Annotated in this window: 52 protein-coding genes (2 of these 52 only partly in view); 17 read left to right on the top strand and 35 right to left on the bottom strand. The window is 65.3% G+C overall.

Annotated elements, in window-relative coordinates:
• Positions 1-281, top strand: the final stretch of a protein-coding gene (locus AC13FN_RS06190) for an EAL domain-containing protein (RefSeq protein WP_482984832.1). It extends 1,666 nt beyond the left edge of the window; only the last 281 of its 1,947 coding nucleotides appear in the window; the start codon falls outside the window, past its left edge; it ends in the stop codon at positions 279-281.
• On the opposite strand, the gene AC13FN_RS06185 is transcribed toward AC13FN_RS06190, so the two are convergent.
• Entirely contained in the window at positions 278-889 is a 612-nt protein-coding gene (locus tag AC13FN_RS06185) for a TetR/AcrR family transcriptional regulator (RefSeq protein WP_049449635.1), read from the bottom strand. The two genes, AC13FN_RS06190 and AC13FN_RS06185, sit on opposite strands and share 4 nt — an antisense overlap.
• A gap of 104 nt (positions 890-993) precedes the next feature.
• Here AC13FN_RS06185 and AC13FN_RS06180 point away from each other — a divergent pair, with 104 nt between their 5' ends.
• On the top strand, positions 994-2,070 hold the full coding sequence (locus tag AC13FN_RS06180) for an MBL fold metallo-hydrolase (RefSeq protein WP_482984833.1): 1,077 nt from the start codon (positions 994-996) through the stop codon (positions 2,068-2,070).
• Between the two features lie 165 nt (positions 2,071-2,235).
• The gene (locus AC13FN_RS06175; RefSeq protein WP_482984834.1) at positions 2,236-5,355 is read left to right on the top strand and encodes a galactose-binding domain-containing protein; all 3,120 of its coding nucleotides are present in this window, start codon (positions 2,236-2,238) and stop codon (positions 5,353-5,355) included.
• Between the two features lie 143 nt (positions 5,356-5,498).
• On the opposite strand, the gene AC13FN_RS06170 is transcribed toward AC13FN_RS06175, so the two are convergent.
• The 9 genes from AC13FN_RS06170 to AC13FN_RS06130 form a co-directional block, all read right to left on the bottom strand.
• A complete protein-coding gene (locus tag AC13FN_RS06170; protein WP_482984835.1) occupies positions 5,499-6,473 on the bottom strand; it encodes an ABC transporter substrate-binding protein in 975 nt (324 codons plus the stop codon).
• Between the two features lie 16 nt (positions 6,474-6,489).
• Complete coding sequence (locus AC13FN_RS06165; RefSeq protein ID WP_482984836.1) at positions 6,490-8,235, bottom strand: amino acid ABC transporter permease/ATP-binding protein; 1,746 nt, start codon at positions 8,233-8,235, stop codon at positions 6,490-6,492.
• Positions 8,232-8,783, bottom strand: a complete 552-nt coding sequence (locus tag AC13FN_RS06160) for a GNAT family N-acetyltransferase (protein ID WP_159360058.1) — start codon at positions 8,781-8,783, stop codon at positions 8,232-8,234. The genes AC13FN_RS06165 and AC13FN_RS06160 overlap by 4 nt, the downstream gene beginning before the upstream one ends.
• Positions 8,780-10,000 (bottom strand): M20 aminoacylase family protein, encoded by a 1,221-nt coding sequence (locus AC13FN_RS06155; RefSeq protein WP_482984837.1) that lies wholly within the window; start codon positions 9,998-10,000, stop codon positions 8,780-8,782. Before AC13FN_RS06155 ends, AC13FN_RS06160 begins: the two co-directional genes overlap by 4 nt.
• Positions 10,001-10,004: 4 nt before the next feature.
• A complete protein-coding gene (locus tag AC13FN_RS06150) occupies positions 10,005-11,348 on the bottom strand; it encodes an LLM class flavin-dependent oxidoreductase (protein WP_329922395.1) in 1,344 nt (447 codons plus the stop codon).
• 18 nt (positions 11,349-11,366) lie between these two features.
• Entirely contained in the window at positions 11,367-12,344 is a 978-nt protein-coding gene (locus AC13FN_RS06145) for an MsnO8 family LLM class oxidoreductase (RefSeq protein ID WP_312391456.1), read from the bottom strand.
• A gap of 14 nt (positions 12,345-12,358) precedes the next feature.
• Positions 12,359-12,721, bottom strand: a complete 363-nt coding sequence (locus AC13FN_RS06140) for a DUF3088 family protein (RefSeq protein ID WP_482984838.1) — start codon at positions 12,719-12,721, stop codon at positions 12,359-12,361.
• Between the two features lie 158 nt (positions 12,722-12,879).
• Positions 12,880-13,461, bottom strand: a complete 582-nt coding sequence (gene msuE / locus AC13FN_RS06135) for an FMN reductase (protein ID WP_482984839.1) — start codon at positions 13,459-13,461, stop codon at positions 12,880-12,882.
• Between the two features lie 52 nt (positions 13,462-13,513).
• Entirely contained in the window at positions 13,514-16,090 is a 2,577-nt protein-coding gene (locus AC13FN_RS06130) for a TonB-dependent receptor plug domain-containing protein (protein ID WP_482984840.1), read from the bottom strand.
• A 316-nt stretch (positions 16,091-16,406) separates the two neighbouring features.
• Between AC13FN_RS06130 and ftrA the strand changes: the two genes are divergently transcribed.
• Positions 16,407-17,408 (top strand): transcriptional regulator FtrA, encoded by a 1,002-nt coding sequence (ftrA, locus tag AC13FN_RS06125; protein WP_217015688.1) that lies wholly within the window; start codon positions 16,407-16,409, stop codon positions 17,406-17,408.
• A 44-nt stretch (positions 17,409-17,452) separates the two neighbouring features.
• Here the strand turns inward: ftrA and AC13FN_RS06120 are convergent, their stop codons facing one another.
• Both AC13FN_RS06120 and AC13FN_RS06115 read right to left on the bottom strand, forming a co-directional pair.
• Positions 17,453-19,222: an oleate hydratase gene (locus AC13FN_RS06120; protein ID WP_482984841.1), complete on the bottom strand. Its 1,770-nt coding sequence runs from the start codon at positions 19,220-19,222 to the stop codon at positions 17,453-17,455.
• 141 nt (positions 19,223-19,363) lie between these two features.
• Complete coding sequence (locus tag AC13FN_RS06115; protein ID WP_010484639.1) at positions 19,364-19,888, bottom strand: GNAT family N-acetyltransferase; 525 nt, start codon at positions 19,886-19,888, stop codon at positions 19,364-19,366.
• A 163-nt stretch (positions 19,889-20,051) separates the two neighbouring features.
• Between AC13FN_RS06115 and AC13FN_RS06110 the strand changes: the two genes are divergently transcribed.
• The 7 genes from AC13FN_RS06110 to AC13FN_RS06080 all read left to right on the top strand — a co-directional run bounded on the left by AC13FN_RS06110 (position 20,052) and on the right by AC13FN_RS06080 (position 23,941).
• The gene (locus tag AC13FN_RS06110) at positions 20,052-20,507 is read left to right on the top strand and encodes an SRPBCC family protein (protein WP_482984842.1); all 456 of its coding nucleotides are present in this window, start codon (positions 20,052-20,054) and stop codon (positions 20,505-20,507) included.
• A gap of 10 nt (positions 20,508-20,517) precedes the next feature.
• Positions 20,518-20,832 carry an ArsR/SmtB family transcription factor gene (locus tag AC13FN_RS06105; protein ID WP_010484635.1) on the top strand — a complete coding sequence of 105 codons (315 nt, stop codon included), beginning with the start codon at positions 20,518-20,520 and terminating at the stop codon, positions 20,830-20,832.
• 2 nt (positions 20,833-20,834) lie between these two features.
• Complete coding sequence (locus AC13FN_RS06100; RefSeq protein WP_482984843.1) at positions 20,835-21,293, top strand: SRPBCC family protein; 459 nt, start codon at positions 20,835-20,837, stop codon at positions 21,291-21,293.
• Between the two features lie 133 nt (positions 21,294-21,426).
• Entirely contained in the window at positions 21,427-21,846 is a 420-nt protein-coding gene (locus AC13FN_RS06095) for a helix-turn-helix domain-containing protein (protein ID WP_241874327.1), read from the top strand.
• A complete protein-coding gene (locus AC13FN_RS06090; protein WP_197657116.1) occupies positions 21,843-22,709 on the top strand; it encodes an alpha/beta fold hydrolase in 867 nt (288 codons plus the stop codon). The genes AC13FN_RS06095 and AC13FN_RS06090 overlap by 4 nt, the downstream gene beginning before the upstream one ends.
• Complete coding sequence (locus AC13FN_RS06085) at positions 22,702-23,079, top strand: DUF4180 domain-containing protein (RefSeq protein ID WP_054171546.1); 378 nt, start codon at positions 22,702-22,704, stop codon at positions 23,077-23,079. Before AC13FN_RS06090 ends, AC13FN_RS06085 begins: the two co-directional genes overlap by 8 nt.
• A 97-nt stretch (positions 23,080-23,176) precedes the next feature.
• Positions 23,177-23,941, top strand: a complete 765-nt coding sequence (locus AC13FN_RS06080; RefSeq protein WP_482984844.1) for a COG4705 family protein — start codon at positions 23,177-23,179, stop codon at positions 23,939-23,941.
• Here AC13FN_RS06080 and AC13FN_RS06075 read toward each other — a convergent pair.
• The 5 genes from AC13FN_RS06075 to AC13FN_RS06055 form a co-directional block, all read right to left on the bottom strand.
• The gene (locus AC13FN_RS06075; RefSeq protein WP_482984845.1) at positions 23,938-24,720 is read right to left on the bottom strand and encodes a 3-hydroxybutyrate dehydrogenase; all 783 of its coding nucleotides are present in this window, start codon (positions 24,718-24,720) and stop codon (positions 23,938-23,940) included. The two genes, AC13FN_RS06080 and AC13FN_RS06075, sit on opposite strands and share 4 nt — an antisense overlap.
• Before the next feature lie 500 nt (positions 24,721-25,220).
• On the bottom strand, positions 25,221-25,733 hold the full coding sequence (locus AC13FN_RS06070) for a hypothetical protein (RefSeq protein WP_482984846.1): 513 nt from the start codon (positions 25,731-25,733) through the stop codon (positions 25,221-25,223).
• A 343-nt stretch (positions 25,734-26,076) separates the two neighbouring features.
• Positions 26,077-26,556: a hypothetical protein gene (locus AC13FN_RS06065; protein ID WP_482984847.1), complete on the bottom strand. Its 480-nt coding sequence runs from the start codon at positions 26,554-26,556 to the stop codon at positions 26,077-26,079.
• 85 nt (positions 26,557-26,641) lie between these two features.
• Positions 26,642-27,373 carry a hypothetical protein gene (locus tag AC13FN_RS06060; protein ID WP_069139953.1) on the bottom strand — a complete coding sequence of 244 codons (732 nt, stop codon included), beginning with the start codon at positions 27,371-27,373 and terminating at the stop codon, positions 26,642-26,644.
• 99 nt (positions 27,374-27,472) lie between these two features.
• Positions 27,473-28,312 (bottom strand): type 1 glutamine amidotransferase domain-containing protein, encoded by an 840-nt coding sequence (locus tag AC13FN_RS06055; protein WP_482984848.1) that lies wholly within the window; start codon positions 28,310-28,312, stop codon positions 27,473-27,475.
• Positions 28,313-28,408: 96 nt separating this feature from the next.
• Here AC13FN_RS06055 and AC13FN_RS06050 point away from each other — a divergent pair, with 96 nt between their 5' ends.
• A complete protein-coding gene (locus tag AC13FN_RS06050; protein ID WP_329764028.1) occupies positions 28,409-29,326 on the top strand; it encodes a LysR family transcriptional regulator in 918 nt (305 codons plus the stop codon).
• A 551-nt stretch (positions 29,327-29,877) separates the two neighbouring features.
• Positions 29,878-30,234 (top strand): hypothetical protein, encoded by a 357-nt coding sequence (locus AC13FN_RS06045; RefSeq protein ID WP_313124383.1) that lies wholly within the window; start codon positions 29,878-29,880, stop codon positions 30,232-30,234.
• A 273-nt stretch (positions 30,235-30,507) separates the two neighbouring features.
• On the opposite strand, the gene AC13FN_RS06040 is transcribed toward AC13FN_RS06045, so the two are convergent.
• The 9 genes from AC13FN_RS06040 to AC13FN_RS06000 form a co-directional block, all read right to left on the bottom strand.
• Positions 30,508-31,203, bottom strand: coding sequence for a hypothetical protein (locus tag AC13FN_RS06040; protein ID WP_313124386.1), 696 nt, complete (start codon positions 31,201-31,203; stop codon positions 30,508-30,510).
• Between the two features lie 210 nt (positions 31,204-31,413).
• A complete protein-coding gene (locus tag AC13FN_RS06035) occupies positions 31,414-32,355 on the bottom strand; it encodes a hypothetical protein (RefSeq protein ID WP_123958489.1) in 942 nt (313 codons plus the stop codon).
• A 1,137-nt stretch (positions 32,356-33,492) separates the two neighbouring features.
• Positions 33,493-35,058 carry a glutamine-hydrolyzing GMP synthase gene (guaA, locus tag AC13FN_RS06030; protein WP_087922318.1) on the bottom strand — a complete coding sequence of 522 codons (1,566 nt, stop codon included), beginning with the start codon at positions 35,056-35,058 and terminating at the stop codon, positions 33,493-33,495.
• Positions 35,055-35,534, bottom strand: a complete 480-nt coding sequence (locus AC13FN_RS06025) for a hypothetical protein (RefSeq protein ID WP_482984857.1) — start codon at positions 35,532-35,534, stop codon at positions 35,055-35,057. Before AC13FN_RS06025 ends, guaA begins: the two co-directional genes overlap by 4 nt.
• 107 nt (positions 35,535-35,641) lie before the next feature.
• Positions 35,642-37,099, bottom strand: coding sequence for an IMP dehydrogenase (guaB, locus tag AC13FN_RS06020; RefSeq protein ID WP_005416248.1), 1,458 nt, complete (start codon positions 37,097-37,099; stop codon positions 35,642-35,644).
• A gap of 483 nt (positions 37,100-37,582) precedes the next feature.
• Positions 37,583-38,461, bottom strand: coding sequence for a bifunctional methylenetetrahydrofolate dehydrogenase/methenyltetrahydrofolate cyclohydrolase FolD (folD, locus tag AC13FN_RS06015; RefSeq protein WP_049402332.1), 879 nt, complete (start codon positions 38,459-38,461; stop codon positions 37,583-37,585).
• Between the two features lie 170 nt (positions 38,462-38,631).
• Positions 38,632-40,464, bottom strand: coding sequence for a monovalent cation:proton antiporter-2 (CPA2) family protein (locus AC13FN_RS06010; RefSeq protein ID WP_482984849.1), 1,833 nt, complete (start codon positions 40,462-40,464; stop codon positions 38,632-38,634).
• A gap of 323 nt (positions 40,465-40,787) precedes the next feature.
• Entirely contained in the window at positions 40,788-41,924 is a 1,137-nt protein-coding gene (gene moeB / locus AC13FN_RS06005) for a molybdopterin-synthase adenylyltransferase MoeB (RefSeq protein ID WP_482984850.1), read from the bottom strand.
• Between the two features lie 154 nt (positions 41,925-42,078).
• Positions 42,079-42,990 (bottom strand): LysR family transcriptional regulator, encoded by a 912-nt coding sequence (locus tag AC13FN_RS06000; protein WP_482984858.1) that lies wholly within the window; start codon positions 42,988-42,990, stop codon positions 42,079-42,081.
• A 119-nt stretch (positions 42,991-43,109) separates the two neighbouring features.
• Here AC13FN_RS06000 and AC13FN_RS05995 point away from each other — a divergent pair, with 119 nt between their 5' ends.
• Entirely contained in the window at positions 43,110-44,144 is a 1,035-nt protein-coding gene (locus AC13FN_RS05995) for an alcohol dehydrogenase catalytic domain-containing protein (protein WP_329922353.1), read from the top strand.
• Between the two features lie 61 nt (positions 44,145-44,205).
• Here the strand turns inward: AC13FN_RS05995 and der are convergent, their stop codons facing one another.
• The 7 genes from der to ndk form a co-directional block, all read right to left on the bottom strand.
• Positions 44,206-45,603, bottom strand: coding sequence for a ribosome biogenesis GTPase Der (der, locus tag AC13FN_RS05990; RefSeq protein ID WP_049453247.1), 1,398 nt, complete (start codon positions 45,601-45,603; stop codon positions 44,206-44,208).
• A gap of 17 nt (positions 45,604-45,620) precedes the next feature.
• On the bottom strand, positions 45,621-46,829 hold the full coding sequence (bamB, locus tag AC13FN_RS05985) for an outer membrane protein assembly factor BamB (protein WP_217015674.1): 1,209 nt from the start codon (positions 46,827-46,829) through the stop codon (positions 45,621-45,623).
• Positions 46,829-47,467: a YfgM family protein gene (locus AC13FN_RS05980; protein WP_032130493.1), complete on the bottom strand. Its 639-nt coding sequence runs from the start codon at positions 47,465-47,467 to the stop codon at positions 46,829-46,831. The genes bamB and AC13FN_RS05980 overlap by 1 nt, the downstream gene beginning before the upstream one ends.
• A 65-nt stretch (positions 47,468-47,532) precedes the next feature.
• Entirely contained in the window at positions 47,533-48,405 is an 873-nt protein-coding gene (locus tag AC13FN_RS05975; protein ID WP_019338408.1) for a RodZ domain-containing protein, read from the bottom strand.
• Between the two features lie 18 nt (positions 48,406-48,423).
• Positions 48,424-49,209, bottom strand: a complete 786-nt coding sequence (gene pilW, locus AC13FN_RS05970) for a type IV pilus biogenesis/stability protein PilW (RefSeq protein ID WP_019338407.1) — start codon at positions 49,207-49,209, stop codon at positions 48,424-48,426.
• Entirely contained in the window at positions 49,196-50,401 is a 1,206-nt protein-coding gene (gene rlmN / locus AC13FN_RS05965; protein ID WP_005409296.1) for a dual-specificity RNA methyltransferase RlmN, read from the bottom strand. Before rlmN ends, pilW begins: the two co-directional genes overlap by 14 nt.
• Before the next feature lie 10 nt (positions 50,402-50,411).
• Positions 50,412-50,837 carry a nucleoside-diphosphate kinase gene (gene ndk / locus AC13FN_RS05960; RefSeq protein ID WP_008265389.1) on the bottom strand — a complete coding sequence of 142 codons (426 nt, stop codon included), beginning with the start codon at positions 50,835-50,837 and terminating at the stop codon, positions 50,412-50,414.
• Positions 50,838-51,184: 347 nt separating this feature from the next.
• Between ndk and AC13FN_RS05955 the strand changes: the two genes are divergently transcribed.
• The 3 genes from AC13FN_RS05955 (at position 51,185) to AC13FN_RS05945 (ending at position 55,569) form a co-directional block, all read left to right on the top strand.
• A complete protein-coding gene (locus AC13FN_RS05955; protein ID WP_019338406.1) occupies positions 51,185-51,838 on the top strand; it encodes a TetR/AcrR family transcriptional regulator in 654 nt (217 codons plus the stop codon).
• Between the two features lie 39 nt (positions 51,839-51,877).
• Positions 51,878-54,250, top strand: coding sequence for a 3-hydroxyacyl-CoA dehydrogenase/enoyl-CoA hydratase family protein (locus AC13FN_RS05950; protein ID WP_482984851.1), 2,373 nt, complete (start codon positions 51,878-51,880; stop codon positions 54,248-54,250).
• Positions 54,251-54,360: 110 nt separating this feature from the next.
• Positions 54,361-55,569, top strand: coding sequence for an acetyl-CoA C-acyltransferase (locus AC13FN_RS05945; RefSeq protein ID WP_049436339.1), 1,209 nt, complete (start codon positions 54,361-54,363; stop codon positions 55,567-55,569).
• Between the two features lie 479 nt (positions 55,570-56,048).
• On the opposite strand, the gene galU is transcribed toward AC13FN_RS05945, so the two are convergent.
• Both galU and AC13FN_RS05935 read right to left on the bottom strand, forming a co-directional pair.
• The gene (galU, locus tag AC13FN_RS05940) at positions 56,049-56,927 is read right to left on the bottom strand and encodes a UTP--glucose-1-phosphate uridylyltransferase GalU (protein ID WP_019336276.1); all 879 of its coding nucleotides are present in this window, start codon (positions 56,925-56,927) and stop codon (positions 56,049-56,051) included.
• Positions 56,924-57,344 carry the 3' end of a polysaccharide biosynthesis protein gene (locus AC13FN_RS05935; RefSeq protein WP_049437230.1) on the bottom strand. 1,493 nt of this gene lie beyond the right edge of the window, so the window shows 421 of its 1,914 coding nt (coding positions 1,494-1,914); its start codon lies beyond the right edge, outside the window; the stop codon is at positions 56,924-56,926. Before AC13FN_RS05935 ends, galU begins: the two co-directional genes overlap by 4 nt.

Genomic DNA, 57,344 nt, shown 5'->3' with positions numbered 1-57,344 from the left:
GTGCCGGCTATTCAACCCTGATCCTGCTCTCGCAGCTGGCCATCGCCGAGGTCAAGATCGAGCAGGCCCTGATCGCTACATTGTCCGACGCCAAATCGCAGTCGATCGTGCGCTTCATCGTTGAAGTCGCGCACCGCTGCGGCGCCATCGTGGTGGCCGAAGGTACCGAGACCCTGGCGCAGGAACAGCAACTGCGCGCACTGGGTGTGGATGTCGGCCAGGGCTATCTGTACTCGGCGGCGCTGCCGGCCGACGAGTTCCGCCGCTTCGCTGCCAGCTAGACCGCGTAGAAACCCAGGAACATCGCCACCGCCGATTCGGCCACGCGTGCACGTTCCTGTGCGTTCAACGGTGCCTGCCCCATCGTCACCTGTGGCCAGAACGCGAAGCTCTTCACCAGCCCGTGCAGCTGGTGGCCGGCGAACTCCGGATCAACCTCGCGTAACCGGCCATCGGCGATGGCCGCGCGGATCCAGGCACTCTCGCCGCTTTCCTTTTCGCCCATGCGGCAGACGATGGCCTGCGCGCGCTCCGGCGAATGAATGATCTCGGCCATCGCCACCCGCGCCAGGTCAATGAAGTTGGCATCGCTGAGCAGTTCCAGCTTCTGGCCGAGCAACTGCAGCAGCTGCGCCTGCAGCGGCTGGTCGGCGCGGTACGGCAACGCGTCGCTGGCCACGCTGCGTTCCCACAGCTCCTCCAGGATCATCGAGAACAACGCTTCCTTGCTTGGGAAGTGGTTGTAGACGGTGCGCTTGGAGACCCCGGCCGCCTCGGCGATCCGGTCCATGCTGGTGGCCTCGTAGCCCGAAGCACGGAACTCCTCCACCGCTGCGCGCACGATGGCGTCGCGTTTACGGTCGGTCAGGCGTTGCGGGGCACGGGGCATGGCGGAAACCGGATAACTGAACGGATGCCCACATTTTACACCCGACAGTGTACTTTTCAAAAACACGAAACTACACTGTGCAGTGTACCCAGCGGACGTCACCCATGAAGCGCCTGCTCCTTGTCCTTTTGCTTGGAATCCTCGCCGTGACCGCCTACACCTTCTGCAAGTCCTGGTCCCTCCCCGACTTCCCCGATTCGCCGCAGTACCGCGACGGCAAGTTCCGCAATGCCCTGCCCCGTCCGGCGATGGGCCTGCGCGACGGTGCGGAGATCTGGTGGACGTTCCTCTTCAACAAACCCAAGGGCACCGTGCCCGCGCACCCGATTCCGGTGCTGCCGCTGGACCGTGCCACCCTCGACGCCGCGCCGGACCGCAGCCTGTTCCGGATCGGTCACTCCACGATCCTGCTGAAGCTGCGCGGCCAGTACTGGCTCACCGATCCGGTGTTCTCCGAGCGCGCCTCGCCGGTGCAGTGGATGGGCCCGGCACGCTTCCATGCACCGCCGATCAGCATCGACGAACTGCCGCCGATTGCCGGCGTGATCCTCTCGCACAACCACTACGACCACCTGGATCATGCCGCCGTGATGCAACTGGCCGGCAAGACCGCACGCTTCATCGCCCCGCTCGGCGTCGGCGACCAGCTGATTGCCTGGGGTGTGGACGCCAGCAAGGTCGAACAGCTGGACTGGTGGCAATCGACCGAGGCCAGCGGCCTGCGCCTGACCGCCACCCCGGGCCAGCATTTCTCCGGCCGCGGCCTGGGCGACAGTGATCGCAGCCTGTGGGCGTCGTGGGTGATCCAGGACGGCGACTTCCGCATCTTCTTCAGCGGCGACACCGGCTACTTCGACGGCTTCAAGGCCATCGGCGAGAAGTACGGCCCATTCGACCTGACCATGATCGAGACCGGCGCCTACGATCCGCGCTGGGCGTTCGTGCACATGCAACCGGAACAGACGCTGCAGGCGCATCTGGACCTGCGCGGCAAGTGGCTGCTGCCGATCCACAACGGCACCTTCGACCTGGCCCTGCACGCATGGCAGCAGCCGTTCGAGCGCATCACCGCATTGGCGGCCGCGAAGAACGTGCCGGTGGCCACGCCGATGATGGGCGAAGCGCTGGACATGCAGGCGCCGCAGGCGGGTACGCGCTGGTGGGAGACGGTGGAGCTGTAGCGTGCGGTGCGCTTGACCTGCCGGAGACCATGTAGAGCCGAGCCATGCTCGGCTGCGTCAACCACAGAAGCGGCCTGCGACGCTGCAGCGCGTCATGTAACCGATTACATACCTTGCTAGCGTAGCGCTCGCCCGATTCCGGTCGAACCTGCGAGGCTGTCCGTAATGACGTTGCGCGCCGAACGCTCCAAGGTCTCCACACCGCTTTTCCCGTTGCGCCCTGCCGCTGCCCTGCTGTTGGCCGCCCTGGCCTCCAGCGCACAGGCACAGACCCTCCCCCCGCGCAGCCAATGGCAGGCCAGCAGTTCCTCGCAGCAGGTACCCGCGATGGCGATCAGCCACCTGATCGACGGCGACCCGAAGACCGTCACCGGCGGCGCCTTCAGCCCCGGCCATTGGTTCCAGATCGATCTGGGGGCCCCCGCGATGATGGCCGGCGTACGCCTCACCTGGGATGTCTCCAACCCGGAAGGCTATTCGCTGCAGACCTCGCTGGACGGCCAGCAGTGGCAGACCGCGTACACCATGGCCGATTCGCTGGGCGACGTCGAAACGCTTTACTTCGCGCCGCGGCAGGCGCGCTACCTGCGGCTGGCCAGCCCGCACCGCACCTCCGATTGGGGCGTGTCGATCTTCGAGATGGAGCCGCTGGACAGCACGCTCAGCGCACGCATCGCCGATGTCGATGCGACACAGGCAGCCGCGCTCTGGCATGGCGGCGGCACCGTTGCGGTTCCGGCCGGAAAAGGTGGATCCCATGCGCTCGAGATCACGCTGCCGCAGGCTCAATCCACGGCCGGCCTGGTGGTCGACTGGGCCGATGGCAGCCGCGGTCCTGCGCGATTGCAGGCTCAGGATGCTCAGGGCCGATGGCAGGACCTCGCACACGATGCGCAGGCGGCCAGCCATCGGCAAAGCTGGCTGGCTGCTGACACGGCAAAACCCCTGCGTGCGTTCCGGCTGAGCGTGGACGGCCCCGCACCGCAGGTCGCGCGACTGCGCCTGCTCGGGCCAAAGGCGGTAATGACGCCGATGAAGCGATACCAGATCACCGCCAGCGGCGCTCAGCGCGCGTTGTTCCCGGCATCGCTGCAGATGCAGCAGACCTACTGGACCGCCGTCGGTGTGCACGCAGGACGACAGAAATCGATCTTCGACGAATACGGCAATCTGGAAGCCTTCAAGGGCGCGCCGCTGGTGCAGCCGATCTGGCGTGGCGCTGACGGGCGTGCCGCTGGCGCGGCAGGACAGCCGATACAGCACGCGTTGCGGGATGGCTGGAAGCCGATGCCCTCCGCCACCTGGTCACCGCAGCCCGGCCTGGAGCTGCGCAGCGAGGTATTCGCCATCGAGCGCGACGGCCAGCCGGTAACGTTCTTGCGGCATCGCCTGCACAACACGGGCAGCGCCAGGATCGAAGGCACGCTCAGCCTGGTCGTGCGCCCGATGCAGATGAATCCGCCGTGGCAGAACGGCGGGCTGTCACCGATCCGCGATGTGACCATCGATGGGCAGGCGGTGCGCATCAATGGACGCACGCTGCTGCAGTCGCTCACGCCGGTGGCTGCGTCCGGCGCGGCGCCGTTCGGCAAGGATGGCGCAACGGAAATCACCGCGACCCTCGCTGCCGGCCAGCTGCCCTCCACGCAACAGGCGCGCGACGACGAGGGTCTTGCCTCGGCTGCGTTGAACTACCGCGTATCACTGGCACCGGGGGCCAGCGATGCCATCGTGGTCGCGTTCCCGCTGGGTACTACCGCCGCCGATACCAAGGGCGCACTGCCCGAAGCGCCTGCGCTCGATCTAGCCACGCTGCCCCGCGATGCCAATGCGGCGTTCGATTCCCTGGCCACGCAGGCGTCCGCGGACTGGCAGGCACGGCTGGGCCAGGTCGGCCTGCGCCTGCCCGATCCCTCACTGGTCGACATGCTGCGTGCGCAGGCCGCCTACATGCTGATCAACCAGACCGGCCCGGCGATGCAGCCCGGCCCGCGCAACTACAACCGCTCCTTCATCCGCGACGGCATGGCCACCTCGGCGGTGCTGCTGCGCATGGGCGAGGCCAAGGTCGCGCGCGACTACCTGGGCTGGTACAGCGAACACGGCGTGCATGCCAACGGCCTGGTCTCGCCGATCCTCAACGACGATGGCAGCGTCAACACCGGTTTCGGTTCGGATATCGAGTACGACAGCCAGGGCCAGTACGTGGCGCTGGTGGCCGATGTCGCGCGCCTCGATGGCGGACCCGAATCGGTACGTGCCTATCTGCCGAAAGTGAAGGCAGCGCTGCGCTTCCTGCAGGAACTGCGCGAACGCACGCTGGCGCCCGGCTACAAGGCCGACCAGCCAGCGCCGGAGCGCTTCGCGGGCATTCTTGCGCCGTCGATCAGCCATGAGGGTTATCCGTCTCCCACCCACAGCTACTGGGACGACTATTGGGGCCTCAAAGGGTGGCACGACGGCGCGTGGCTGGCCGAGGCACTGGGCGACCACGAGACTGCGATGTGGGCACGGGAACAGTACAAACTGCTTTACGACGCGCTGCATGCCTCGATCCGGGCGACGATGGCGTGGAAGGGCATCGACTTCATTCCCTCCTCGGCCGACCTGGGCGATGGCGATCCCACCGGCGTTTCGATCGCACTGGACCCGACCGGCGCACAGAGCGTGCTGCCCGCTGAGGCGCTGCGGACCACTTTCGCGCGTTATCTGGAGGACGTGCGCAAGCGCAGCCAGCCTGGTGCGCTGTACGCCTACACGCCGTACGAAATCCGCAACGTGCTGAGCTATGTGCACCTGGGCCAGCCGCAGGTGGCCGATGAGCTGCTGCAGGGACTGCTGCATGATCGGCGCCCGCTTGAGTGGCAGGTTCTGGCTGAGGTCGTGCACTCACGCCTGCGTTTTCCGCGTTACCTGGGCGACATGCCGCATACCTGGATTGGTGCCGAGTACGGCCGCACGCTGTTCGGCATGCTGATGCGCGAAGACGATGACGCCCTCTCACTGCTGCCGGGCACGCCGCCCTCGTGGGTGGCAGGCGATGGATTGGCGGTGGAGCGGTTGCCGACAGCGTATGGCACGTTGCAGATGCAGGCGCGGCAGCGCGACGGCGTGCTGACGGTGGCGCTTGGTGAGGGGCTGCGCGGCGGGACGATGGTGAAGGTCTGGTGGCCGGCGCGCACCATGCCGAAGACCGTGCGTGTGGATGGGCGTAGCGTTTCCGACTTCGATGCCGAGGGTGTGCGGTTGTCGAAGCCGTTCCGGACACTGGAGGCGCGTTGGTAGAGTCGAGCCATGCTCGACTCATCGCGCATCGCGCGAACCGCAGCCGAGCATGGCTCGGCTCTACAAAAGGCAGACTCCGCGATTAGATCCACGCCATGGCTCGGCTCTACAAAGACGGAGGTAGCGCCGGGTCATGCGCAGCGTCACAGCGTCGGCAACCCCGGCGGATTGGTCTGCGACTGCGGCACCGCTTCCTCGGCCACATTCCATCGCTTCAGCGCCTGCGCATAGGTGCCGCTGCCGATCTGGGTATTCAGCGCCTGCGTCACCGCGTCGGCCAGGCCGCTGCCCTTGCGCGTGGTCACCGAAATCGCCGCGGCATTCGGCCAGCCGCCAGGGAACAGGCCCACGCGCCGCACCTTGCCATCGCGTGCCGAATAAGCGCCGGTGGCATTGGGCTCGAACGAGACATCGGCGCGGCCGGTGATCACCGCCAAGCGACCGACCACCGCGTCGTCGAAGTACTGGTACTCCACCGGCTTCAGGCCCGCGGCGATGTTCTGCTGATCCCACTGACGCAGGATCTGGTCCTGGTTGGTGCTGGCACCCACCACCACCTTCAGGCCGGCAACGTCGGCGGGCTTCTCGATTTTCTGTATCGGCCCATCAGTGCGCGTGTAGATGCCCAGCAGGTCGTAACGATAGCTGGAGAAATCGAATTTCTTCTTGCGCTCCTCGGTGACCGTCACATTGGACAGCACCGCATCGTACTTGCCCGATTCCAGCCCCAGCGGCCAATCGGACCAGGCCACCGGTACGATCACCAGCTTCAGGCCCAACCCATCGGCGATCAGCCGCGCGATGTCCGGCTCGATGCCGACCACGTCCTTGCTGTCGGCACCATAGTCGGCCAGCGGCAGCTGCCCCGGATGAGTGGCCACGGTGAACGTGCCGGGGGTGACGAAGCGATAGTCGGCCGGGATCAACGCCTGCGCCTTCGGGTCAAACGTGCCCTTCAGCACGGCTGTGTTCGCACCGGCCAGGCTGGTCGCGGCCACGGCGCCGGCATCCGGTGCCTGGCGTACGCGCGAATAGACGATACCGGCGATGCCGATGACCAGCACGCCCACGATCAACAGGGTGCTGCGCGAGGGGCGACGCGGTGCTGCAGGGCTCATGGTGTTCCTTCCGGGGCTACAGGGTCTTGGCCAGGAAATCGGCCGTGCGTTGCTGGCGCGGGCGCTCGAACAGGGCCTCGGGCGTGCCCTGCTCGATCACCCGCCCCTGGTCCATCATCACCACGTGGTCGGCCACACGGCGGGCGAAGCTCAGTTCATGGGTGACGATCACCAGCGTGGTGCCGGAACTGGCCAGCTCCTCAATCACACTGAGCACCTCGGCCACCAGTTCCGGGTCCAGTGCCGAGGTCGGTTCATCGAACAGCAGCACCTTCGGTTGCAGCGCCAGTGCGCGGGCGATCGCGATGCGCTGCTGCTGGCCACCGGACAGCTGGCGCGGGAAGGCATCGGCCTTGTCGGCCAGGCCGACCCGCTCCAGCAGTGTGCGCGCCTGCTGCTCGGCCTGCGCGCGCGATACACCACGTACCGCGATCGGTGCCTCGATGATGTTCTCCAACGCGGTCAGATGCGGGAACAGGTTGAAGCCCTGGAACACCATGCCCACTTCCGCACGACGGCGGCGGATCTCGCGCTCGGGCAGTTCGTACAAGGTGTCACCCTCGCGGCGGTAGCCGATCAGCTGGCCGCCGACAGTCACGTAGCCGCTGTCGGCACGTTCCAGGTGGTTGATCAACCGCAGCAGCGTGGATTTCCCGGCGCCGGACGGTCCGATCAGCACCGTCACGCCGCCGGCGCGCAGATCCAGGTTCACGTCTTCCAGCACCGGCTGATCGCCGAACACCTTGCCCACACCATGCAGCGACACCGCCGCACCCTCGCCCGCTTCCACCTGAGTGGCGATGCGCGGGCGGTTGGCCACGCGCGGTGCGGCATCGCTCTGCGCGCGCTCCGGCGATGACACGCGCGACACCGAGCGCTCACGCTGCAGCTGGCCGCGCGCGAAGCGTTGTTCCACGCGCCGCTGCAGCAGCGATAACACGGTCAGGATTACCAGGTACCAGACCGTGGCCACCATCAGCAGCGGCACCACCTCCAGATTGCGGCGGTAGATCACCTGCACGGTGTAGAACAGCTCCGGCAGCGCCAGCACGTAGACCACCGAAGTGCTCTTGGCCAGGCCAATCACATCGTTGAAGGCGGCCGGCAGGATCGAGCGCATCGCCTGGGGCAGGATGATGCGGCGCACCTGGCGGCTACGCGGCAGGCCAAGCGCAGCGGCCGCTTCGTACTGTCCGTGGTCGACCGAGAGGATGCCACCGCGGATCACCTCGGCCGAGAACGCTGCCTGGTTCAGGGTCAGGCCCAGCACCGCGGCGGTGAACACACCGATCAGCTGTGTGGTCGGATACGAGAACAGGCTGATTCCGGTGAACGGCACGCCCAGTTCGATGGTGCTGTACAGGTAGCCCAGGTTGTTCAGCAGCAACAACAGCACCAGCAACGGGATCGAACGGAACAGCCACACATAGCCCCACGACACCGCCGACAGCAGCGGCGAGCCGGAGACGCGTGCCAGCGCGAGCAGCGTACCCAGCGCGAAACCGAGGCCGGTGCCAAGCGCGGTCAGCAGCAGCGTGCGACCCAGGCCTTCCAGCACCGGGCGTGCGAAGAACCACTCGGCGAAGGTGCCCCAACCCCAGCGCGGATTGCCCAGCACGGACTGCAGCCCGATCAGGATCAGCGCCAGTGCCAGCACCGTGCCGAAGACCTGCAGCGGATGCCGGGCCGGCACGATCTTCAGTGCCTGTCCGGGCGCCGGACGAGCGGCGATGCCCTCCAGCGCGGTCGACGGTGTGCTCATGCGTGGGCTCCGTGCAGCAGTGCCTGTGCAGGGGTAACGACAGGCGTCGTCGCCCGCAGGTGCTTCTCGAACGGCAGATGCGCAACCGTTTCCGGGTCGGCCTCCAGATCGAACAACGCGGTGTAGCCATGACTGAGGTACAGGCCAACGGCTTCAGGCTGACGGAAGCCGGTGGTCAGGAACACTCGTCGGTACCCTTGCCGTGCCGCCTGGTCTTCCAGCTCCTGCAGCACGCGCCGCGCAATGCCCTGGCGACGCAGTCCGGGCAGCGTCCAGATGCGCTTGAACTCGGCGGTATCCGGATCGCGGTGCGGCATGAAGGCACCACCTGAAATCGCCACACCGTCGCGCAGCAGCAGCACGAAGGCACCTACCGGGGCAGCAAAGGCCTGCGCCGGGTAGCGCTGCAGCTCCTCGCGAGCGCTGCCACCGATGCGTCGACGCACGTCGGCGTAGCGGCTGTCGTACTCCTGTTCAAGACCGTCGAACAGGGGCCGCGCCAGCGGATCATCCACCGAGGTATAGAGGAAGCGTTCGTCGCTGCTCATGTCGCATCCTTCACCAGATAGTCTTCGGCCAGCCGCGCCCACAGGCTGGCGGCGGGTGCGATGGCCGCATCGTTGAACACGTAGCGCGGGCTGTGCAGCGGCGCGCTGTCGCCGTTGCCGACGAACACGAAGCTGCCGGGACGCGCCTGCAGCAGGAAGGCGAAATCCTCGCTGGCCGTGCGCGGCGCAAACTCGGGAACGACCTGTTCGGCACCGAAGCCCTGCACCGCCACCTCGCGGATGTAGGCGGTCTGCTGCGGGTGATTGATCACGCTGGGGAAGCCGCGCGGGAACTCGATCTCGGCGCGCGCACCGAACGCGGCGGCGGTATGTTCGGCAATCTCGGTGACCCGGCGCCGCAGGGTGTCGCGCACTTCCGGCAGGTAGGCGCGCACGGTCAGCTTCAGCTCAACCACGTCTGGAATCACATTGGCGGCCTGCCCGCCGTGGATCGAACCGACGGTGACCACACCCATCTGCCGTGGATCGACATTGCGCGACACCACGCTCTGCAGCGCGGTGATGATGTGCGCCGCCACCAGGATCGGGTCGACACTCCCTTGTGGTTCAGCCCCATGCCCGCCCTTGCCGATCACCTTCAGCCGCGCCCAGTCTACGGAGGCCATTGCTGGGCCATCGACGAAGCCGAAATGGCCCACCGGCACGCCCGGCCAGTTGTGCAGCCCATAGATCGCATCCACCTGGAAGCGCTCGAACAGGCCGTCGGCGATCATCTTCGAGGCACCCGAGCCGGTTTCCTCGGCGGGCTGGAACACCAGCTGCAGGGTGCCGTCAATCCTTCCGTGGTGGGCCAGGTAATGCGCGGCGGACAGCAGGATGGCGGTGTGGCCATCGTGGCCGCAGGCATGCATCAGGCCCTCGGTCTGGCTGGCATAGGCCAGGCCGGAGTCCTCATGGATCGGCAGTGCGTCGATGTCGGCGCGCAGGCCGAGGCGACGGCTGCCCTGCCCGCGCTGCAGCATGCCGACCACGCCGGTGCCGCCGAGCCCGGTGGTCACCTCATAACCCCACTGCTGCAGCAGCTCGGCCACACGTGCACTGGTGCGATGCTCCTCGAAGGCCAACTCCGGGTGCCGGTGCAGATCGTGGCGGATCGCGATGGCGGCCTCGGCGCGTGCTGCAATTTCCGGCAGCACGCCGGTTGTTGGGGAAGTCTGCCGGACGTGGCCCGGTGCTGCCGCAGTTTCTCCGCTCATCGCCTTACCCCACCTTCCGCGCCGGTTCGGCGTCGGTCGAATAGCGGCTGGCCTTGTACGGCAGGCCCAGATGCTCGCGCAGGGTCTGTCCTTCCAGCTCGCGCTGGTGGTAGCCGCGCGCCTGCAGGATCGGCAGCACCTGGGTCACGAAATCGTCCAGGCCTTCGCGCTGTGCGGCGAAACCAAGGATGAAGCCATCGCTGGCTCCGGCATCGAACCAGCGGATCAGCTCATCGGCCACATGCTCCGGTGTGCCGATGAAGTTCGGCCGTGGGCTCACCGCTTCAAGTGCCACCTGGCGCAGGCTCAGGCCCTTCTCACGCGCATCCTGCTTGATGCGGTCGGTGGTGGAACGGAACGAATTGCTGCCGATGTCACCCAGCTCCGGGAACGGTGCATCCGGGTCGTACTGGCTGAAATCGTGGTGATCGAAGAAGCGCCCGAGGTAGGCCAGCGCATCTTCCAGCGTGGCCAGTGCGGCAATCGCCTGGTACTTGGCTTCGGCGTCCTCGGCGGTGCGGCCGACGATGGGGCCGATGCCCGGGAAGATCTTCACGTCATTGCCGCTGCGGCCGTGCGCAATCGCCGAGTTCTTCACCTTCTGGGTGAACGCGCGGGTTTCTTCCAGCGACGGCGAATGGGTGAACACCGCGTCGGCGTACTTGCCGGCCAGTGCGATGCCATCATCAGACGAACCCGCCTGGAAGATCACCGGCTGGCCCTGTGGCGAACGCTGGATGTTGAGCGGGCCTTCCACCTGGAAGAAGCGGCCCTTGTGGTCGAGGCGGCGGAATTTCTCCGGTGCGAAGAAGGTGCCGCTGTCGCGCTCACGCACGAAGGCGTCGTCGTCCCACGAATCCCACAGCCCCTGCACGACATCCAGGTACTCATCGGCGATCTGGTAGCGCAGCGCGTGCTCCGGGTGTGGCCGGCCGTAGTTGCGGCCCGAACCTTCCAACGGCGACGTCACCACATTCCAACCGGCACGGCCGCCGCTGAGCAGATCCAGCGAGGCGAACTGGCGGGCCACGGTGAACGGGTCGCTGTAGGAGGTCGACAGCGTGCCGGCCAGGCCGATCTTCTTCGTTGCCGTGGCCAGCGCCGACAGCAGCGAGATCGGCTCGAAGCGGTTGAGGAAGTGCGGGATCGACTTCTCGTTGATGTACAGGCCATCGGCCACGAAGCCGAAGGCGATGCCGTTGTCCTCGGCGGTGCGCGCGATGTCAATGTAGAACTGCAGGTTGACGCTGGCATCGGCCGGATTGGATGGATGCTTCCAGGCATGCATGTGGCTGCCGGGGCCCTGCAGCATGATGCCGAACGGAATGTGGCGCGGGGTGGTGCTCATGGGAATCGCTCCTGCAGGTCAGGCCACCGCCGCGCGTGGCGCGGGCGACAGCAGCTCAAGGGAAGTCAGGCGTGCGTCGAGGTCGGCCACCGGCGCGTCGAGGACGAATTCGCCCACGCCGAAGCGCCGATGCAGCGCATCCAGTTCATCACGCACGTGCTGCGCATCACCGGACAGCACGCTGGGGCGCGTTTCCTCGATGCGGAAGTCGGCCACGCCTACCTGGCGTGCGTACTCGGCAGCCGCCTCGGGGCTGGGCAGGTTCACCGCCTGCCCGGGACCAAGGTGCAGCTTGTAGACGCGTAGCGCACCGATATGACGCGCTGCTGCTTCGGCAGTCGGCGCGGCGAAGGCTACCGTGGCCAGCAGCGGTGGCTGCGAGGAGACGCTGCGGTAGGCGTCGAACGCCGCCTCGATGTGCTTCGGGTCGCCATCAAAGTGCGCGGCGTAGACGAAGCGCCAGCCCAGCTCGGCCGCCTGCTGCGCACTCTGCGGGCTGGCACCGAGCAGGAAACGCTCCGGCGCCTGCTGCGGGATCGGGCGCGCTTGCGCCTCGGTTTCGGTACTGGAAAGGTAGCCGTCCAGGTCGCGCAGCTGCTGGTCGAAATCGGCAAACGCCGGTCGCCCCGCTGCCAATGCAGCCGTAGAGGCCGGCAGGCCACCGGGGGCCTTGCCCACGCCCAGGTCAACACGCCCCGGCGCCAGTGCCGCCAGCAGGTTGAAGTTCTCCGCCACCTTGTACGGTGCGTAGTGGCGCAGCATCACTCCACCACTGCCGATGCGGATGCGCCGGGTCTGTGCCAGCACCCAGGCCGCCAGCACTTCCGGCGCAGGGCTGGCCAAGGTCGGAGCTGCGTGGTGCTCGGCAAACCAGTAACGGTGATAACCCAGCTGTTCGGCGCGCTGGGCCAACTGCAGGCTGTTGCGCAGCGCCTGCTCCGGCGAGGCGCCTTCGGCCAACGGGCTCTTGTCCAGTACGCTGATCTGATAGCTCATGGTCGCGTCCTCGCTCAGGGGTGGGCCACGGGAATGCCCAGCAACCCGTTCAGCGCGGCCAGGATCGGCTCGGCACCGGAGATGTACTGGCGATCCTGGTGCGCGCCACTGGCCAGCTCGCTGTGCACGCCCTGCGGCAGCACCAGCTTGGGCAGCGACTGGTCCTGCTCGCCGATCTCGGCGATCACATCGCGGCGCGGCCGCGCGAAGCCGATGCGGCGCACGTCCAGCTGCGCGTCCAGGCCATCGATGCTCGACAGCGCCCCTTCCAGCAGCAGGCTGTGCCGGCAGAAGAAGCGCTGGCCGGGAATCTGTCCGTCCTCGAACTCACGGTCGAGCAGGAACAGGATGGGCTTGTCGGTTGCGTCCAGACTCACGGGGTTGTCCTCATCGGGGGGGCGGCAATGCGATGCTGCTTCGATATCGATGCTAGAGATGACGGCCGTCGGCACGGCGATGCCAGACGACAATCGGCGGTCAGATCCGGCCACGCAGATGCGCCTTGGCCATAAGCAAAGCGCCGCCGGTTATGCCGTCAGGCGATGCGTCGCAGCGGCGCCGCGACCGCCAGCGCCTGAGTAGCCAGATGGCCGGCCGCACGCTCGGTCGCCAGCGCGATCCGCGCCTGCAAGGCGGCACTGTTGATGTGCTCGCCATCGAAGTCAGCAGGCGTGGCATACACCCCGATCGGCAGCGTGTGCGCCTGCAGGAAACTGAACAACGGCCGCAACTGGTGGTCGATCACCAGCGCATGGCGCTCGCTGCCGCCGGTCGCTGCCAGCAATACCGGCGTATCCACCAGCGCTTCCAGCCCGATGAAGTCGACCAGGTGCTTGAACAGCCCCGGATACGATCCCCGATAGACCGGCGCGGCCACCACCAGCAGCTCGGCCGACTCGATCGTCTGCAGCGCCTGCTCCACGGCAGGCTCCGCTTCATCGCGCGACAACGACTGCCCCAGCGAACGCGCGATCGGCGCCAGCTCCACCAGATCCACACTGGCGTGCACCCGCTGCTGCAACGACTCCAGCAGGTGCCGCACCAGCAGCAACGTGCGCGACGTCGCCGAACTGGTCGGCGACCCCACCACTGCAACCACCTTCAATGCAGAAGACATGAAACGCTCCCATGTAGAGCCGAGCCATGCTCGGCTGCCTTTGGCCTGAACCTCAAAACCGGTAATTGACCCGCCCATACCAGTACGCCCCAACGTTGCCCAGCACATCGCCGTTGTCCCAGGTCGTTTCGATGCTGGCCACATCGGTGGCACTGCGCGCGTACTCCGGCACCTTGCGGGTGCGCTTGTCGAACACGTTGTTGATGCCCAGTGCCGCACTCCAGCCTGCGCCCAGTTCCACTGCTCCGGAGAGATTGGTCACCAGCACCGGCGGCTGCTTGTACTCCACGCCGTTGTTCAGGCGCTTGATCGGGCCGTAGTACGTAAAGTCGACATTCGAACGCCAGCGCCCGTTCTGCCAGCCCAGCCCGGCCACCTGCGTGTAGCTCGGCGTGCGGAAGCGCAGCGCGTACTCGCTGCTCTTGGTCAGCAGGTTGATGTTCGGCAGCCCCTGCAGCGCCGCCGGAATGTCGCTGACCTTCTGGATGGTGGTGCGCCCCACGTTGGCCGCGTAGCTCCAGCGCAGCTTGCCCCACGTGGTTTCCTGGTTCGCCTCCAGGGTCAGCTCGACACCGCGTGTGCGGGTGTTGCCCACGTTGGTGAAGTAGCTCGCGTAGAACGCATCACCCGGCAGGATGCTGATGCCGGCCGAACCCAGCAGCGCATCGATGGTGTTCTTCTGCGCCGCGCTCAGCACCGTACCGCTGTTGTCGGTAACGCGCGCCGGATCCTGTGCGTTGTAGCCGATCTGGCTGGACTGCCCTAGCTGGCCACGGATATCGATCTGGTACGCATCCACGGCCAAGTGGAAGGCCGGGCTCGGGTCCCAGGTCACGCCGAGGCTGTAATTGGTGGCTTTCTCAGGCTTCAGCGGCGTGGCACCCAGTGCGATCGCCGCCGGCGACGACACCTGTGCCACCAGCGTGGTGCCGCACGGGCAGCTGCCAGTGGCCTGGTAGAACTGCGCACCCAGGCTGGGCGCATGGAAGCCGTTGCTGACCGTGGCCCGCACACCCAGCGCATCGGTGAAGTCGAAGCGCGTGGTCAGGCGGCCCGTGGAGACACTGCCGAAGTCGGAATGGTCTTCCCAGCGCGCGGCCGCATCCAGGTACCAGCGCGAGGTGACGTTGGTGGCCGCGCCCACATAGACCGCCTTGCTGTTGCGGGTAGCCTTCACCGCGTCCGCAGTGGAATAGCCGACGAAGGCCGCAGCACCAAAGCCGGTATACGACTCCCACTGCCCGGCCCCGCGTTCGTACTTTTCGTGCTGGTACTCGGCGCCCGCGCTCACTTCCAGCGGCGAGGCGAACGCGGCCACCTCGAAGCCACGGCGCAGGTCCAGGTTGGCGATGCCCTGCTGGTAGTCCAGCTTGCCGTCGTAGAAGTCCGTGGGCGAGCCGGGATACGGCAGCGAGTAGTTCACCGAGTTACGGGTGTAGGTGCGCACCGTGCTGCGGTTGCCGGTCAGGCTGGCGTCGTAGTCCCAGCCCGCGATCTGGCCTTTCACGCCCGCGGTGCCGGTGTACTGCTTCTCCTTGGTTTCCAGCACCGGCAGGAAGCCATCCGGGAACACACTCAGCACGCCGGGGGCCTTGTAGGTGGTGAAGATGGTCGCCGGCAGGCGGAAGTTCTGGATCGCCTGCGCGGTGCGGTCGCTGGCGGTGGCATTGGCGTAGAACTGCGCGCTTTCGCCCAGGCCATGGCCCACGTTCACCGCGAAGGCCTTCAACGCGTACGACGGCGAGCTGAGGATGGTGTTGGCCTCCGCATCGCGGTTGGCCTCAGCCGGGTTCGGCGCAGCACTCGCTGGCAATCGATTGTTCGGCCGCAACGCCACCAGATTGCCGCTGCCATCCACCGCCGGGTAGCTCAGGTAGCCATCGATGTAGCGGCGGGTGCGGATCGCATGATGCTGGCGGGTGGTCTCGCCGGACAGGTTGACGAAGCCATCGGCGCCCCACGGCAGGCCCACGTTGGCACGCACGCTGGTGCGCGAGCCATCGCCATCGATGCTCTGCCCGCTCTCCACGGCAAATTCACCACCGTGGGCCTGCGACTTCAGGATCACGTTGACCACGCCGGTGATCGCATCCGAGCCGTAGATGGCCGATGCACCATCGCGCAGCACTTCCACATGGTCGATGGCCGAGACCGGAATCAGCGCCAGATCGGCCCAGGCATGGCCGGGGAAGCCGCCGCCGTTGGCACCGCTCACATAGGCGCTGGCATTGCGACGCTTGCCGTTCACCAGCACCAGCGTGTAGCCCGGCGACAGGTTGCGCAGCTGGTAGCCACGGATCAGGCTTTCCTGGTCGCTCTGGTAGCCACCGATCTGGCTCAGCGACGGCAGCGCACGCTGCAACGCTTCCAGCAGGTTGCCCTGCCCGGTAGCGGCAAGGTCCTCGGCGGAGATCACATCGATGGGCGTGGAGCTGTTCTTCACCGTGCGCGTGCTGGTGCGCGAACCGGTCACTACCACCGCATCCAGCGTGGACGCTGCCACGTTGGCTGTCGCGGCGGTGGCGGCAGGATCGGCATCGGCTTCCGCCGCATGGGTGGGCGACGCGGCGAGGATAGCTGTGATCAGAACAGCGAGAGTGCTCAGGACAGGGGCGTGGGCGGCAGGCATGGGGGCTCGTGGGGGTGGGCCGGAAACACGCTTCCATTCAAGGCCCTGTTCACCTGGCGCGACAGGCGGGATCACGTCACCCAACCGTCATATCCGGCCACCCACATGACCGCTGGTAATGACGTTAGGCCGCAGCACCGGTGCCCTGCATTCTGTAGAGCCGAGCCCACGCTCGGCTGCTCTTCGTGACGGCATCAAGTACATCTCCTTCTGCCAGCATTGAGCCGAGCATGGCTCGGCTCTACATGCCCCGCGAGCATCACCTCATGCCCGCGCACCACTCAGCGCCATGCATCTGCACCCGTAGCATCAAGCCATGCCCAGCCCACCCGCCGATCCCGCCGCGCCGCTCGTTGCCATCGTCGCCTGCCACGGCCAGGGGCTGTTCGAATTCGGCTGCGCGGTAGGCTTGTTCGCGCCGGTGCGGCCGGAACTCGGCGTGGCCTGGTACCGCACCCAGTTGTGCGCAGGCGAACCGGGTGCACTGCGCATGCTCGGCGGAACGCAGGTGCAGCTTCCCTACGATCTGAGCACTGTTGATGACGCCGACATCATCGTCATCCCCGGTTGGCGCGAACCCAGCGAACGCCCGCCACAGGCATTGCTCGATGCACTCATCCGTGCCCACGCACGTGGCGCGCGCATCGCCTCGATCTGCTCCGGTGCATTCGTGCTGGCCTGGGCCGGGCTGCTCGATGGCCGCCAGGCCACCACCCACTGGCGCCTCACCGAAGCGCTGGCGCGCGACTTCCCGCGCATCGACGTACGCGAGGATGTGCTGTACGTGGACACCGGCAGCATCATCACCTCGGCCGGCTCGGCCACCGGCATGGACATGATGCTGCACATGGTGCGCAAGGATTACGGCGCACGGGTAGCCAACCTGGTGGCCGAACGGCTGGTGCTGGCACCGTGGCGCGATGCCGAACGCAGCCAGCGCGTCAGCCGGGCCATTCCCAATGGCGAGCCCACGCGCTTGGCAAAGCTGATGGAATGGATGCGCCGCAACCTGCGCGAGCCACATTCCCTTGGCAGTCTCGCCGAGCAGGCTGCACTCAGCCAGCGCACCCTGCAGCGGCAGTTCCTGGAAGCCACCGGCCTGTCGCCGATCGACTGGCTGATCCGCGAGCGCGTGGCCTTCGCGCGTGAGCTGCTGGAAACCACCGACCGACCGCTGCAGTGGATCGCCGAGCAGGCCGGCTTTGGTTCGCAGGAATCCTTCCGCCGCCATTTCCGCAGCCAGGCGGACGCCAGCCCGACCGAATACCGCAGCCAGCATCGCAACGGGATCGGCGCAGACCGCCTGGTCGGCTGCTGATTCCCGGTAGTGCCGGGCCATGCCCGGCGCTACCCACACCCCGCTCAGTCGTCCTGCACCAGCTTGAACTCGCGCAGCAGCCCACCGATCTGGGTCTTGTCCAGCTTTTTCATCAGCAGGTTGCGCAGGAACGCAGGCCCGGGAATATCCAGTTCCTTGCCATCGCGCAGACGACCGGTGGCGGCCAGCAGCGAGCGCACGTCGTAGGTGGAATTGAACACCTCAGGCACGCCGCGTTCGATATCCAGCAACGTGTACACCGCTTCCATCGGCGTACGCACCGAATACTCGGTGGTGAAAATGCAGTCGCGCTGCTTCGATTCGGCGAACTGGCCGATGAAGGCGAAGTTCACCGCACCTTCCGGCACCACGTCAGGGCGATCACCGGCCTGGCGCGGCATGAAGAACGCGGTGATGTACGGCATCATCACCGGTACCGTCTTCGCACCGGTCGCGGCCAGCTCGTCGATCTCGTCCACCGGCACGCCCAGGTGGTACAGCCACTCGCGGGTGATCTCCTCGCCGGTGCAGTCCTGCATCGGCTTGTTCACGTAGTCGCCGGGCGTATCCACAAACAGCGAATACACCCAGACCACGATCTGGTCCTTGGGCTGGTTCTTGAAATGTGGCTGCCGGTTCACCGTCCAGCTCATCAGCCAGCGCGAGTCGCGCACGCTGACGATGCCGCCGGTCACCACCTTGCCGCTGAAGGGATCGCGCTTGGCGATCTTCTGGATGTAGGCCGGAATGCGCGCATCCAGCGTGGTCACCGTCGCCGATTCCCACTTGGTTTCCGGAATGTGCGCGCCGAACACGTCCGGACGCCCGAACGCTGCATCCTTCGCGGCAATGCGCCGCCACAGGTCCCAGGCCGGCGCGGGGCCTTCGTTCAGGCGTGCCGCAGTGTGGTGGTCGCCGTTGTCCGAGTTCTCAGTCAGCGAGCCGATGGTCATGAACAGAAGATCGTCCGCGCCCAGATCCACGCCACCGGCTACTCCATCACGCATCCAGTGGATGCGCGTGGCCTGCTTGCGGCCCGGCTGCAGATCGAAGTCGACGTCGGTCACTTCGGTGCCGTACTGGAACACCACGCCATGGTCCTGCAGCCACTTCACCAGCGGCAGCACCAACGATTCATACTGGTTGTACTTGGTGAACTTCAGTGCGGAGAAGTCCGGCAGCCCGCCGATGTGGTGGATGAAGCGGTGCAGGTACAGCTTCATCTCCAGCGCCGAATGCCACTCCTCGAATGCGAACATGGTGCGCCAGTACAGCCAGAAATTGCTGTCCAGGAAATCACGGCCCAGCACTTCGTTGATGCGCTTGTTCTCCATCTCCTGCCGGGTGGCCAGGAACAGCGCGATGATGTCCTTCTGCGCCTGCTCGGTCAGCGTGAACAGGCCGTCGGTGTGCGCATCCTCGCCGCGATTGATGGTGGCGCGCTGCAATGAATAGTTCGGGTCGTCCTTGTTCAACCAGTAGAACTCGTCCAGCACGCTGGCGTCATCGATCTCCAGCGAGGGGATCGAGCGGAACAGGTCCCACAGGCACTCGAAATGGTTCTCCATCTCGCGGCCACCACGGATCACGAAACCCTTTTCCGGCACCTTCAGGCCATCCAGCGCGCCGCCGGCAATCTGCTGCTGTTCAAGGATGGTGATGCGTTCACCGGCCATGCGGCCATCGCGCACCAGGAACGCGGCGCCGGCCAGCGAGGCCAGGCCTGAACCCACGAACCAGGCCCGCTTGCCCTCGACACCGGCCGGCTTGCGCGGGCGCGCGAAGGCTTCGTAGTTGCCACTGCTGTAGTACATGCGCTGCTCCTTCCTGGAGGGGGTCATCAGGAACCCGCAGCGGGATGACACAGCCATCCCGTGCAGGTCATGGCCCTACTCTAGCGCCGAACCGATGTACCGTTTCCTGCACACACGCTGCGACCGAATGACGCAGCCGCGTCAGAGCTGCCGGCCCAGCAGCATGCCCGGCCAACCGTCCACGTTGAACGGTGCGATGCGTGTGTAGCCACAGGACTCATAGAAGCGCACCAGATCCCCATTGCCACCGCCGTAGCAGTCCACGCGCAGATGGTCGAGTCCGGCAGCGCGCGCCTGCTCATCGGCAAACGCCATCAAGCGGCGGCCAATGCCGCGCACGCGGCCATCGCGCGAAGCCACCAGCACGCGTACGTACAGCTCTGGCCCATCGGGCGCCGGTACATAGGGCATCGCCTCACCCAGCGCCAGGAACGCACGCACCTCACCCAGTGCGTTCTGCGCCACCCACGCGCCGGGCAGCGCGCAGGCATCAGTCACCTGGGTGATTCGACGCGGCACCGTCGACCACGGCTCGCTGCCCCACTGCTGCAGATTACCGATCGACACGAACCATTCGATCACCTCGTCGAAGAGCCGCAGCACCGCAGGGGCATCGGCCACGCTGGCGCGGCGGATGGTCAAGGTGTCCTTTCCAGCTTCAGTCATGCACGTACTCCTTTCAACGCATCAATCGGCTGCACCGAGGATGCCGGCCAGCGGCCGGCACTACCAGGGCCGGACGTCCGTGGGCCGGATTTGACATGCAGGCATCTACCTGCATATAGTCCACTCGACGGCGGCGCCTGCCCGCCCACGCGAGGAACCTGCAATGGTGGATATCGCACATCGGGTCGGCATCAAGGCCCCCGCAAGCCAGGTGTATCAAGCCCTGGCCACCCCCGAAGGCGTCGCCGCCTGGTGGGCTGAAGACACCCACGGCGACCGCGAGACCGGCGGTACGGTCAGGGTGCGCTTCACGAACAACGGCCAGGAAATCGGCGCCATGGAAATGCAACTGGAACAGCTGATTCCCGGCGAGCTGGTGCTCTGGAAGTTCCTGGTCGGCCCCGCCGAATGGATCGGCACGCATGCACGCTTCGCACTGAAACAGGAAGGCGACTACTGCATCGTGCTGTTCACCCACGAAGGCTGGAAGGAACGCGTCGAGTTCACCTTCCACTGCAGCACCAAGTGGGCGGTGTTCCTGATGAGCCTCAAAGCCCTGCTGGAAACCGGCAAGGGCCAGCCCAACCCGCACGACGTCAGGATCGACAACTGGAACTGAAGACGCCCGCATGAATGCAGACAAGGTGTTCAAGGCCCTGGCCGACCCCACGCGCAGAACGCTGCTGGACCTGCTCTGCGCAGACAACGGCCAGACCCTGGGCCAGCTCTGCGAGCACCTGGACATGGCCCGGCAATCGGTCACCCAGCACCTGGGCCTGCTGGAAGACGCGAACCTGATCAGCACCGTGCGTCGTGGTCGCGAAAAGCTGCACTTCATCAACCCGGTGCCGCTGCATGAAGTCTACGAGCGCTGGGTACGCAAGTTCGAGCAGCAGCGCTTGAGCCTGCTGCATGACCTGAAACGAGAACTGGAAGGAGAATGACGATGTCCGTAGAGACCACCCGCTTCATCCACGTGATCTATATCGCCTCCACGCCACAGAAGGTGTTCGAGGCCATCACCCGCCCCGAGATCGCCAGCCGCTACTGGGGCCATGAGAACGTCTCGGACTGGAAGCCCGGCTCGCGCTGGCAGCACGTGCGCGCCAACGAAACGCGCTCGGTCGAGCTGGTCGGCGAGGTGGTGGAAAGCACCCCGCCCTCGCGGCTGGTCATCACCTGGGCCGCCGCCTCGCAGGCCAACAACCCGGATGCTTACAGCCGCGTGACCTTCGACATCGTGCCCTACCAGGACATGGTGCGGCTGACCGTTACCCACGAGGAGCTGGAACCCGGCAGCGGCATGGATACCGGCATCCGCCAGGGCTGGCCGATCGTGCTGTCCAGCCTGAAGTCGTTGTTGGAGACGGGCAAGGGGCTGGATGTGTTTGCGAAACCAGCGTAGTCGTCGGGATGGCTGGCCCGCGCGAGCGGCACCGGGGAGATGGCCCCTGTTGCCGCCGCCGCGCAATCCCCAATCGCTCCCACAAATTGCATTTCATGGAACAATAGGGAGCACATGGTTCTCGAGTTCCGTTATGTCCCCCGTGTTGCTAACCGTCGATCAGGCTGCCCAGCAGCTCCGCCTGCACCCCAAAACCGTCCTGCGGCATATCCGTAGCGGCCAACTGCGCGCGACCCGCATCGGCAAGTCCTATCGCATCACCGCCGAAGACCTCGACGTGTTCACCGGCACCGTGCGGGAGCCCTCCGCTGCGCGCCCACAGCTGACCACGGTGGTGGATATTCCCGGATGCGGTGCGGCACGTGCCGCCGACCTGGTGCGTGCCCTCCATGCGCGCGTCACCGGCCGCGAGGCGGACGATGAGCCGCTGCGCATGGAGACGATCTATTCGCCTGAGCACGATGTGCTCAAGCTGATCGTGATCGGTGGTCTGGCGGGTTCCGCAGCGCTGCTGGTCAGCCTGCAGCGTCTGCTGCAGGACCGCAGCGCATGAAGCGGCAGCGCCCCGGCATTCCCACGCAGCACGTACTTGCCGCCTATCGCCAGGTGCTTTCGGGCTGGCCGGTACCCCACGAATCGCACCATCTCGCCACCCGCGCCGGTTCGACATTTGTGGTCAGCTGCGGCCCGGAACACGGCCCTGCCCTGGTGCTGCTGCATGGCACCCTCAGCAATGCCGCCAGCTGGATGTTCGATGCCGAACGTTGGAGCGAGTACTACCGCGTGCATGCCGTCGACATCATTGGCGAACCGGGCCTGAGCGAAGGCACGCAACCTGCGCTGGACAGCGACGCGCATGCGCAATGGCTGGATGATGTCCTCGACGCACTTGGCGTGGAAAGCGCAGCATTCGTGGGCCTGTCGTTCGGCGGCTTCCTGGCACTGGACTACGCGCTGCGAAGGCCTGCCCGGGTCAACGCACTGGTCCTGATCAGCCCCTCGGGTATCGGGCGCCAGCGTGCATTCCTGCTCAAGGCGCTGCCACTGTTGCTGCTTGGCCGATGGGGACGCGAGCACCTGCGCCGCGCGGTCATGGGTCCCGCGCCACTGCATGCACCTGCACGTGCGCAGCCGCTGCTCGACCTGTTGGCATTGATCCGTGCCGAGGTTCGGCCACGTCCGCTGCGCATTCCCCGCATCAGCGACGAGCGCCTGGCTGCGTTGCATCCGCCGGCAGCCCTTGTCATGGGCGCGCGTGATGCCCTCATCGACACCCCTGCCGCCGCCGAACGCATGAAGCGGCTCGTCCCGACGGCGGACGTCACCCTGCTCGCAGACGCCTATCACTACATCCCCGGCCTGCGCGAAGACATCCTCGCCCGGCTGCGTCAACTGCAGAACCTCCAGAATGAATGATTCCATTGAACACATCGGCACCACCCGCCTCCTGCGCATCGAGCCGCAGGGCCCCGCACTCGATGCCAACGGCCTGCGCGATCTGGTCGGCGATGCCCTTGGGCATCAGGCCGAGTGGATTGCCGTGCCGGTGCAGCGCCTTTCGGCAGACTTCTTCGAGCTGCGCTCCGGCATGGCCGGTCAGTGGCTGCAGATGCTGGTGAACTACCGCCTGCACTTCGCCGTGCTGGGCGATGTCAGCGACTACCGCGCACAGAGCGAATCGCTGGACGCGTGGATCATTGAGTGCAACCGCGGCCACAACGGCTGCTTCGTTGCCGACTGGGATGCCCTGCTGGCTCGCCTTTCGGCCCCCGCCAGCGCGGGCTGAACGCCAACCCCACGCTCACCCTCACCGAACCCGGTTCCGACCGCACTCCGACGCCGCCCGCCACAGCATCGCCCACAGGCTCACCTGGCGACACTCGATGCGTGCTTCAGACGCAGATTCCCTGCACAGCAAAGTGGCGGCGGTCACCCTCGGCTTCTGGGTGATGAAGATCGCCGCCACCACGCTCGGCGAGACCGCCGGCGACCTGCTGTCGATGACGCTCAACCTGGGCTACCTGGCCAGCTCGGCCATCCTGCTGGCGATCTTCGCCGGCCTGCTGGGCATGCAGTTGTCGGCACGGCGCTTCCATCCTGTGCTGTTCTGGTCGGTGGTGCTGGCCACCAGCACCGCCGGCACCACCATGTCGGACCTGATCGACCGCACGCTCGGCCTGGGCTACGCCACCGGCGCCAGCCTGCTGGCCGGTTGCCTGGCGCTGGTGTTGCTGGCCTGGCGCATGTCGGAGAAGTCGATCTCGGTCAGCAACATCGCATCGCGCCGCGCCGAGGGCTTCTACTGGACCGCCGTCCTGTTCTCCAACACGCTCGGCACAGCGCTGGGCGACTTCCTTGCCGACGATTCCGGGCTCGGCTTCACCGGCGGCGCACTGCTGATCGGCAGCCTCATCGCGCTCACCGCACTGGCCAGCCGCATCAAGGGCATCAACCGGGTCATCCTGTTCTGGATCGCCTTCGTGCTCACCCGCCCGTTCGGCGCCACCTTCGGCGATCTGCTCACCAAGCCGCTGGAAAAGGGCGGCCTGGGCTTCGGCACGGTCGGCTCGTCGCTGGTGCTGTTCACTATCCTCGCCACACTGGTGGCACTGCCGATGCTGCAGCGTAAGGCGCAGCCAGCCAGCTAGCGCGCCGTCCAGCCCCCATCCACCGGCAGCGCCGTGCCGGTGATCTGCGCCGCCGCGTCCGAGGCCAGGAACACCACCATCTCGCCCAGCTGCTCGGGCGTCACGAACTGCAGCGAAGGCTGCTTCTCGGCCAGCAGCGCGCGAGCGGCGGACTCCTGATCCGTGCCTTCCTTCTCCGCCAACGCGGTGATCTGCTGCTCGACCAGCGCCGTTCGCACCCAGCCCGGGCAGATGGCATTGGCGGTGATGCCGGTGCCCGCATTCTCCAGCGCGGTCACCTTGGTGAAGCCCACCACGCCATGCTTGGCCGCCACATAGGCCGACTTGTTCACCGAGCCCACCAACCCGTGCACCGACGCGATGTTGATGATGCGGCCGGCGCCCTGCTGCTTCATGTGCGGCAAGGCCGCTGCCGTTGCATGGAACACCGCCGACAGGTTCAGCGCCAGGATCGCATCCCACTTCTCGACCGGAAATTCCTCGATCGACGCGGTGTGCTGGATGCCCGCGTTGTTCACCAGGATGTCGATGCGGCCCATCTTCGCGACGGCGTGTTCGATCATCCCGCGCACCGCTTCGCCCTTGGACAGGTCAGCGCTGTCATGCGCCACCCGCACGCCGAACTCGGCTTCCAGTCCAGTACGGATGCGTTCGATCTCCGCCGCATCGCCGAAGCCGTTCAACACGATGTCGGCCCCTTGCCGGGCCAGCGCGGTGGCAATGCCAAGGCCAATACCGCTGGTGGAGCCGGTGACCACCGCAACCTTTCCAGAGAACATGGGCAAGCTTCCATTGGGCGTAGGTGGTCAGTGTAGCTTCACCGGCGCCCCCTTTAAGCGACGCTACCCTGGTCAATCAACGGTTGAACGCGTTGGGTACCCGCCGAGGGAAGTGTCCAGCGTTCATTCAAAACGGACGGTAGGCCTCAGAGGGGGCGCAGCCGCAGCCTGCTGGCGATGCTGTCCGACTCCCACAAGGGCACTGCATCCATGCTTTGCCCGGCGGATCGAACACGTCCGAAAATAGCTTCTGCGGCCGTTCTACTCCCCCCACCGCCAACCGGGCGGGGCGCCTTTCATCCAGCAGATAAGGACAAGCACCAACACCACGGCCCACGTGTAGAGCTGAAACGCGATGGGCTCGCGAAATGGAGAGAACAGAAACGGACCCGCCAGTAGCAGGCCGAATGCGACTGCGTACACAAGCCAGCCTTGCCACGCGCACGGCATCCCCCAGCCCCATCCGTACTTCTTCCTGGTAAACCAGTACTTCCTGCTGATCATTGCAGTGTTCCTCGATGGTCACCGGTCTCACGCACCTGATCCAAGCATGCTTTGAGCTGTTCGTGAAGACGACGGTCCAGAATCAAGTCAGTATCCCCTCTGGCCGTGACGAGAACAGAGCTACGATCCCTGCGCAGCACGAAGACGTTGCGACCGTTCTGCATGCGGAACTTGCCAAGTTCAACGCCCCCTGTGCTGGTCCCACGTTGCCGGTGAGGCAGCGTGATCCTTGAAGCATCGGAAGCGTCCTGCAACGCGACACTGGAAAGCGGGAGTTGCAGTCGGACAAACGCTGCTGACCCAATCAGCTGGCCATCTGTAATGGCGATGTACGCTGTCCGCGCTTGATATACGAGGCCAAAGGCAACTACGACAACAACGGCCAGCGCCGAGCCGAGCGCGATATTCCTGGCTGGCACCCCGCCAGAGCGGGATGCCAGCCATATTGCGATCAGAACCACGGCTGCTGCCACGCATATGCCGAGAGGAAGCGCATAGGCGTGAATCAAGGATACGTCCAGCGTGGATCGGCACATCATCCGGAACTACTCCGCAGAGATTGGCCGCATGCCATAAACGTAAGTCGTCTCGACAATTATCTCAAATGCGTCTTCGTCAAAGGTGACAAGGCCCACGCTTCGCATCGCGCGCAGGAACGAGCGGACCTCGTTCCATGTTACGGGCTTTGCATGTTCATCGCAGATCATACTTGCACTGCCACGCATGAGAATGCTTCGGTATCAGATACCGCGCAGCAAACGCCCATTTCTCATCGATCACATCGGTCAAACAGGGGCTGCGCCCTGTGATGCCATTGCAGTGACACTGTTCATACCGAAGTTCAAACACGCTCTAGAAGAGAACGCTCGCTCGATCAACGGTCGCCAGCGGATTGGCCTTCCGCACCGCCTCCAGGAACAGCAGGAAATCCCGGTTGAACAGCGTCAGGTTGTTGGTGAACGTCACGCACTTTCTGCCCGATGCTTTGCTGAAGCACACCTGCCAGACATAGCGCCCGTAGATCCTGTCGGACGTTCGTGTGACTGAGGTGATCTGCGAGAGCGGAACCGCCGTAGGCACCGGCCCACGCCGCAGGTAGAAGGACTCCGCATCAAAGAAGTAATGCTCGCGATCCTCTTTGCCATCCACCATCACCAAGGTCATGGATGTTCCGGAGATCCGGCGAGGAGGATCCAAACGCAGCCCCGATTTCACGGACGAGCGAGCAGTTGCCGACATTCGCCGAAGGGTAAACCAGAGGATCACCAACGGAAGCGCCGCAAGGACAATGAAACCTACGGTCTTCAAAGCAGTTTCCAGCGTGCTGGGCACACAGATCTCCAGGATGAACGTTCAGGCACTTGCAAGGCCCGACTAGATCCACGCCACGCGTGGATGCTCTGGCTTCAACGCCCCATCACTTCCAATGATCCGGCCCCAGGAACGGCAGGCTCAACACAAACACCGGAACCGCCACAGGGATCAACGCCGCGCCCAGCACCTTGCCCGCCGCCGAACCCACACCCGGCTTGTCCTCCCTCTCCGGCAGGATCCGCTGCGCCCGCGCATTGATCGGCTGTGCCAGCTTCCCCTTCTCCGCCAGCGCCGCAGCATCGGGCAACTTCACCCGCTCGCCGTCGCCCTCGAACAGCGCGCTGTAATAGCTGCCGCCCTTCCTTGAAAGATTGCAGGCGCGGTCAAACGCCAGCGCGTAGCGGGTCCGGTCCATCGGCAGGTAGTAGCGCGCCCGCTCCTCCACGGCCTTGGCCTCACGCGAGGGGACCTCAATCCGTTCCAGCTTGAACTGCGCGGCCTGCTCCGCCGTCACCTGCTCCGGCCGCAGCAGCAGCGCATAGCTGCCATGCACCTTGGCCTTGTTGGCCGGGTCGCGCCAGTCTTCATGGAAGTACATCTGCGCGCAGGCCACCGCCTCGCGCAGCGGGCTGTCCATCAGCGCCCGGTACTCGCGGAACGGCGCGGCATTGAAGCGCATCGGCTCGTCATAGCGCGGCAGCAGGTACAGCTGGCCGTCGTCGGCCACGAACGCACTGGTGATCTCGCGGCTTGAGGCGTGCTCTTCCGGGCCACTGGCACAGCCGGACAGCAGGCCAAGGCACAAGGCGGAGAGAATGAAAAAAGACGTTCGCATGTCGTGTTCTAGAGCTTCCGTGGAAAACCGGCCCCGCCCGGAAGGACGAGGCCAGCCCACCATGTTGCCACGGCACCGCACGCGATGCAGAGCCCCGCCTTACTTCAACCGCTCCACCAACCGCTGCCCCACCTCCAGCGCCGAAGCCGGGTTCTGCCCGGTGATCAGCTCCCGATCCACCACCACATGTCCCGTCCACGGCGCGGTGTTGCTGCTGAACTTCGCACCCGCCCGCTGCAACGCGGTCTGCGGGTAGAACTTCATCTCGCCACCGCCCAGCATCGGCTTGGCCTGCTCTTCTTCCTGATTGCTGATCACCGTCATCTGGTAGCCGCTGTAGATCCACTTCGGCGTAGCCGGCATCGCACCGGCCTCCAGCGTCGCCACGAAACCCGCCGCATCCGGCAACGTGGACAGCAGCGCGATCGGCCCGTGGCAGACCAGGGCGGTGGTCTTGTTGCGCTGGTGGAAGTCGGCCAGCAGCCGGCCCAGCGCCGGGCTCTTCAGCAGGTCCTGCATCGGCGCGTGGCCACCGGGAATGTAGACCGCATCGAAACGCGCGTAGCCCTGCTGCTCGACGCGCGCCAGGCTGACCACCGGCGAGGCCGTCGGCGAGGTCAGCTCCAGTTTCTCCAGCAGGTCCTTGTGCAATTTCAGCTGCGCCGCATCGTTGCCGAAGTACGCCGCCGTCACCGAGGACGCATCCACCGTTGGCGCCCGCCCCTGCGGCGTGGCGAAGGTCACCTCGTGGCCGGCATCCAGCAGCAGCTTGACCGGCTGCATCAGCTCGTTGAGATAGAAACCGGTGGACAGCACCTTGCCGTCCTTCAGGTCCAGGTGGTTTTCGTCGGACAGCACCACCAGCACGTTGGCGGCCTGCGCGCCGCTCGCGGCCAGGGTCAGGGCCAGCGCTGCGGCCAGCCGGGTCATCAGGTTCATGGGGAGCTCCTATCGGGGAATGGCGGCCACTTTATTCATCGCCCCAGCGGCGATAAATTGGCCCCACCGCAAAACATCTGTTCCCCGGAGAGCCAAATGAGCCGCAAGTTCGACTACCTGGGCGATGTGGAGGTGTTCCTGGCGGTGGTCGAGCACGGCTCGTTCACCGCCGGCGCGGTGGCGCTGTCCACCACGCCCTCGGTGCTGAGCCGCGCGGTCACCCGCCTGGAAGCGCGGCTGGGCCGGCAGCTGCTGCAGCGGACCACCCGCCGCGTGGGCCTGACCGACGCCGGGCGGCTCTATCTGGAACAGGTGCGCACCGCCTTCGGCCTGCTGGACGACGCCGAGCGCGACGTACTGGCCCAGGACGGTGCACTGGCCGGCCGCGTGCGCCTGAGCGTGCCCACCACCTATGGCCACTACCGGCTGCCGCCCGTGCTGGCGCGCTTTGCGCAGCAGTACCCGCAGGTGCAGGTGGAACTGAACATCACCAACCGCAACGTGGACCTGGTGGCCGAAGGCTTCGACCTGGCCATCCGGCTGGGCCAGCTGCCGGACAGCGGGCTGGTGGCGCGAAAGCTGGAAGACGCGCCGCTGCTGCTCGTGGCTTCGCCAGAGTACCTGCAGCGCCGCGGCACTCCGCAGACGCTGGACGACCTGCAGCAGCACCTGTGCCTGCCCTTCGTGATGCCGCGCACCGGGCGGCTGGCGCCGTGGATCTTCCGCGACGACGGGCGCGACGTGGACTGGCTGCCGCGTTCGTCCATCGAGACTTCCGACGATGTACTGGGCGTGGTGTCGCTGGCCGAACAGGGCATCGGCATCTGCCAGAGCTATGAGTTCATCGTGCGCGAGCGGTTGCAGCGTGGGCAGTTGGTGGAAGTGTTGCCGCAGCTGCGGGGAAGATCGCGGCCGTTCTCGGTGATCTATGCGCCGCACCGGCGGCAGTCGGCGGCGGCGCGGGCGATGATTGAGTTGTTGGTGGGCAATGCGGCTGAGAATCGCGCTGGCTGAAGCTGCGAGCTTGTTAACGGTGTCGGGTTTGAACCGCTTTTCGAGGTGTGCGGCTGATCGCGCGCCGTTGCTTGGCGAGGCGGACTAAGAACTGTTGCAAAGCAGGCCGTCGCGCTATTCGCTTGGGGCATGGGCGATTGCGCCACGTTGATTCGCTATTAGCAGCGCAGCTGCGCGAATGCGTCTGCTGGCGTCGCGTGCTGCACGAATGGCGCGTGTAACAATAGTCCTTCGCTCTCGGATTCCGCGATTCCTTCGCGAATTTCTATTGGCATTCGGAGCGGCGGCGTAAACACCATGGCGCGCCACCGACAAAGGGTGGCCGGGTCTGCAAACCCGCATTGATGTACGCGTCTGTAGTTTGCGCTTGCCCGTCGGCACCGTCCTTAACCGGTGCCGGCGGGCAATCCGTCGGCCTTTCTGGCGGGCGGTGCGTGGGGATCTTCGGATCCACCGGTTCTATGACGCTACTTCATTCCGGTTTGCAGCCATGCATCGTCCGCCACCTCTTCGCGGTGGCGCTGTTAAGCACAGCCACGGAAGCCGACGCCATGAACGAATCCGACACCTTCTCCTCGTACACCGTCGTTGAGCCCATCAACGACGACACTCCCCTGCCCGACCTGAACTCCCTGCTCGGCATCCTCAAGCGCATGCGTGGCTGCGAGGGCGCCGACGGCCTGCCTTGGCCGGAGAATGATGTGCCACCCGGCCGGCGCGTGAGCCTGGCGAGGACCGAGCGCGCGTTGGTGGGGCTGCTTACTGTGCTGGAAGTGCTCCATGCGGCGGACCGCTGCCGCGTAGCGGCGGAGCCGGAGCGGCATTTGGATGAGGGGGTGGTTGATGGGCTGTTTCTGGCGTGCCGGGGGTTGGCTGAGTGGGCTTGTCGGGAGGTTAGGCCGGAGTGACCTGCCTGACCGGAGCAACGTACAGCAGATTTGATTGGGCGTCACATTGATTAACACGCGCCTCCTGCCAGGAGCGAACATTGCAGCTCCACCCGGCTGAAGAGCATCGGAGCAAATTCCTCCATCCATGACCGATCACGGTCGAGAGCGGCGAGCCCCAGCAAGCCAGTTCGGTCATCCTCCGGAAAGGACGATGCATGCAAACGAGACCGAATGAGCCGCAGTCTTCTACCGCGGCGATGTCATAAGGCCTCCTCCGGCATTTGGTCAGCCCTACCCCAACGCGAACTCGAGCTGATCGAAGAAGCGCGGGATACTCTCGTATTGGTACATCCTCCAGTAGGCGCGCGCCTGCTGGTCTACCTTCACATGTCCGAGCAGGCGAAAATCGCGCATAGATGGAAAAGTACGCGACGCTGCCGCCAGGGATGCCGCGTCGATATCGTTGAAGTAATCGCTACCCATTGAGGGCGCATCGAAGCTTCGAATCACCTCCCCCACGATCACAAGCGCAGCTACCACATGCATCATATCGAGAAGTTCGAGCTCGTACTCCTGTAAAGAAAGATGCGCTGCCGTGCGATCGGCATGTTGCTTTAGAAGGCCGATCCGCTTGTGGAGTCGACCGGGAGCCTTGAGTAGGTCAGTATCTGTCCGCGCGTATTCACGAAAGAATTCCCTTAAAAAGACGAGGGCGCGATGAGCATCTTCGAAAGTACTGCTTCCTCGCTCGGACCAGTAGTGCGCATGCTCTTCAAGCACTCCGTCGGACAAGCGGCCGAAATTACCTCCAGTAAGGTCTGGCTTGGCGGCATGATCAAAGACTTTCCGGCAGTTCAGGGACAGCGAGTTCAGCGTTGAGAACTCTAGGTACGACTGCGATACGCGAGAGGGCAAGTCGCCCGAAGCATCCATATCTTCAGCAGCCTGCGCGGTGCCAAGAAAATAGTAGAACGCCGGAAGGCTCATGCTTGCGCGTGACATAACGCCTCGCAGAAAGTGGACTGATCGCAGCTTCCCGTGGAGCCGAAACGGCTCTTCCTTCCGCTGCATCCTCTCCGCACGCGCATCGAGATCAAATTTTCGGCTCATTGCTTCGCGCCTGCTTGGCTACGCCGCTCAAGAGTCAGAAGTCGACGCCTGACTGGATCAAGAACACCGACGCTAGTACCTTGATGATCAGTACTCATTATTGTCATCTTCCCACATATTTCGCGCCAGCCTATCAACATCAATGCCAAAGTACTCTATCGCATCATAATGACTAGTCGAAACATAACTATCACCCAATCCACAAGCAAGAAGCTTTGAGTATCCTGAAATCTTCAAGCCGCATGCAACGCAGAAGAACTCCTCTGGCCGCATTGCTTGACGTTCAACAACACCATCTTCCGCAGTTGATGTTTTGGCTACGCCCATTGCGCGCCCCTGCACGAGCGCAGTGGCGGTACAGGAAGGACAATTAACTCGATGACCATAGTGGCGCAAAGACGCAGCCGCAGCCTGGTCCAGAGCCGTCTTCCTGTCCTCGTCTGACTTCGAATCCCAAACAACCTTATGGGCATTGATAGCACCAAGGACGCTCTTCGCGGCGCCATCATTAAGTGCTGATATATCTTCCCTCGCCTCTTTTGCCTCAGCATCTCCGAAAAGATTTTCTAAAGAAGACCCACAATGACTCAAGAGCACATCGCAGACAGCAAAGAAGTGCGGCCGCCAGGACGACGAGCTAGAGCTTTCAAAGTTCAGGTTTCCAGAATGAAGCTCCGAGTTTCTCTTTGAGAAATGTGCCAAGCAAAAGTTGACATGCTCGCGCGTAAACGCAGGGACCAATTCTTCAGCGCGCCCAATTAATTCTGTAATAGGGGCGGTTCGAGGAACGAATTTAGCCTTCTTCGGAGCATGCCCAAGTGCATAAAGAATATTATTCCAGTCGGAACCGTCTGCCACAAGCGCCGGCGACACATGCGAAATTGATGCTCTTATCAACATTTCCATGAGGAAAGTTGACCAAAGCCCATACTGCCAATCGGTAGAATTCGCCTGCATAGCCTCCGAATACAAGTCAGACTTGGCTAAGTAGGAGCTCTTTGACCACTCGTGATCGACCCTAACTGCCATCTATCCTCCCTCACTCCAAGTAGACCCTTTTCAGCACTCTTCCACGAGAACTCGACGACACTTCCGACCTGCCGTGCAGGGTTCGCCAATTGTCCACCACCAGTACTTGGCCAGGCTCATCTAGGGCAACGCTACTAATACTCACATCCCGAATCCGATCGTTAATCATTCGCACAGCACGGACTGCTATCGAATTTACGGGCTGAAGGAATAGTGTATCCCAACGAAATATGTCACCATCCACCATTCTTAGTGGAACCTGACGACCATCAAGCGGCCTCCGAGATCGCAAAATTGCCTTCTTAAAGAAGTCCCGTTCCTGCGGGCCAATCAGACTATCTCTGTGCACTATATTTGTCTTCACGTCACGGGATCCCACGATACAAATAAGCGCAAAGTAGCGCGGAGGGATGCTCCAGTGAGCCATATCGGTATGAAATGGAAATACCCCTAATCCGAAATTATGGCTATAGCTGGGACCCATACCCACACCAACCCTTGGCACGAGCTCTTGAATTGGCTCAACGCCATAAATTTTGTCAATATTTCCTAAAGTCTGCTCGACTTCAGTTAATTCGAAGTTCTTAGAAATTTTGGTCTTCGCAAATCCGACATCTTGAAGCTGTCGTTGCCATGAACTCATTCCAAGACTCCAGAATTCTGAGAACTCAACGGCTCATCCATAGAATATGAATTGGCCCGATGCGAACAGCTACAGTGACTGCCTCACTCGAATCTCGGATGTCAACGAGCGTTCACCCTTTTTCTTCTGCCCTAATATTCCAATCACGCCGCTCCTTGGATTCTCCACAGGTTGTGCATACGAACTCACCCGTATTTGACCCCAAGTGATACTCCTGCTCAACTCGAGGGTGATTGCAGGGCTTATTCCCCCAACTTTTCCGAAGCTTTTCCGCCTCTCGCATTTGCATAGCAATCCCTTGTGTATGCCTGAGAAATTAGGTGTTGATCGTTTTGATCTTACGACCACAGAAGATCTTGGACAAGCTGCCTCGAATTGACCCCGAGTGCCGGGAAGCCGCTTGGGATGCAAATGGCAATGAATGGCGCAAAGCACCTCATCAGCGCTCGGGGCGAACAAAAAAGGGCGCCTCTCGGCGCCCTCGTTCTTTCAACTCATTCCCACTCAATGGTCGCCGGCGGCTTCCCCGAGATGTCATAAACCACCCGCGACACCCCCCGCAACTCATTGATGATCCGGTTGCTCACCGTCCCCAGGAACTCATACGGCAGATGCGCCCAATGCGCCGTCATGAAGTCGATCGTCTCCACGGCCCGCAGCGCAATCACCCACTCATACGCCCGCGCATCGCCCACCACGCCCACCGACTTCACCGGCAGGAACACGGCAAACGCCTGGCTGGTCTTGTCGTACAGATCCGCCTTGCGCAGCTCATCAATGAAGATGGCATCGGCCTTCGCCAGCAGTTCGGCGTATTCGCGCTTCACTTCGCCCAGGATACGCACGCCCAGGCCCGGGCCCGGGAACGGATGGCGGTAGACCATGCTGCGCGGCAGGCCCAGCTCCACGCCCAGGCGGCGCACTTCGTCCTTGAACAGCTCGCGCAGCGGCTCCACCAGGCCCAGCTTCATGTGCTCCGGCAGGCCGCCCACGTTGTGGTGGCTCTTGATCACATGCGCCTTGCCGGTCTTGCTGCCGGCCGACTCGATCACGTCCGGGTAGATGGTGCCCTGCGCCAGCCACTTGGCGTTCTTCAGCTTGTTCGACTCTTCGTCAAAGATCTCAACGAACAGGTTGCCGATGATCTTGCGCTTGGCTTCCGGGTCGCTCACGCCTTCCAGCGCGGCGAAGTAACGGTCGGCGGCATTCACGCGTACCACCTTCACGCCCATGTGCTCAGCGAACATCGCCATCACCTGGTCGCCTTCCTGCCAGCGCAGCAGGCCGGTATCCACGAACACGCAGGTCAGCTTCTCGCCGATGGCCTTGTGCAGCAGCGCGGCCACCACGGACGAATCGACGCCACCGGACAGGCCCAGGATCACTTCGTCATCGCCCACCTGTTCGCGCACGCGGGCGATCTGGTCGTCGATGATGTTGGCGGCGGTCCACAGGGTCTGGCAGCCGCACACGTCCACCACGAAGCGGCGCAGCAGCGCCTGGCCCTGCAGGGTGTGGGTCACTTCCGGGTGGAACTGCACGCCGTACCAGCGCTTTTCTTCGTTGGCCATGGCAGCCACCGGAATGCGGTCGGTGGTGGCGGTGATGGTGAAGCCCGGCGGTGCGACGGAGACGTGGTCGCCGTGGCTCATCCAGACATTCAGCTTCGGCTCGCCGCCGTGGTCGCTCAGGCCCTTGAACAGCGCATCGGGGTTGATCACGTTCACTTCGGCGTGGCCGAACTCGCGCTGATCCGCTGCTTCGGTAGCACCGCCCAGCTGCGCGGCCAGGGTCTGCATGCCGTAGCAGATGCCGAAGATCGGCAGGCCGCTGTCGAACACTTCCTGCGGCGCGGCGGGGGCACCCGGCAGCGTGGTCGATTCCGGGCCACCGGACAGGATGATGCCCTTGGCACCGAACGCCGCGATCTCGGCCGGGTTGTGGTCCCACGCCCAGATTTCGCAGTAGACGCCCAGCTCGCGGATGCGGCGGGCGATCAGCTGCGTGTACTGCGCGCCGAAATCGAGGATGAGGATCTTGTCGTTATGGATGTTGGTCATGGTGCCGTTCCAGTGGTGTTTTTCGCAGTGCCCGGCGCTTCAAGGCTCTGCGTCAGCGTGGCGATGAACGCCTCGCGTTGTTGAATATGTGAGGGGTCTTCCTCGTCCCAGCGCAGCATCAGCAGGCCCTGTGGCGCCTGCCGGTTGTTGGGGTCAGCGCGCGGCAGATCCGCGACTTCCTGCACTTCGGTGCCGGGCACGAAACGCCGTTGCAGGGCGCGCATGGGGTAGCCGGATTGTTCGGGGTCGCCCCATGCGACGAAGCGCACGTTCATCCGGCTCGGCTCCAGCGGCCCCAGCTCTGCGATCACCCTGGGATCTTCAAAGAGGTGGCCCAGTCCGGTAACGCACTGCAGGATCACCTGCAGCGGGCGCACACCCGTGCCCTTCAGCAGCCAGCGCTGCTCGCCGGCGGCCTCCATGTGCCAGCCTTCCGGCAGGGAGAATGAATTCTGGCACTTCTGCACGTCCTGCAATTGCGAAACCGCCGCGCCCGGAGACCCGGAGCGCGGCGGCGGTTCGGACACCGAACAGCCTGCCATCAGCAGGCTGCCCGTAATCGCAAGAGCAGTTCGCAAGCGCATCAGGCGCGGTAGTTCGGCGGCTCTTTGGTGATGGTCACGTCGTGGACGTGGCTCTCACGCTGGCCGGCGCCGCTGATCTTCACGAACTTGGGCTTGCTGCGCATGTCTTCGATGGTGGCGCAGCCCACGTAGCCCATGGTGGCGCGCAGGCCGCCCATCAGCTGGTGGATGATGCCTCCCACCGGGCCGCGGTACGGAACCCGGCCTTCAATGCCTTCCGGCACCAGCTTGTCGGCGGTGGCGGCGTCCTGGAAGTAGCGGTCCTTCGACCCCTTTTCCATGGCAGCCAGCGAACCCATGCCGCGGTAGCTCTTGTACGAACGGCCCTGGTACAGCTCGGTCTCGCCCGGCGATTCCTCGGTACCGGCCAGCAGGCCACCGACCATGATGGTCGAGGCACCGGCGGCCAGCGCCTTGCCGATGTCGCCCGAGTAGCGGATACCACCGTCGGCGATCAGCGGGATGCGGTCCTGCAGCGCTTCGGCCACCAGGTCGATGGCGGTGACCTGCGGCACGCCGACGCCGGCGACGACGCGGGTAGTGCAGATCGAGCCCGGGCCGATGCCGACCTTCACTGCGTCCGCGCCGCTGTCCAGCAGCGCCAGTGCGGCTTCGCCGGTGCAGATGTTGCCACCGATGACCTGCACGTTCGGGAAGTTCTTCTTGACCCAGCTGACGCGGTCCAGCACGCCCTGCGAGTGGCCGTGCGCGGTATCCACCACGATCACGTCCACGCCGGCGGCGACCAGCGCTTCCACGCGGCGATCGGTATCGCCACCCACGCCGACGGCAGCGCCGACCAGCAGGCGGGTCGACAGGTCCTTGGCAGCGTTCGGGAAGTCGGTGTTCTTCTGGATGTCCTTGACGGTGATCAGGCCACGCAGTTCGAACGAATCATTGACCACCAGCACCTTTTCGATGCGGTTGCGGTGCAGCAGCTGCAGCACTTCATCAGACGCGGCGCCTTCCTTGACCGTGATCAGGCGATCCTTCTTGGTCATGATGTGGCGGACCGGGTCGTCCAGCTCGGTCTCGAAGCGCATGTCGCGGTGGGTCACGATGCCGGCCAGCTGGCCGTCGCTGCCCACCACCGGCACGCCGGAGATGTTGTGCGCCTGGGTCAGGGCCAGCACGTCGCGGATGGTGGTTTCCGGGCCGACGGTGATCGGGTCGCGGATGACACCGGCCTCGAACTTCTTGACCTTGGCCACTTCCGCGGCCTGCTGTTCCAGGCTGAGATTCTTGTGGATGATGCCCATGCCGCCGAGCTGGGCCATGGCGATGGCCAGGCGGGCTTCGGTGACGGTATCCATGGCTGCGGACAGGATCGGAAGCTTCAGCTTCAGGTCGCGAGTCAACCGCGTTTCGAGGTTGACGTCCTTGGGCAGGATGGTCGAGTGGGCGGGGACGAGCGAGACGTCGTCGTAAGTGAGTGCTTCAGCCTGGATGCGCAGCATCGGCATACCCGAGATGTGGGGAAGCGCGACATTTTACCCTGTTTTCGCGCCGCGTGGCAGGGGGTAGATGCGACGCAGTGTCGCGCGGGCGGTGATTGGTTCAGGGGGGGGGTGAAACCTGCCTCGGTGGGTGCGGACCGTTGGTCTGCACTACCTTCATACACCTGTGCACCGGCATTGTGCCGACCAACGGTCGGCACCCACCTTGACCTTGAGAGGATCACCTGGGCCAGCCCTGGGGCATCTTTGGTAGGTGCGGACCGTTGGTCCGCACTACCCTTCAGACACCTGTGCGCCAGCATTGTGCCGACCAACGGTCGGCACCCACCAGGAGCACATCTCGAGCAAATCTCGAGCAAATCTCGAGCACATCTCGAGCACATCTCGCGAGCAGACCCAAGGGCCAGATCCAGCCGCTTCAGGTGGGTGCGGACCGTTGGTCCGCACTTTCCCTCAGACACCTGAGAACAGCCCCAAGTGAGGTCAGCTCAGCGCTTCCGCGGCTTCCAGGGTGTTCTGCATCAACGTAGCCACGGTCATCGGGCCGACGCCACCCGGCACCGGGGTGATCCAGCTCGCCCGCTGGGCAGCGGCCTCAAATCCAACATCGCCCACCAGCCGGCCGTCGTCCAGCCGGTTGATACCCACATCGATCACCACCGCACCCGGCTTCACCCATTCGCCCGGCACGATGCCCGGGCGGCCTACCGCCACCACCAGGATGTCGGCGTTGCGCACGGCCTGTTCCAGCACGTCCTTGGGGGTGAACTTGTGGCAGCTGGTCACGGTGCAGCCGGCAATCAGCAGTTCCAGGCCCATCGGGCGGCCGACGTGGTTGCTGACGCCTACGATCGTGGCGTTGCGGCCGCGCACCGGCTGGTCGGTGTGGCCCAGCAGCGTGGTGATGCCACGCGGGGTGCACGGGCGCAGGCCGAACTCGCGCAGGGCCAGGTGGCCGACGTTTTCCGGGTGGAAGCCGTCCACGTCCTTGCGCGGGTCGATGCGCTGGATCAGCCGGCGCGCGTCGGGGATGCCCGGCAACGGCAGCTGGATCAGGATGCCGTTGATCTTCGGATCGGCGTTGAGCTGGTCGATCAGGTCGAGCAGCTCGGCTTCAGTGGTACCGGCCGGCAGATCGTAGTCGTGTGCCTCGATGCCGACCTTCTCGGCGGCACGGCGCTTGTTGCGCACGTACACGGTCGAGGCCGGGTCGCCACCGACCAGCACCACGGCCAAGCCCGGACGGCTGCCACCGGCGGCCACGCGGGCGTCGACGCGCACCTTCAGGCTGTCGAGCAGGTCCTCGGCGATACGGCGGCCATCGAGGATGCGGGCAGGATGCTGGGGGGCGGAATCGGTCATCGGAGGCAGGCGTGGGGCGGCGGGGACGCTATTGTCCCCGATTCAGGCCCCCTCGCCCACCGCCACACCACCGATCAGCCCGCCTTTGTAGAGCCGAGCCTACGCTCGGCTCCGCGCGCAGCGGGGGCCATCGCAATCTGGCCGAAGAGCAGCCGAGCACGGGCTCGGCTCTACTCTTCCTCTTCCGGCACATCCTGCGGGTTCAGCGTCTTGCTCTCGCGCTTCGGGGCCGTGAACGGCGTCGGCGTCGGTACGCCCTGCGGGCTGTTGCCGTAGATCATCCGCGCGCCGGCATTCAGACCACCACCGGCAATCTCCAGCTCGAAGCGCTCGGCATCGCGACGGCGGATCTCGGCGGCGATCTCCACCGCGTCATCCTCATCCGCGCCCAGCTCCACCAGCGCGGCCTGGCCGAACAGCACGGCCGATTCAAACGTCTCGCGGATCTGGAAATCGACGCCGGCATGGATCAACCGCAGCGAATGCTCACGGTCGAACGAGCGCACCATCAGCTTGGCCTGCGGGAACTCATGCGCCACCAGTTCAACAATGCGGTCGGCGGCCTCGGCCTTGTCCACGCACACTGCAATCGCGCGCGCAGTGGCCGCGCCCGAAGCATGCAGCACATCCAACCGCGTGCCATCGCCGTAATAGATCTTGAAACCGAACCGCGCCGCGCTCTGGATCATCTCCACATCGTTGTCGATGATGGTCACGTCCACGTCGCGCGCCAGCAGCGACTGGCTGGCAACCTGGCCGAAGCGGCCGAAGCCGATCAGCAGCACGCTGCCGGACAGGCCCTCGGCCTCGTCCACGCCGTCCATGTTCACCGTCGGCTTCGGCGCGATGCGCTTGTAGAGCAGCACCACCAGCGGGGTCAGCGCCATCGACAGCACCACCACCGCGGTGAAGTTGGCATTGATCTCCAGGTTGATCACGCCGGCCGATGCCGCGGCGGAGAACAACACGAAGGCGAACTCGCCGCCCTGCGCCATCAGCACGCCACGGTCCAGCGCCTGCGCGTGGTCGCTGCCCATGATGCGCGCGACCACGTAGATGCACAGCGCCTTGGCTGCCATCAGCGCCAGCACCAGGCCGAGGATCAGCTGCCAGTTGCCCGCCACCACGCCCAGGTCCAGCGCCATGCCCACGCTGAGGAAGAACAGGCCGAGCAGGATGCCGCGGAACGGTTCGATGTCCGCTTCGATCTGGTGGCGGAAGGTCGATTCGCTCAGCAGCACGCCGGCCAGGAACGCGCCCATCGCCATCGACAGGCCGGACAGCTGCATCAGCAGCGCCGCGCCCAGCACCACCAGCAGCGCGGCGGCAGTCATCACCTCGCGCGCCTTCGATTCGGCCAGCACGCGGAACAGCGGATTGAGCAGGAAGCGGCCAACCAGCACCAGGCCGACGATGGCACCGACGCCGATTGCCACCGACAGCCAGCGCGAACCCTCGCCATCGGCACTGCCCGCGCTCGGGCCCATCCAGGCTACCAGCGCCAGCAACGGCACGATCAGCAGGTCTTCGAACAGCAGGATGGAGACGATCTTCTGCCCCGACGGCAGCGCGATGTCACCGCGCTCGGCCAGCAGCTGCATCACCACCGCAGTGGAGGTGAGCACGAAGCCGGTGGCGCCGATGAAGGCCACCTGCCACGGCAGGCCGAACAGCTTGGCGATGCTGGTCAGCACCAGCGCACAGGTGACGATCTGCAGCGTGCCCAGCCCGAAGATTTCCTTGCGCAGGCTCCACAGGTGCGAGGGCCGCATTTCCAGGCCGATCACGAACAGGAACATCACCACGCCGAGTTCGGCGGTATGCAGGATGGCCTGCGGGTCGGAGAACCAGCCCAGCCCGAACGGTCCGATCGCCAGGCCAGCGGCGAAGTAGCCCAGCACCGAGCCCAGGCCGGCCCGGCGGAACAGAGGCACCATCACCACCGCCGCGCCCAACAGGGCGACGACCTTGACCAGCTCGCTGGTCGCTGCTTCTACCGCCATGCGGTGTGTTCCCCAAGATCCAGAATCGGGTTCAACAATAGAGCAATGCCGATGACGGCAATAGCACGCATGTTGCGCCGGATTGTCTTGGCGATGGAACGATGTAGAGAGTGAGCCCCGGCATCATCCCGAAACCATGCACATGCTTGGGTGGGCGCCATTACCTGTAGAGCCGAGCCCACGCTCGGCTGCTCTTCGTGCCGAGGCCAGAAGCAGCCGAGCATGGGCTCGGCTCTACAGTAGATCCACGCCATGCGTGGATGGACGCCCAGCCGTCATGCCCCGGTAGATCCACGCCACGCGTGGATGCCGCCCGGCCGGGTTCACCCGCCCCGGCAGAACGCGGCGTAATCGATATACCCCGGGAACGGCACGCCCGGCGCGCACACCGGGCACTGCGGGTCCGGCCGGATGCCGGTCTCGCGGAAGCGCATGCCCAGCGCATCGAAGCGCAGCAGGCGCCCGACCAGCGGCTCGCCGATGCCGAGCAGCAGCTTCAAGACCTCGGTGGCCTGCAGCACGCCGGCCAGGCCGGGCAGCACGCCCAGCACCCCCGCTTCGGAGCAATTGGGCGCAAATTCCGGCGGCGGCGGTTCCGGGAACAGGCAGCGGTAGCATGGCGCCACGCCCCGCTGGCGGCCGGCATCAAACACGCTTACCTGGCCATCAAAGCGCTCGATGGCGGCATACACCAGCGGCTTGGCGTGCTTGATGCAGGCGTCGTTGAGCAGGTAGCGCAGCGGGAAGTTGTCCGAGCCGTCCAGCACCACGTCCACGCCGTCCAGCAGCGCATCCACGTTCTCGGAGGTGACCCGCTCGGGCACGGCCTCGACCTCGATCGACGGGTTCAGTGCCAGCAGGCGCTCGCGCGCGGAATCGACCTTGAGCTGGCCGACGCTGGCTTCGGTATGCACGATCTGCCGATGCAGGTTGCTGCGCTCCACGCGGTCGTGGTCGGCGAAGCGCAGGTGCCCTACCCCCGCGGCGGCCAGGTAGAAGCCGGCCGGGGCACCCAGCCCGCCCGCGCCCAGCACCAGCACGCGCGACTGCTGCAACCGGCGCTGGCCGGCCTCGCCTACCTGTGGCAACAGCAGGTGCCGCGAATAACGGTCGTAGAAGTCGCGGTCGGCGGCACTGGCCAGCGGCTGCACCAGCGGCAGCGACTGCTCGCGCCAGGCCACGGTACCGCCCGTCACTGAAGCGACCTGGGCGTACCCGGCCTCCAGCAGGAACTGCGCGGCATCGGCCGAGCGCTTGCCGCTCTGGCAGATCAGCAGGATCTCCTGGTCGCGCCGCGGCAGATGCGCGGCCGGGTCGGCCTGCAGCTCGCCCTTGGCCACGCCGCGCGCGCCTTCGGCCATGCCACCGGCCCGTTCGTGCGCCTCGCGCACATCGATCAGCACGGCGCCGTGGGCCAGGCGCTCGCGCGCCAGCGCGGGGGAAAGCTCTTGGATGCTCATGGCCGCATTATCACGCACGTTGCACCGGCTCGCCTTGACCAGGATCTGTAGAGCCGAGCCTATGCTCGGCTGGCGCGCGGCGATGCGCGAAAAGCAGCCGAGCATAGGCTCGGCTCTACAGGTCCACCACAAGCGTAGCCCGGCGCTACCCGGTCTACCCGCGCCCGCCGTGCTGTTCCTGAAGAAGACCGATCAGCGCTTTCAGCCCGGGCGGCACATGCCGATGGCCCGGGTAGTACAGCGAGAGGCCAGGAAATTCAGGACACCAGTCCTCAAGCAGCCGCAGCAGGCGGCCATCGGCCAACGGCTCCAGCGCCAGATGCTCGGGAACGAAGGCGATGCCGATCCCTTCAATGGCCGCGTCGACCATCAATGGCTGGTCCGTCAGCGTGATCGGCCCGGAGACGTTCACCCGCTCGGTGGTGCCTTGGTGCTCGAACTCCCACCGGTAGATCGCCCCACTTTCGAAGCGGAAACGAATGCAGTCGTGCTGATGCAGATCCAGCGGCCGCAGCGGTCTGCCACGCGCCTGCAGGTACGCCGGCGAGGCCACCGCCGCGAAGCGCAGGGGGGCGGTCACCGCTATCGCGACCATGTCCTGGGGCACGGCTTCGGTCAGGCGTATACCCGCATCGAAACCCTCCGAAACGATATCGCCCAACCTGCCGTCACTGACGATGTCCAGGTGGACCTGCGGGTACTGGCGCAGGAACCGCGCAAGCACCGGCTTCAGCACGAGCCGTATGGCACCCTCACTGGCGTTGATGCGGACCGTGCCGCGCGGCGTGCCGGCTTCAGTGTCCACGGAATGCAGGGCCTCCTCGATCGAGGCCATGGCCGGCCGCAGTTTTTCCGCCAGGCGCTCCCCGGCGTCGGTCAGCGACACGCTGCGTGTGGTGCGATTGAACAGGCGCGCACCCAGCCGCTGCTCGAGCGCCTTGATCGCATGGCTGATCGCCGACGGCGTGATGTTCAGCTCTGCCGCAGCGCTGCGGAAGCTCCGATGTGCCGCCACCGCCAGGAACGCGGTGAAGGCGGTCAGATCCCCCCCGCTCGATTGTTGAATGCGACTCACCATACCGTGAAATATTGAAGCGATTGTCTTGATAGTCAACCGATTCTACGCTCCTGGGTGTCGGCGGGCACACACCCTCGGCGCTCACCCACCGGGACAGGATCAAGACGATGAAAACGATGAAAGCGGTTGTGATGACCGGGCCGAATGCACCGTGGCAGGTCCAGGACGTGCCGCTGCCCGTGATCGAACCGGGCCAGGTACTGGTCAAGGTCCACGCATCGGGCATGTGCTACACGGACGTGTGGGCAACCCAGGGCTATGGCGGCGACATCTACCCGCAGACACCGGGGCATGAAGTGGTCGGCGAGGTCGTGGAAGTGGGCGCGGGTGTGCACACGCGCCGGGTGGGTGATCGCGTGGGCACCTCATGGGTCCAATCCGCGTGCGGGCGCTGCCCCTACTGCCGCGAGAGCCGCCCCCTGTCCGGGCAGACCGCGATGAACTGCGATGCCCCCCGCACCACTGGCTTCGCCGCGCAGGGTGGACACGCACAGTACATCGCCATCTCCGCCGAAGGCACGGTACTGCTGCCTGACGGCCTCTCCTACGTGGACGCGGCACCGATGATGTGTGCCGGCTACACCACCTGGAGCGGGTTGCGCGATGCGGCGCCCCAGCCACGGGAGAAGATCGCGGTATTGGGTATCGGTGGACTGGGCCATGTCGCCCTGCAGCTGTCCAGGGCCTGTGGCTTCGAGACCATCGCCATCACCCATTCCGCAGACAAGCATGCGCTCGCCCAGCAGTTGGGCGCCGACAAGGTCGTGGCCAATGGCAAGGAGCTGAAGGCCATCGGCGGCGCCGACGTGCTGCTGGTGACCACCAATGAATTCAGCTCGGCCGAAGACGCGATGACCGGCCTGCGTGTCGACGGGCGCGTCGTGCTGTGCGGCCTGGACTTCAGCCAGCCCTTCTCGATCTCGTCTGAAGGTGTGCCGTTCCACATGATGCGCCAGCGCGTGATCGGCGCTACCCATGGTGGCCAGCACTACCTCAGCGAAGTGCTGCAGCTTGCCGCCGCCGGCAAGGTGAAGCCGATGGTCGAGACCTTTGATCTGGACCAGGCGACCGAGGCGTATGACCGCCTGTCGTCAGGAAGGATGAGGTTCCGTGGCGTGCTGTTGCCGTGGGGCCACGCCTGAGCAAGGCGGCCACCCATGCACCGCAACGAAAAAGGCGGCCCTCAGGCCGCCTTTTTCTGCATCACTTGCCCTTGACGTGCTTCATCAAGCGCCGCTTGGCCTTGACCTGCCGCTCGGTGAGGACGTTCTTCTTGCCCTCGTACGGGTTGGTACCCTCGCGGAAGATGAAGCTCACCGGTGTGCCGATCAGCTTGAAGCGCTTGCGGAAGAAGTTCTCCAGGTAGCGCTTGTACGACTCCTGCAGCTCCTTCAGGCGCGTGCCGTGCACGATGAAGGTCGGCGGGTTTGCGCCGGCCGGGTGCACGTAGCGCAGCTTGGAGACATGGCCGCGGATGGTCGGCGGCGGGTTGGTCTCGTAAGCCACTTCCAGCGCCTTGTTCACTTCGCTGGTGGTGAAGGTCTTGTTCGCCGATTCGTGCGCGCGGTGCACCGCACGGAACAGCTCACGCAGGCCCGAGCCATGCTTGGCCGAGATGCGCACGGACTCGGCCCACGGCACGAAGCCGAGCTTCAGCGACAGCATGGTTTCCGCCTGCTCGCGCTGGTACTCGGTCAGGCCATCCCACTTGTTGATGGCGATCACCAGCGCACGGCCGGCGTCGAGCACGGCGCCGAGCACGGTGGCGTCCTGGTCGGTCACGCCTTCGGTGGCGTCCAGCATCAGCACGGCCACCTGGCACTGCTCGATCGACTGCATGGTCTTGACCACCGAGAATTTCTCGACGACCTCGTCCACGCGCGAACGACGGCGCAGGCCAGCGGTGTCGATCAGGCGGTACTCGCGGCCGTCACGCTCCAGGTCCACCGCGATCGAGTCGCGGGTAGTGCCCGGCACGTCGGAGGCGATCATGCGCTCCTCGCCGAGAATGCGGTTGACCAGGGTCGACTTGCCCACGTTCGGGCGGCCGACGAAGGCGATGCGGATGCGGTTCGGATCGTTGTCCAGCTCTTCGCCGCTGCCTTCTTCCGGCAGGCGCTGGACCACTTCGTCCAGCAGGTCGTCCAGGCCCTGGCGGTGCGCAGCCGACACGGTCAGCATCTCGCCGAAACCGTAACGGGCGAACTCCGAACGCACGGTGTCCTCGTCGGTGCCGTCGATCTTGTTGATCAGCAGCAGCGTCGGGCGCGACAGCTTGCGCAGCCAGGCCAGGATCTCGTCGTCCATCGCCGACGTACCCTCACGGGCGTCAACCACGAACAGGATCAGGTCGGCTTCCGCCGCAGCGGCGCGGGCCTGGCGGGTGGTAGCCCCTGCCAGACCCTCTTCCTCTTCCGCGATACCGCCGGTATCCACGACGAGGAAATGGTTGTCCTCGTCGAGGCGGCAGACGCCGTAGTTGCGGTCGCGGGTGACGCCGGGCTGGTCATGGACCAGCGCGTCACGGGTGCGCGTAAGCGCATTGAAAATAGTCGACTTGCCGACATTCGGCCGTCCAACCAGGGCGACCAAAGGCAGCATCGCGATTACTCCAATTTTTAATTTGCCAACCGGAAGGCGGTCAGCTTGCCATCCACGTTCTGCACCAGCAGCACCCCGTCTACGACGATTGGCTGGGCCAGCAGGGCGTCACCGCCACTCTTTGCCCGTGCCGCCATCGCACCATCGGAGGTCTGCAACCAGTGCAGGTATCCCTTGTAGTCGCCGACCACGACGTAGTCGCCGTGCAGTGCCGGACCGGTCAGCGAGCGACGGGCCAGTGCGGTCTGCGACCACATCGCCGCACCGCTGGCCTTGTCCAGGCCGAACACGCCGCCCTTGTTGTCGGTGACGAACACATTGCCAGACGAGACCGCCACACCACCGGCACCGCCATGGTCGCGCGCCCACAGCGGGCGACCGGTCGGGCCTTCGATGGCCATCGTCTGGTTCTTGAAGCTGCTCACGAACAGGGTGTTGCCATCCAGCACCGGCGCGCCGTCGACATCAGCCATGCGCTCCAGCTCGGTACGGCCTTCACCGTTGCCCACGTTCTGTTCCCACAGGGTGCGGCCATCCTGCTGGGCCAGGGCGGCAACCGCGCCCTCGTCCTTGCCGATGAACAGCACGCCCGGGCCGGTCACCACCGGCGCGTTGCCACGCACGGTCAGTGCCGGCAGCTCGCTCGGGTTGAACCACTTCTGGGTGCCGTTGCCGGCATCGAACGCGGTGATGCGGCCGTCATTGCTGCGCACGTAGACCGCGCCCTGAGCGATGGCCGGCGCGGCGATGACTTCACCCGGAACACGGGCGCGCCACTTCTCGCTGCCGTCGTTGATGTCCAGGGCGATGACCTGGCCATCCAGCGTGCCGATCACGACCAGGTTCTCACCGACACCCGGGCCACCGGACAGGCGCAGCTTGGCCTTCTTCTTTTCCTTCTGCGGCTCCCAGGTCCAGACCTTCTTGCCGGTCTGCAGGTCGATGGCGTGCACGCCACCGGTGATCGCCGCAGCGAACACGTGGCCGTTGGCCACGGCCGGGCCCTGGCGCACGCCGATGCGGCGCTCGCCCTTGCCGAGGTTGACCGACCAAGCCTTGTTGACCTTCAGGGTCGGCTCGAACTTGACCAGCTCAGCCGGTTCCTGTGCCTTCTTCGCGGCCGCGTCCTTGCCGGCGAACCAGCCCTTCACGGTGCTGCAGCCGCTCAGGGCCATGCCCATCAGGAGCACGGTGGCGACGCGGGTGATCATGACCTTCTGACTCATCAAACCGACTCCGCAGGGGCGGCAACGGTGCCGCCGGCGTCCATAACCTTGGTTTCCAGCAGGCGCCGCTGCGGCGCTGCCACGTCCAGCGACTTCAGCGCTTTCTCGTACTGGCCCCGGGCGTCATCACGCTTGCCCTGCGCCATCAGCGCGTCGCCATGGATTTCCAGGCTGCTGCTGTCGGTGGCGCTGCCCAGCAGCTTGATCGCCTCGTCACTCTTGCCGGTGGCCACCAGCAGGCGGGCCACACGCTGGTCGACCACGCGTTGCAGGTCACCTTCGACCTTCACGCCGCGCAGGGTGGCCAGGGCTTCTTCGTTCTTGCCGGCGTCGACCTGGGCCTTGGCCAGCTGCAGCGCCGCGAGGTCGCCGTAGATGCTGGACGGGCCGGCTTCGAGCGCCTTGACCGCCTTGGAGGCGTCGTCGAGCTTGTTCTGCTGCAGGCCAACGAGCGCCTTCTGGTACTCGACATTGGCCGAGGCCAGCTTGCCGCCCTGATCCTTCTGGTACCACTGCCAGCCGGCAATGGCACCGATGGCGATGACTACGCCACCGAGGATGCTGGCGCCATTCTTCCGCAGCCAGCTGCGGACGCGTTCACTTTGTTCGTGCTCGTCGAGCAGATCGTCGATCGCCATGCGTACTCTCGCCCCGCCCATCGGGAGGGACCATTGGGATTAATCGAAGGTGGTGAAACCGCGCCTCAGTGCGAAACCGGGACTACGGAGCCTTCAGAGGATACCTGAAAGCGTGCCACGTTGGCTCGCTGGTAGGGGGTCAGATCGACGATAGCGCCGTTCTGCTGAACCTGGACCGCCGAGGCGTTGCCCAGGGTCACCCGGGTCACCTGGCCCGGCGTGAAGCTGCGGCTTTCGCCGGACTTGATCAGCGCCTTCTCGACGGTAGCGCCGTCCGGGCCGCCGATATCGACCCAGCTGTCGCCGCTGAACTGCATGTCCAGCGTGTTGGCGGCAGCCGCTGGCGCCGGGGCTGAACGCGGCACCGGGGCCAGCGAGGCCACGTACGGGGTGGCGGCCGGCTTGCTGGCCGGGGCGCTCGCCACTTCAGCCGGCGCCGAGGGCTCGACACCCGCAGCAGACGGGGTTACCGGCACGGCGGCCGGGATGGCGTCCAGCGAGGCGGTATTCGGCGACGGGGTGGCACTGCCATCGAAATGGCCACGGGTGGCGAACCACACCGGCACCGCCAGCACCGCGGTGATGCCGACATACAGCACGCGACGGCCGAGATTCTCGGCAATGCGGCGCGCACGCGGGGTATGGGTATGGCTGACCAGGGTGGGCGGAACCACCGGGCCGACCTGGGCCTGCTCCAGCAGCTCTCCCACGTCCACATCCAGAAGCCGCGCGTAGCTGCGCAGCTGGCCGCGCACGAACACCGGCGCGCCAAGCTTCTGCCATTGTTCTTCTTCCAGCGACCTGACCACCTGGACCGGCATGCGCAGGCGCGAGCCGACATCTTCGAGGGTCAGTCCGGCCGCCTCGCGGGCCTGGCGCAGGCGGCTGCCGCAGCCGGCCGCAGTCTCGAGAGCGCTCACAGTCTGGTCATCAATCACAATGCATCAACCCTGGAGTTAGGAGCCCGCTTCCTGCGGAAATTCCTGTCGAATCCGCTGAATATAGCGATCAGATGCCGCCCGATCACCCAGCCGCGCTTCGATTTGAGACGCAAGTTGTAACACGGAACGCGTTGCGGGTGCAGCCGCAATCCTACGTTCGGCGAAGGCCCGGGCCTCCATGTAGCGGCCCTGGCGGAAGCTGAGCTGGGCCATCGCCTCCAGCGCGACCGGGTTTCCCGGCAGCGTCGACAGCGCCGCGCGCAGGTCGCGCTCGGCACGTTCAAGCTGGCCAGCGTCCAGGGCACAGCCCCCGGCATTGGCCTGGGCCTCGGCCGGTGTGGCGTAGCCCGGTGCCTGCAGCGCACGATCGAACCAGGCCAGCGACTCGGCCGGCCGGCCCTGCTGGCACAGCCACGCGCCGTAATTGTTGAGGACGTCCCCGCGCTGCGGCGCCCGTTCGGCAGCCCTGCGGAAGCTTTCGCCGGCCTGCTGGGTACGGCCACGGCGCTCGTCGATGCCGGCCATCAGCACCAGCGCATCAGGCGATTCGGGTGCCAGCTTCAGCGCCTCGCGCGCCTTGCGTTCGGCCGCATCGAGGTTGCCGACCTGCATGTCGCGGGCGGCCAGTGCCAGCAGGTCCTGCAGGCGCACCTGACGCCGCACGTTGTCCGGATCGCGGACCGAGTAGACCGGCGCTTCGCTGGGGCCCAGCCTGGCCTTGGGTTGGGATTTGCAGCCGCCGACCGCAACGGCCAGCACGCCTGCGAGCAGAACCAGCCAGAGGCGGTCAGGCCGCGGCATCGCTCCCCTTCCCCGCCTGCAGCGTCTTGTTGAACTCCGCCTGGCGGCGGGTGCGGTCCATCACCTGGCCCTTGAGCTGGCCACAGGCAGCGTCGATGTCGTCGCCACGGGTGCGGCGGACCATGGTCAGCACGTTGCTGTCGAGCAGGATCTTCTGGAAGGCGCGGATATGCGCCTCTTCCGAGCGCTCGTAGCGGGTACCCGGGAACGGGTTGAACGGAATCAGGTTGACCTTGCCCGAATCCTTGGCCTGCACCGCGTTGTCGAACTGGCGCATCAGGCGGGCCAGCTCGCGGGCATGCTCGGGCTTGTCGTTGATGCCCTTCATCAGGGTGTATTCGAAGGTGACCGATTCGCGGCGCTTGTTGGCGCGCAGGTAGCGTGCGCACGAGGCCATCAGCTCGGCGATCGGGTACTTCTTGTTGAGCGGCACCAGGGTCTCGCGCAGCGCATCGTTCGGCGCATGCAGCGACACCGCCAGCGACACGTCGCTTTCGGCAGACAGGCGGTCGATCTGCGGGACCAGGCCGGAGGTCGACAGGGTCACGCGCTTGTTGGCCAGGCCGTAGCCCAGATCGTCGCGCATCACGCTCATGGCGCGCACGACGTTGTCGAAATTCATCAGTGGCTCGCCCATGCCCATCATCACCACGTTGGTGAGGCGGCGCATCTGGTGCGGCACGTTGCCCAGGTGGCGTGCGGCAACCCACACCTGGCCGATGATCTCGGCGGTGGTCAGGTTGCGGTTGAAGCCCTGGGTGGCGGTGGAGCAGAACGTGCAGTTCAGGCCGCAACCGACCTGCGAAGACACGCACAGCGTGCCGCGGGTCTTGTCCGGGATGTACACGGTCTCGATGGCGTTCTTGCCATCCACGCCCATCGCCAGCAGCCACTTGTGGGTGCCGTCGGCGGAGGGCTTGTCGAACACGATGTTGGGAACCAGCACCTCGGCATGGGCCTGCAGCTTGGCGCGCAGGACCTTGCCGAGGTCGGTCATTTCATCGAAGTCGGTGACGTAGCGATGGTGGATCCACTTCATCACCTGATGGGCACGGAACTTCTTTTCGCCAAGCACCTCGACGAAAAACTTCTCCAGGCCCGCGCGATCGAGGTCGAGCAGGTTCTGCTTGCCAGCCGTGGGTGCCGACTTCGGCAGCGGCTGGATGGCGGGGGACTGTACGACCTCGTTCACGGCATTACTCTCAGCGCGAGACGACTTCGGTGGCGGCGAAGAAGTAGGCGATTTCAATCGCGGCATTCTCGACCGAGTCCGAGCCGTGGGCGGCGTTGGCATCGATGGATTCGGCGAAGTCGGCGCGGATGGTGCCCGCAGCGGCTTCCTTCGGGTTGGTGGCGCCCAGCAGGTCGCGGTGGGCCAGGACGGCGTTCTCGCCTTCCAGGGCCTGGATCATCACCGGGCCGGAGATCATGAACTCGACCAGCGCGTTGAAGAACGGACGCTCGCGGTGCACGGCGTAGAAGCCTTCGGCTTCACGGCGCGACAGCTGCTTGTACTTGGCGGCCACGACCTTCAGGCCGGCCTTCTCGAAGCGGGCGTAGATTTCGCCGATGACGTTCTTGGCAACGGCGTCCGGCTTGATGATCGAAAGGGTGCGCTCCAGCGCCATGGGATGTCTCCAATGGAATCGGGCCGCTGATGGCCCGAAGGGTAACATGAAAAAAACCCGCGTCGGGACGCGGGCTTAGCCTGATAAACGTAGGCGAATTGTAAAAGATAACGTGGCCGGGTGGTAGAGGGCCGTGTGGCCCTGTAGTAGAGCCGAGCCCATGCTCGGCTGGCCTTTGGGCCGAAGAGCAGCCGAGCGCGGGCTCGGCTCTACAGGCTCAGGTCCACTCCATTCACCCACCTGAGTGAAATCTGACCGAGCCGGCCGATTTTGCTGCACTGCAAAATGCCATACGGTACCGTCTGGTTCTAGTATCAAACAATCGTTTGATTAAGGTCCGCCCATCGATGGCCAAGCCCGCCCACTTCTCGACCAAGGACCGGATCCTCGGCGCGGCCGAGGAGCTGTTCGCCCAGCACGGCTTCGCCGGCACCTCGCTGCGGCAGGTGACCAGCCAGGCCGACGTCAACATCGCCGCGGTCAACTACCACTTCGGTTCCAAGGAAAACCTGGTCAACGAGGTCTTCCGCCGCCGCATGGACGAGATGACCGGTGCCCGCCTGTCGCAGCTGGAGCGGGCCCGCAGCGAACACCCCGGTGAACTGCGCCCGGTGCTGGCCGCCTTCGTCGAACCGGCGCTGGCGCTGGCCCAGGACCGCCAGAACGGCGGCGCCTTCGTGCGCGTGATCGCCCGCGCCTATGCCGAGAAGAACGACAACCTGCGCAAGTTCCTGTCTGACCACTACGGCCACGTGCTGCGTGCGTTCGGCAAGGCCATCGGCGAGTGCGTGCCCGGCCTGAGCAAGGAAGAGCTGTACTGGCGCCTGGACTTCCTGGCCGGCTCGCTCACCTATGCCATGGCCGACTTCGGGCTGATCAAGCGTCCCGCCGGTGTCACCGAAGCGGCGCATCGTGCCCATGCCGCCCACGAACTGATCCATTTCGCCGAAGCCGGGTTCCGCGCCGCCGCACGCGCCAGCGCCCTGCCCGCTTCCCTTTGATTCCACCCAGTAACTGCTGACCAACAAAGGCCCTACACCATGTCCAATTCCCTGCTAGTCCGCCGCGCCGCCGTGCTGGGTGCCGGCGTCATGGGTGCCCAGATCGCCGCTCACCTCACCAACGCTGGCGTCGACACCGTGCTGTTCGACCTGCCCGCCAAGGAAGGTCCGGCCGATGGCATCGTGCTGAAGGCGATCGCCAACCTGGGCAAGCTGAGCCCGGCGCCGCTGGCCAGCAAGTCGCTGGCCGAAGCCATCACCCCGGCCAACTACGAGTCCGGCCTGGAGCAGCTGAAGGGCTGCGACCTGATCATCGAGGCCATCGCCGAGCGCATGGACTGGAAGCAGGACCTGTACAAGAAGATCGCGCCGTTCGTGGCCGACCACGCCGTGCTGGCCTCCAACACCTCGGGCCTGGGCATCAACAAGCTGGCCGACGTGCTGCCCGAGCAGCTGCGCCACCGCTTCTGCGGCGTGCACTTCTTCAACCCGCCGCGCTACATGCACCTGGCCGAGCTGATTCCGGCCACCACCACCGACGCCAGCGTGCTGGAAGGCCTGGAAGCATTCCTGGTCACCACTCTGGGCAAGGGCGTGGTGTACGCCAAGGACACCCCGAACTTCATCGGCAACCGCATCGGCGTGTTCTCGATCCTGTCCACCATCCACCACACCCAGCAGTTCGGCCTGGGCTTCGATGAAGTGGACGGCCTGACCGGCCCGCTGGTCGGTCGCCCGAAGTCGGCCACCTACCGCACCTCCGACGTGGTCGGCCTGGACACCATGGCCCACGTCATCAAGACCATGGGCGACACCCTGCCGAATGACCCGTGGCATGAGTTCTTCAAGTCGCCGAAGTGGCTGGACGCGCTGATTTCCAAGGGCGCGCTGGGCCAGAAGACCGGCGCCGGCATCTTCCGCAAGGTCGGCAAGGACATCGTGGTGCTGGACCTGGAGAAGCAGGACTACCGCCCGGCCGATCGCGCTGCCGCGCCGGAAGTGGTCGAGATCCTGAAGATCAAGAACCCGGCCGAGAAGTTCGCCAAGCTGCGCGAAAGCCAGCACCCGCAGGCGCAGTTCCTGTGGGCGACCTTCCGCGACCTGTTCCACTACAGCGCCTACCACCTGGCCGACATCGCCGAGACCGCGCGCGACGTCGACCTGGCCATCCGCTGGGGCTACGGCTGGTCGCTGGGCCCGTTCGAAACCTGGCAGGCCGCCGGCTGGAAGCAGGTGGCACAGTGGATCGCCGATGACATCGTGGCCGGCAAGAGCATGAGCAACGCCCCGCTGCCGGACTGGGTGTTCGATGGCCGCGACGGCGTGCATGCCGCCGAGGGCAGCTACAGCCCGTCGCGGAACGCCAAGCTGCCGCGCTCGTCGCTGCCGGTGTACCAGCGCCAGCGCTTCCCGGATCCGCTGCTGGGCGAGACGTTCGCGCCGGGCGAGACCGTGTTCGAGAACGACGGCCTGCGCATGTGGCACGACGGTGATGGCATCGCCGTGGTCAGCTTCAAGACCAAGATGAACACCGTGTCCGACCAGGTGCTGGACGGCCTGCAGGAATGCGTCAGCCGCGCCGAGAAGGACTTCCAGGGCCTGGTGATCTGGCAGCAGAAGGAGCCCTTCTCTGCCGGTGCCGATCTGGCCGGTGCACTGGTCCTGCTGCAGGCCGGCAAGGTCGACCAGTTCGAAGAGATGGTCGCCAACTTCCAGCGCACCAGCCAGCGCATCAAGTACTCGCTGGTGCCGGTGGTTGCCGCCGTGCGCGGCCTGGCGCTGGGTGGCGGCTGCGAGTTCCAGATGCACAGCGCCAAGACCGTGGCCTTCCTGGAAAGCTACATCGGCCTGGTCGAAGCCGGCGTCGGCCTGCTGCCGGCCGGTGGTGGCCTGAAGGAACTGGCCGTGCGCGCCTCGCAGGCCGCGGGCCCGGGCGGTGACGTGTTCGCCGAACTGAAGAAGACCTTCGAGACCGTGGCGATGGCCAAGGTGTCCAACTCGGCGGTCAACGCCAAGGAACTGGGCCTGCTGCGCAGCACCGACAAGGTGGTGTTCAACAGCTACGAGGCCCTGCACATCGCCAAGGCCGAAGCTCGCGCTCTGGCCGAAGCGGGCTACCGTCCGCCGCTGCCGGCACGCCGCATCCAGGTGGCCGGTGACGTGGGTATCGCCACCTTCAAGATGATGCTGGTCAACATGCTGGAAGGCCGCTTCATCAGCCCGTACGACTACGAGATCGCCGAGCGCATCGCCACCGTGCTGTGCGGCGGCAAGGTCGACCGCGGCACCCTGGTGGACGAAGAGTGGCTGCTGACCCTGGAGCGCAAGCACTTCGTCGAACTGGCCCAGCAGGAAAAGACCCAGGCCCGCATCGCGCACATGCTGAAGACCGGCAAGCCGCTGCGTAACTGATCGCCATCCCTGCTTTTGGTGGGTGCCCACCTTGGTGGGCACTCCCTCTGCCCCGGTGGGTGCCGACCGTTGGTCGGCACTCCGGCTAAAAAAATCGAGAGATCACTGCAATGACCAAGCAAATCCAGGACGCCTACATCGTCGCCGCCACCCGCACCCCGGTCGGCAAGGCGCCCAAGGGCATGTTCCGCAACACCCGCCCCGACGACATGCTCGCCCACGTGCTGCGCAGCGTCGTCGCCCAGGCACCGGGCGTGGACGTCAATCGCATCGATGACGCAATCATCGGCTGCGCCATGCCGGAAGCCGAGCAGGGCATGAACGTCGCCCGCATCGGCGTGCTGCTGGCCGGCCTGCCGAACACCATCGCCGCACAGACCGTGAACCGCTTCTGCTCCTCCGGCCTGCAGGCCGTGGCGCAGGCTGCCGACGCGATCCGCCTGGGCAACGCCGACCTGATGCTGGCCGGTGGCACCGAGTCGATGTCGATGGTGCCGATGATGGGCAACAAGATCGCCATGGCACCGAGCGTGTTCGACAACGACCACGTGGCCATCGCCTACGGCATGGGCATCACCGCCGAGAAGGTGGCCGAAGAGTGGAAGGTCTCGCGCGAAGACCAGGACGCCTTCGCCCTCGCCTCGCACCAGAAGGCCATGGCGGCGATCCAGAACGGCGAGTTCAAGGACGAGATCAGCCCGTACGAGATCGTCTCGCACCTGCCGGACCTGGCCGATGGCCAGCGCATCATCACCCGCAACAAGATCGCCGACACCGACGAAGGCCCGCGCCCGGACTCCTCCGCCGAAGGCCTGGCCAAGCTGCGCCCGGTGTTCCGCAACGGCCAGTTCGGCGGCACCGTCACCGCCGGTAACTCCTCGCAGATGAGCGACGGCGCCGGTGCCGTGCTGTTGGCCTCCGAACAGGCGATCAAGGACTACGGCCTGACCCCGCTGGCCCGTTTCGTCAGCTTCTCGGTGGCCGGCGTGCGCCCGGAAGTGATGGGCATCGGCCCGATCGCCGCGATCCCGAAGGCACTGAAGCAGGCCGGCCTGACCCAGGACCAGCTGGACTGGATTGAACTGAACGAAGCCTTCGCCGCGCAGTCGCTGGCGGTGATCCGCGATTGCGGCCTGGACCCGGGCAAGGTCAACCCGCTGGGCGGCGCGATCGCCCTGGGCCACCCGCTGGGTGCAACCGGTGCGATCCGTACCGCAACCCTGCTGCACGGCCTGCGCCGTCGCCAGCAGAAGTACGGCATGGTGACGATGTGCATCGGCACCGGCATGGGCGCGGCGGGTATTTTCGAGGCGCTGTAAGGTTCAAAGCGTTGCCGGCTGATTGTTGGTTGGCTGTGGGGCCCGGGTGAGTGAGGCTGCCCGGGACACGCCGTAAACCCGTCCCTGGGGGCTTGGCAGCGGCATCCATGCCGCTGACAGTCCCGGTCAGCCTCACCCACCCGCGCCACCCAACATTCCGCGCGGCGGAGGGATGAGCAAAGGCAGGGTCAAAGGCTGGGGTCAGAGCCCTTTGCTACGCAAAGGGCTCTGACCCCAACAATCAAAAAAGGCAGCCATAGGCTGCCTTTTTTTGATTGTGCTTCTGCCTTTGATTCCGCCCTTCCCGTCCGCGCCCGCAGGAAACTGTCGAGAGGCGTGGGCAGGCCGCTGCAGGACCGTTGGCGCCATGGATGGCGCCATCGAGCCCCCAGGGATGGGTTTACGGCGTGTCCTGCAGCGGCCTGCCCGCGCCTCCCCCACTTTGGCAGGAAGGCGCTGACGGAGCGCTTGATAAAACCTTATTCCGCCAACATCGCCGTCAGCTTCTCCCGCGCCGGCCCTGCCAGCTTCGGGTTATCCAACGCGAAACGGATCGTCGCTTCCACCAGCCCCAGATGCGTGCCGCAGTCGAAGCGGGTGCCCTCGAAACGGTAGGCATCAACCTCTTCGGTCTTCAGCAGCTGCGCGATCGCGTCGGTCAGCTGGATCTCGCCACCGGCACCGCTGCCGGTCTGCTCCAGCAGCTCGAAGATCTTCGGGCTCAGCACATAACGGCCGACCACCGCCAGGTCGCTCGGCGCGTCCTCCGGCTTCGGCTTCTCCACGATCTGCGAAATGCGACCCTTGCGGCCGTCGAACGCGTCAGTGGCCACGATGCCGTAGCTGGCAGTCTTGTCGTGCGGCACGTCTTCAACGGCGATCACGCTGGCACCACTGGCCTCGTTGAGGTCGGCCATCTGCTTCAGTGCGCCGTCGCCGCGGTTCCAGATCAGGTCATCCGGCAGCAGCACCGCGAACGGCTCGTCGCCGATCACGGCCTTGGCGCACAGCACCGCATGGCCCAGGCCCAGGGCCTCGGCCTGGGTCACGAAGATCGCGCGCACGCCATTGGGCAGCACATGGCGGATCATCTCCAGCTGCTCCTGCTTACCGGCGCGCTCGAGCTTCTGCTCCAGTTCGTAGGCCTTGTCGAAGTAGTCGGCCACGGCATGCTTGTAGCGGTTGGTGATGAACACCAGGGTGTCGCAACCGGCTTCGATCGCTTCATCGACCGCGTACTGGATCAGCGGACGATCAATGATCGGCAACATTTCCTTCGGAACCGTCTTGGTTGCCGGTAAAAAGCGCGTCCCGAGCCCTGCCACTGGAAAAACTGCCTTGCGAATTCGCTTGCTCATTGGTGCCTGTTGGCCTCACGTGCCGGAAAAGGCACGACTTTAGCGGATGAAATGTAAGCATCCTGTTCGATGGGAGAAAACTCCGGCATCGTCGCGAACAGGATCTCCTGGATGCTGGTGGTGTCGTAACCAGCCACGGCATCGCGCAGGCGTGGAACATTGCCCAACACCAGATCACGCGAGAACGTGCGTACACCGGCCTCGAGAATCTTCGGATGCGCGGTGGAACGGTAGTCCTCGTCCGAATAGAACAGCGTCTCGTGCAGCTTCTCGCCCGGACGCAGCCCGGTGTAGATGATCGGAATGTCCTTGTACGGCTGCTTGCCGGCCAGGCGGATCATCTGCTCGGCCAGCACGCGGATCGGCACCGGCTCGCCCATGTCGAGCGTATAGATCGCACCGTGCGACGCCGAAGCG

The sequence above is a fragment of the Stenotrophomonas sp. 115C5 genome (genome assembly GCF_056861055.1).
Note: the sequence above shows the minus strand (reverse complement) of the source record. Positions and strands in the feature narration are given on the sequence as shown.

Coding starts and splice junctions, on each gene's coding strand:
- AC13FN_RS06185 (WP_049449635.1), bottom strand. CDS start 889: ATGCCCCGTGCCCCGCAACGCCTGACCGACCGTAAACGCGACGCCATC.
- AC13FN_RS06180 (WP_482984833.1), top strand. CDS start 994: ATGAAGCGCCTGCTCCTTGTCCTTTTGCTTGGAATCCTCGCCGTGACC.
- AC13FN_RS06175 (WP_482984834.1), top strand. CDS start 2,236: ATGACGTTGCGCGCCGAACGCTCCAAGGTCTCCACACCGCTTTTCCCG.
- AC13FN_RS06170 (WP_482984835.1), bottom strand. CDS start 6,473: ATGAGCCCTGCAGCACCGCGTCGCCCCTCGCGCAGCACCCTGTTGATC.
- AC13FN_RS06165 (WP_482984836.1), bottom strand. CDS start 8,235: ATGAGCACACCGTCGACCGCGCTGGAGGGCATCGCCGCTCGTCCGGCG.
- AC13FN_RS06160 (WP_159360058.1), bottom strand. CDS start 8,783: ATGAGCAGCGACGAACGCTTCCTCTATACCTCGGTGGATGATCCGCTG.
- AC13FN_RS06155 (WP_482984837.1), bottom strand. CDS start 10,000: ATGAGCGGAGAAACTGCGGCAGCACCGGGCCACGTCCGGCAGACTTCC.
- AC13FN_RS06150 (WP_329922395.1), bottom strand. CDS start 11,348: ATGAGCACCACCCCGCGCCACATTCCGTTCGGCATCATGCTGCAGGGC.
- AC13FN_RS06145 (WP_312391456.1), bottom strand. CDS start 12,344: ATGAGCTATCAGATCAGCGTACTGGACAAGAGCCCGTTGGCCGAAGGC.
- msuE (WP_482984839.1), bottom strand. CDS start 13,461: ATGTCTTCTGCATTGAAGGTGGTTGCAGTGGTGGGGTCGCCGACCAGT.
- AC13FN_RS06130 (WP_482984840.1), bottom strand. CDS start 16,090: ATGCCTGCCGCCCACGCCCCTGTCCTGAGCACTCTCGCTGTTCTGATC.
- ftrA (WP_217015688.1), top strand. CDS start 16,407: ATGCCCAGCCCACCCGCCGATCCCGCCGCGCCGCTCGTTGCCATCGTC.
- AC13FN_RS06120 (WP_482984841.1), bottom strand. CDS start 19,222: ATGTACTACAGCAGTGGCAACTACGAAGCCTTCGCGCGCCCGCGCAAG.
- AC13FN_RS06115 (WP_010484639.1), bottom strand. CDS start 19,888: ATGACTGAAGCTGGAAAGGACACCTTGACCATCCGCCGCGCCAGCGTG.
- AC13FN_RS06110 (WP_482984842.1), top strand. CDS start 20,052: ATGGTGGATATCGCACATCGGGTCGGCATCAAGGCCCCCGCAAGCCAG.
- AC13FN_RS06105 (WP_010484635.1), top strand. CDS start 20,518: ATGAATGCAGACAAGGTGTTCAAGGCCCTGGCCGACCCCACGCGCAGA.
- AC13FN_RS06100 (WP_482984843.1), top strand. CDS start 20,835: ATGTCCGTAGAGACCACCCGCTTCATCCACGTGATCTATATCGCCTCC.
- AC13FN_RS06095 (WP_241874327.1), top strand. CDS start 21,427: ATGTCCCCCGTGTTGCTAACCGTCGATCAGGCTGCCCAGCAGCTCCGC.
- AC13FN_RS06090 (WP_197657116.1), top strand. CDS start 21,843: ATGAAGCGGCAGCGCCCCGGCATTCCCACGCAGCACGTACTTGCCGCC.
- AC13FN_RS06085 (WP_054171546.1), top strand. CDS start 22,702: ATGAATGATTCCATTGAACACATCGGCACCACCCGCCTCCTGCGCATC.
- AC13FN_RS06080 (WP_482984844.1), top strand. CDS start 23,177: ATGCGTGCTTCAGACGCAGATTCCCTGCACAGCAAAGTGGCGGCGGTC.
- AC13FN_RS06075 (WP_482984845.1), bottom strand. CDS start 24,720: ATGTTCTCTGGAAAGGTTGCGGTGGTCACCGGCTCCACCAGCGGTATT.
- AC13FN_RS06060 (WP_069139953.1), bottom strand. CDS start 27,373: ATGCGAACGTCTTTTTTCATTCTCTCCGCCTTGTGCCTTGGCCTGCTG.
- AC13FN_RS06055 (WP_482984848.1), bottom strand. CDS start 28,312: ATGAACCTGATGACCCGGCTGGCCGCAGCGCTGGCCCTGACCCTGGCC.
- AC13FN_RS06050 (WP_329764028.1), top strand. CDS start 28,409: ATGAGCCGCAAGTTCGACTACCTGGGCGATGTGGAGGTGTTCCTGGCG.
- AC13FN_RS06045 (WP_313124383.1), top strand. CDS start 29,878: ATGAACGAATCCGACACCTTCTCCTCGTACACCGTCGTTGAGCCCATC.
- AC13FN_RS06040 (WP_313124386.1), bottom strand. CDS start 31,203: ATGAGCCTTCCGGCGTTCTACTATTTTCTTGGCACCGCGCAGGCTGCT.
- AC13FN_RS06035 (WP_123958489.1), bottom strand. CDS start 32,355: ATGGCAGTTAGGGTCGATCACGAGTGGTCAAAGAGCTCCTACTTAGCC.
- guaA (WP_087922318.1), bottom strand. CDS start 35,058: ATGACCAACATCCATAACGACAAGATCCTCATCCTCGATTTCGGCGCG.
- guaB (WP_005416248.1), bottom strand. CDS start 37,099: ATGCTGCGCATCCAGGCTGAAGCACTCACTTACGACGACGTCTCGCTC.
- folD (WP_049402332.1), bottom strand. CDS start 38,461: ATGACCGATTCCGCCCCCCAGCATCCTGCCCGCATCCTCGATGGCCGC.
- AC13FN_RS06010 (WP_482984849.1), bottom strand. CDS start 40,464: ATGGCGGTAGAAGCAGCGACCAGCGAGCTGGTCAAGGTCGTCGCCCTG.
- moeB (WP_482984850.1), bottom strand. CDS start 41,924: ATGAGCATCCAAGAGCTTTCCCCCGCGCTGGCGCGCGAGCGCCTGGCC.
- AC13FN_RS05995 (WP_329922353.1), top strand. CDS start 43,110: ATGAAAACGATGAAAGCGGTTGTGATGACCGGGCCGAATGCACCGTGG.
- der (WP_049453247.1), bottom strand. CDS start 45,603: ATGCTGCCTTTGGTCGCCCTGGTTGGACGGCCGAATGTCGGCAAGTCG.
- bamB (WP_217015674.1), bottom strand. CDS start 46,829: ATGAGTCAGAAGGTCATGATCACCCGCGTCGCCACCGTGCTCCTGATG.
- AC13FN_RS05980 (WP_032130493.1), bottom strand. CDS start 47,467: ATGGCGATCGACGATCTGCTCGACGAGCACGAACAAAGTGAACGCGTC.
- pilW (WP_019338407.1), bottom strand. CDS start 49,209: ATGCCGCGGCCTGACCGCCTCTGGCTGGTTCTGCTCGCAGGCGTGCTG.
- ndk (WP_008265389.1), bottom strand. CDS start 50,837: ATGGCGCTGGAGCGCACCCTTTCGATCATCAAGCCGGACGCCGTTGCC.
- AC13FN_RS05955 (WP_019338406.1), top strand. CDS start 51,185: ATGGCCAAGCCCGCCCACTTCTCGACCAAGGACCGGATCCTCGGCGCG.
- AC13FN_RS05950 (WP_482984851.1), top strand. CDS start 51,878: ATGTCCAATTCCCTGCTAGTCCGCCGCGCCGCCGTGCTGGGTGCCGGC.
- AC13FN_RS05945 (WP_049436339.1), top strand. CDS start 54,361: ATGACCAAGCAAATCCAGGACGCCTACATCGTCGCCGCCACCCGCACC.
- galU (WP_019336276.1), bottom strand. CDS start 56,927: ATGAGCAAGCGAATTCGCAAGGCAGTTTTTCCAGTGGCAGGGCTCGGG.